This window comes from Sphingomonas sp. PvP056 (assembly GCF_040549155.1).
Classification (GTDB): domain Bacteria; phylum Pseudomonadota; class Alphaproteobacteria; order Sphingomonadales; family Sphingomonadaceae; genus Sphingomonas.
The window spans coordinates 1-57,018 of the sequence record NZ_JBEPST010000006.1 but is presented as its reverse complement, the minus strand read 5'-3'; the positions used below and the strand labels follow the sequence as shown (position 1 = coordinate 57,018).

Here is a 57,018-nt window from a genome sequence, read left to right as displayed (position 1 = left end):
GCGGCTGGAATGGCAAGAAGCACGACAATTTCGGGTTCTACGAAGGCACCGGCTGGATCTACTCCTACGCCCCGGTCCACGACATTCCGGGGATGGTCGCGATCATGGGCGGGCGCGAAGCGTTCGTGCGGCGGCTGCAACACGCGTTCGATGCCGGGCTGATCGATTATACCAACGAACCGAGCTTCTCGACCCCGTGGCTGTTCAGCGAGGTCGGGCGCCCCGATCTCGCCAGCTTCTACGCCAACCGGGTGTTCACCCGCTTCACCGCGACCGCCTATCCCGGGGACGAGGACAATGGCGCGATGAGTTCGCATTATGTGTTCAACCGGATCGGCCTGTTCCCCAAGCTCGGCAGCGCGTCCTTCTACCTGCATGCCCCGCACCAGCCGCGCAGTGTCATCACGCTGCCCAACGGTCGCACCTTCAGCATCGTCGCACATGGCTATCGACCGGGCGCGATCTACATTGGCGGTGCAATGCTCAATGGGAAGCGGCTCGACTCCGCGCTGATCGCGCAAGACGACATCCTGAACGGCGGCACGCTTGACCTAAAGTTGACTCGCAAGCCGGGGGACCGGAGTCGTTCACCCCCGGTTCAACACTGACAATTCCACGGTTTTCTGCGGATCTTTACGTGCCTTCGGTCGTATTACGGACACGTTTCGACCAATTGCGATTGCCAACCCGATCCGGCCCGCCTTGGCTTTCGAAACCAAAAACATTGCTAAAAGGTGAGTGTATGCGTCCGAATTTTGCCAAAGCTGCTACTGTCGCGATCATCATGGTCGGCTCGGTTGGGATCAGCGGTTGCGCGACCAAGGGTTACGTCCAGCGCGAGATCGCTACCGTCAACCAGCGCATCGACGGGATCGACGGCCGCGTCCGCACGGTCGAGGGTACGTCGGGTCAGGCGCTGACGCAGGCACAGGCTGCCGCTGGTCAGGCGCAGCAGAATGCCCAGCGCATCGACCAGATCAACGGCCGCGTCGATGGCCTCGACCAGCAGATGCAGCAGCAGGCACAGCGCCAGCAGCGTCGCCCGCGCGGCTGATCACGCTGTCGCAACGCGCTTGCATTGATCGACAGGACTGGTGAACAACGGTTTCGTGTTTACTAGCCTGTCCTTCACCGATCGCTCGGCAATGATAGCTGCTGCGGGGCTGGCGCTGGCTTTGATGCCGGTGCCGCTCGCAGCAGCGATCGTTCCCGCCGCTGCCACCAAAACCACCGCGCCCGCGAAGAGCGGCGTGGCACAAGCGCGCAAGAGTGCCGCCAAGCCTAAGGCCAAATCCAAGACCGTCGCCCCGCCCGTCGTCACGGTACCACTGGTCGAGCCGGTACGGACGGAAGCCGCACAGCGCATGGTCGCCTGGATCGCATCGGCGCACGATAACGGGTCGCTCCCTTACGCGATCATCGACAAGCAGGCGGCATCGCTGTCGCTCTTCTCCGCCAAGGGCGAGTTCCTGGGGGAGACTCCGGTCCTGCTCGGGATCGGCATCGGCGATGATTCGACTCCCGGCGTCGGCGCAAAGGATCTGGCAGACATCGGACCGGCTGAGCGCACGACGCCAGCCGGACGGTTCGTCGCCAAGTTCGGCATGGCGTTCGGGCGACAGCGCGTGCTGTGGGTCGATTATGCCAATTCGGTCGCGCTGCATGCGGTGATCACGACGCACAAGAAGGAACAACGCGTCGAACGGCTGCTGTCGCCGTCGCCCGAGGACAATCGCATCAGCTTCGGCTGCATCAATGTCGGCACCAGTTTCTACACCAAGCAGGTACGACCGCTGTTCCTGAAGAAGGGCGGCGTCGTCTATATCCTGCCCGATACCAAGCCGCTCGAAACCGTCTTTCCGCGCGTGCGGCTGTTGCCGTATCTTGCCGCGTCGGCTGCGCAATAGCGCCATGATGCCGATGCTTGTCCGGTCGAAGGAAACCGTATGATCCTGGCCTTGATCGCGATGATCGCAGCGCCCGTCGAGGCACCGGTGGTGGTCAGCTCGCTGCGAACCGAGCAGCTTGCGGACGCGTGCCGCGGCGAGGATTCGGATTCGACCCCCGGTTTCTGTACGGGCTATATCCTGGGTGCGTTCGACACCTTGTCGATGTCGCGCCAGATCTGCCCTTCGGCAACCAGCGCCTCGACGCTTGAGGCGATCGCCGCCACCCGCAAGTATCTGCGCACGCATCGCAAGGCATGGGACAGCGCGCCCGCGTTCATCGTCCGGGATGCATTGAAGGGGGCTTTCCCGTGCAAGGTCGCGAGCAAGCCAAAGCCAAAGGCCAAACCGGTGACGAAGCCCAAGGCCAAACCCAAGGCCAAAGCTACCCCCAAGAAGCGCAGCGCATAGGCCACGCAGGCCGTCCGTTGCGCTACCGGCGGTATCGTCCGATCAGTGCACGCCGCAGCATCCGGTCTTCCAGCGAATAATAGAGCGCGATGCTGTCGCCCTCCGCCACCGTGGCGGCGGCAAAGGCGATGTCGGTCGCGTCCCGGCGCAGCGGCGGCGGGGGGACGAGCAACGGTTCCAGCCCGCGCCCGGTGATGCGGGTGTAATCCGGACTGAAACTGATCCAGCCGATCCGCCAGCGCGCGTCATGCGTCGCGCCATTGTAGAACATCACGGGGTCGCACCCTGGTGCCGCCCAGATCGGTCCGGTCGACAGATGCCAGTTGTCCCAACTGTCCTCGCGAATGGCGAACGGATCGGGCAGCGTGGTCCATGGTCCGATCTCGCTTGGCCCGCCCGCCATGCCGATTCGCGATGCGCCATTGGCGGCATATTCGTAGAACAGCCGCCAGTCGCCCGCTGCGGTCTGGGCGAGCGTGGCTTCCTTGATGTTGCCCTCGCCGGGCGGCGCCTTCAACGCAACGTCCTGCTTGACCAGCCGGGTCAGATCCTGCCCGCTCGCCAGGATCAGCGACCCTTGCGCACGCGCCGCATCGACCCCGGTGTAATAGACCAGATACCGGTGATCCTCGGTCAGCACGACGGTCGGATCCTCGCAACCGCCGAGATCCTCGCTGCCGGGACCCGGCACGATCGCCAGCCCCGGATCCATCGTGAAGGCGAGCCCGTCCCGGCTTTCGCCGCGCGCGATGATCCCGGTCGGATCGTGCGGCCCCAACGGGTTGGGGACGCCGCGGACCATCATCCGGTACAGGTCGCCCTCGCGCCAAACGAACGGGCTCATCAGGTCCATCCCGTCGACCAGCGACGCGGCGGACAGCGTGACCGTGTCGAGCTGCTCGACGACATAGGCGACCGTCATGCGCCTTGCGCCACGGTCAGCGACAGCGCGCCGTCGATCGTCACGGTGGTGCCGGTGATGTAATCTGCCGCAGGCGACAACAGGAACGTGACCAGTGTGGCGACCTCGTCGGGGCGGCCTGCGCGTTTCCACGGGATCGCGGCTTCCTTGCTCGCGCGTTCCTTGGGATCATCGAGCGCGGACTGGTTCATCGGCGTTAGGATCATGCCCGGTGCCACGCCATTGACCGCAATGCCCTTGGGCGCGAGTTCGAGCGCGAGCGTTGCGGTCAGCTGTGCAAGACCGCCCTTCGCGGAATCGTAATCGGCTCCGCCGGCCCGCGGCGCGCGCTCGTGGATCGACGAAATGTTGACGATCCGGCCCTTGGCGTCGGCGGCTTCGAGCGCGCGGACCATCCGGCGGCAGGTCAGGAAGGGACCGTACAGGTCCGACCGGATAACTTGGTCGAACTGGGTCAGGGGCATGTCGACCAACAGCGTTCCGCGCATGTTGAGCCCCGCCGAATTGACCAGCAGGTTCACCGTGCCGAACGCGTGTTCGGCACGCTCGAACAGCCGGTCGACGGCGCTTTCGTCACCGACATCGGCCTGCACCGCGATCGCCCGCGTATCCCCGCCAATCGCCTTGCAGACGGCGTCGGCTGCTGCCGCATCCTTGAAATAGGTGATGACGACGCGTGCGCCGCCTTCTCCAAGTGCCTTGGCACATGCGGCGCCGATTCCGGATTCGCCGCCGGTCACGATTGCTACTGCGCTGTCGAATGTTCCCATAAATGCCGAACCGGCGACGTCGGGGCTGGTTGCATGAAATCGTCGACACGAAGCGGTTGGTCGCTGTCGCTATTCGCGTCGGAGAAAGATCCAATATCCGCCCGTGCTCGCGGGCTGGACCCGGATATTCAATTCACGGTCCCGATCCTCGAAGTCGCCGATATGCGTGAATTCGAGGTCGAGCGTCCCGGCGGCACTCGCGCGTTCCACCCGACCGCGGAAATCGGGATTGTCCATGCACGGGGCGACCTTGCCGAAGAAGTCCAGCCCGATGCGGTCATGCGACCCGGAACCCGAGAGGCGCCGTTCCGCCGCGCTGTAAAAGGCAACGGTGCCATCGGCGTTCAGCCGGATCGCGCCGAACGGCAAGGCGTCCACGACGGCGGTAGGCAGCGCCTCGACCGCACGCGCCAGAGCGGGCGTGTCGAAGTCCGGCACGCCCGGATCGGTCGGGTCGAACGTTTGCATCAGGGCAGGGCCCTGACCGGTTCGCGACCGAGGACGACTGCGCCGACGACATGGTCGACCATAGTCCCGTCCCCCGAGAACGGCAGCAACAACCGCTCGAACGTTTCGAGATAGCCTTCGCCCAGATCGATCCGCGCGAATTCGTACGACGGCTTGCCGGCGATGGCACACCGTCGATAGGCCGCCTCGCGCGCGGTCAGCGTGTCATTGCCACTCAGCGGCAGGGTTTCGAAGCTGCCGGTACCGAGGACGTGGGTGCCAAGCGCATCGCGCAGCGTGGAGCCGATATGCGTAAAGGTGAATTCGATCGGGCTTTTGCACAGGTCGATCGTCGCCATCACGATACGGTGGGGTTCATGGCAGGCGTCGATCGTGAAGCGTTCGAACAGCGGAATGCCGGTTTGCCCACGGATCGCACGCCAATGTTCGAAGAGCGCCTGCGTGCATTGCGATTTCAGGCGCTGGGCCAACCGGTCCAGGCGTTCCTCGTCCGATGCGCGCTGGCTGGCGGTGTTGAGAACACGGCGGATCGCATATTGCAGGCCGGCCGGGCTGAACGGCTTGTGGAGCACGGTCCCCCCCGCCGGTGCCTGCCAGTCGCTGCCTGCCGTAACGAACAGGCACGGAATGCCGACACCCGACGCCCGGATCGCGGCAGCGAGTTCGATGCCGGACATGTCGGGCATGTCGATGTCGGTCACGACGATATCGACCGACCGGGTCCGCAGCAGATCGAGCGCGGCGCGCGCATCGTTCGCCACCAGCACGTCAAAGCCGAGATCCGACAATCCTTCGCTGAGAATCTGGGCCAGGTCGCGGTCTTCGTCGACGAGCAGGATCGTCTCGAAGGCGGCCCCCGGTGGTGCGTCGCCGATCGGGTCGTCCTGGGGGGCGCTCGGTGCGCAACTACCCGCGCGCGCGCGCGGCAGATAGAGCGAGAACGTCGTGCCCGCCCCGACGTGGCTCTCGATGCGCAGCGCACCGCCAGCCTGCTGGATGAAGCGTTGCACCATCGCCAGACCGAGACCAGTGCCCTTGCCGCGCGCCTTGGTGGTGAAGAAAGGCTCGGTCACGCGCTGCAACGTTTCGCTGTCCATGCCGGGGCCATTGTCCGCGACGCTGACGAGAACCGCATCCTTGCCCTCCAGTTCGGGCGGATGCAGCGGTGTATCGGCCAGGCAGTTGCGCACCGCGATGCGCACTTCGCCGCCGCCCCGCATCGCGTCGCTCGCATTATGGGCAAGATTGAGCAACGCGGACTGCAATTGTGTCGCATCGACGAGCGCGGGCCAAGCATCGGGCGCGCAATCGATCACCAGCGCGACGGTACGGCGAACGCCATACGCGAGCAGATCCGATATCTCGGCAATCGCCGCTGCGAGGTCGACCGGCTGCGGGTCCACCTCCTGCAACCGGGCGAAGGCCAGCAACTGACGGATCAGCGTCGCCCCGCGCTCGGCGGCGCGCTGGCCCATGGCGACCACCTGACGGATGCGCGGGTCCTCCGTGCGATGATCGATGATCGCGAACCCCCCTAGGACGGCACCGAGGATATTGTTGAAATCATGTGCGATCCCCGACGTCAGCTGGCCGACGGTTTCGAGCTTCTGGCTCTGCAGCTGCGCCGCCTGCATCGCCTCGCGGCGGGCGATCTCGGACGACAATCGCATATTGGCGCGGTTGAGCGCAGCGGTACGGTCGCGCACGCGCCGTTCGAGGTCGGTGGTCAGGTCGCGGAGTTGCGCCTCGCGCTCTTCCAGGGTCCGCATCCAGTGCGCGCGCTCGGCCGGATCGTGGCAGTAGCAGACGACGCCATAGGAGGAATCGGGCAGCATGACGCGGTCGATCCGCCAGTCCTGCATCTGACGTGCAGCGCGGTGATCACAGCTCGCGGGGGCTTCATAGGAAACGCCGGTTTCCAGAGTGCGGCGGAACTGCGCGATCGCGACATCGGCTAGCGGTCCGGGCCAGATCGCGTGGAGGATCTCGGCAAGCGGACGTCCGATCGCGGGATGGACGGGTTCGAACATCGGGCGTGCGCCACGGCTGACGATGCGGAGCACCAGGTCGGCATCGACCAGATAGACGCCGAACGGATCATTGGCGATCACCGCCTCGACTGTCTTGACCTGCCGCTGGAGCACGACCTGTTCGGGATCGATCAGCATGGCTTCGCGGAGAGCGGCGGGCGCGCGAGTCCGGGCCGCCTGATCCGGCAGCAACGCGCGATCGCCATCGGTGCTCGTCCCCTGGACCACCCCTCCGCTCCCGTCGGATTGAACCATGACCGTAACGATGGCGCAGGCGCGCGGGTTTTGCCATGACCGAATGCGTTACTAACACCAATGAACGAAGCGTTACCGAAGCGGCGATCGGTGGTTCCGGGCGTTACGATCCCACGCCGCCGGAACGACCGGGGATGCAAAAGGACTGTATATCCAATGAGAATCGCGATCGTCGGTGCCGGGATTGCCGGTCTGTCTTGTGCGCACGCGCTGCAGACGGGCGGACACACCGTCTCCGTGTTCGACAAGGGGCGCGGGCCCGGGGGACGGATGGCGACCCGGCGGGTCGATAGCGCGCCCGGCACCATCGCGTTCGACCACGGTGCACAATATTTCACGGCGCGCGATCCGGCGTTCGTCCAAGCCGTCGCGCGCTGGTCGGCGGACGGCGTTGCGGCCCGCTGGCCCGCTGCGGGGGAGGATGCATGGGTCGGCACGCCCGGCATGAACGCACTGGTCAAGGCGATCGCGCAGGATCTGGACGTCGCGTGGAACAGCCGCGTCGAGGCAATCACGAGCAGCGATGGGGGGTGGCGGCTTGATCCAGTCTCCGATGCGCTGTTCGATGCGGTGGTGGTGGCAACCCCGGCGGAACAGGCGGTCGGTCTGCTGGAGCCGCATGACGCGACGATGGCGGCGGCTGCGCGGGGCTGTCCGTCCGAACCGTGCTGGACCGCGATGGTCGCGTTCGCCGAGCGGATCTCGGTTCCCGCGGACGTCCTCCGGGATCGCGGCATCATCGGCTGGGCCGCGCGCAACAGTGCGAAGCCGGGACGGGACGGACCCGAAGCCTGGGTGATCCAGGCGAACCCGGACTGGTCGCGCGCGCATCTCGAGGAAGCGGTGGACGGCGTCGTGGATTCAATGCTGTCCGCGCTTGCCGCCGAAGCCGAAGCACCGTTGCCCGAGGCGACCGTGCGGATCGGCCACCGCTGGCGCTATGCGCGCGTCCGCGCGCGCGACGACGGTGCGGTGTGGGATGCAAACCGCGGGATCGGCGCGGTCGGCGATTGGCTGCTCGGACCGCGCGTCGAGAGCGCCTGGTTATCCGGCCGAAAACTCGCCGACCAGATCCTCGCGCCCGCGGGCTGAGCCTGCGCTGGCCGCCGGCATCCCCGCGACGATCCGCTGATCGACCTGATAATCGCGCGCGATCTCGCGCGCGGTCATCTTGGCGGACATCATCACCGACGGAGTCCCGCCGCCCGGCTGCGTTCCCTGACCGACGAGATACAGGTTCGCGATATCCTCGCTGCGGTTGTGCGGGCGGAAGAACGCGGTCTGCGTCAGGCGTGGCTCGACGCCGAAGCCGTTGCCCGCATAGGCGCCGAGCGTCTGCTCGAAATAATCGGGCGTGACGAAGCTGCTATACACCAGCCGCTCGCGCAGGCCGGGGATGTAGCCCCGGTCATCGAGGAAGTTCAGCACCTTCTCGGCAAACCCGTCGCCGACCGCATCCCAGTCGACATCGCCAAGCGTGTTCGGCACGGGGATCAGCGTATAGGCGGCATGATGCCCCGGGGGCGCGAGGCTCGGGTCGGTCAACGTCGGGACATGCAGATATTGCGAGAAGTCCTCGGCGAGGATCTTGCGCTCGAAGATGTCGGTCAGCAGTTCCTCGTAGCGCGGCCCGAGGATGATGTTGTGATGCCGCACATCGGGGTCGCCGTCGCGCTTTTCATAGCCGAAGTAGATCACCATCAGCGACATGCTCTGCTTGCGGAACTTGACCACCGCGTCGCGATTGATCCGCCGGTGCGCCTTGTCGATCAGCTTGAGATAGGTGGTGGCATAGTCGCCGTTCGAGACGACGAGGTCCGCCGCCAGCGTCTCGCCCGATGCGAGCGTCACGCCGGTCGCGACCCGCTTTCCGCCGCGCTTCTCGACCTCGATCCGCTCGACCTTTGCGTTGAGCCGGACCGTCCCACCCAGTTCCTCGAGCTTGACGACGAGCGCCTTTACCAGCGCGCCCGTGCCGCCCATCGCGTAATGAATGCCCCAGGTCTTCTCGACGAAGTGGATCATCGCGTAGATCGCGGGGACCTTGAGCGGATTGCCGCCGATCAGCAGCGGTTCGAAGCTGAACACCTGCCGCATCTTGTCGCTCTTGAAGTACTTGCTGATCAGCGAGAACAGCGGCTGGATCGCACCGAGCTTGAGCAAATCGGGGACCACCCCGACCATCGACCCGAGGCTCCCGAAATAGGTGTAGCCGAGCTCGAGGAACCCGCGCTGGAAGATCTTCCGCGCTGCTTCGTGGAAGCGTTCGTAGCCCTCGAGATCCTCGGGCGCGAGCCGCGCGATCTGCGCACGCACGTTGACCGGGTCGGCGTCGTAATCGAAGAAGGTGTCGTCGTCGAAATAGATCCGGTAGAACGGCAGCACCGGCACGATGTCGAGATAGCGGCTGGTATTGGGGCCACCGCTGATTCCGGAGGTGATTCGCTTCTCGTCGAGGACGTCCTGCGGAAAATCGGGCGCGGCGAGCATCGCCACGTCGCGTTCGAGCGAGAACAGTTCCTCGATGAAATGCGGCACAGTCAGCACCGTCGGTCCCATGTCGAAGGTGAACCCCTCGGCGCGGCGGACGTAGGCACGCCCCCCGACATCATCGAGCTGTTCAACGATCTGCGTATCAAAGCCGAGGCTCTGCAACCGGATCGCACAGGCGATGCCCCCGATGCCCGAGCCGATTACGATCGCGGTACGCCGTGTCATGGATGGCCGTCTCTTTGTCAGAACGTGGGGAAGGGCAATATCGTCAGTCGATTCACCCATGTTCTAGCGCAGGACGACCAGAAAGGAATGCGGCGAAACCACCGGAACACGGCGTCGAACGCCTGAACAACCATCTCCCGATAGATGTGCCTCGGAGCGGCGATCCGCAAGCCCCGTACGATCATCCCGCAGGCCGGCCAGCGACCGCCGATCATGTGAACACGCAAAGTTAACCCTCGGTTTGTAATGAAGAAAAGCTTAGCCGAGTGAGGGTAGTATCTGTGTCCACAGCGTTTGATGAAATCGATTTGCATACGCTTGCGCGGATGCCGCTGGAACAGGTGGATCACCTGCCGTTCGGGGTCGTCGGGCTGGACTCGGAAAACCTCGTCGTCGTCTACAGCGCAGCCGAGGCCCGGATGGCGGGACTCGACCGTGATTCGGTGATCGGCGCGCCGTTCTTCGACGCGGTCGCGCAATGCATGAACAATTTCATGGTCGCGCAGCGCTTCGAGGATGAAGCCGAGCTCGACGAGATCGTTCCCTATGTGCTGACGCTGCGGATGCGCCCGACGCGGGCGCTGCTACGATTGCTGGCGGCCCCCGACGCGCCGCTGAACTACATCCTTATCGAACGGTGAGGCGATATGGCGGAGGATCTGCAAAGGGATAACGAGCAACTGCTCGAATTTCTCTACGCCTGCCCGGTCGGACTGGTCGAATTCGATGCAACGGGCACGATCACGATGATCAACCCGCACGCGATGAAGCATCTGCTGCCCGTCGCGGGATTGCGCGACCCGGGCAATCTGTTCGCGATGCTGGAGGGCTGTGCGCCCGAATTGCGCAACCTGTTCGTCGATTATCCCAAGGATCGCGGGCCGATCTGCGAAGGGCATCGCATCGCCGTCGACATGGCGACCGGGCGAAACGGCAAGGATCCCAAGGTGCTGGCGTGCACGCTGGTCAAGCTCGGCCCGAATCGCGCGATGGCGACTTTTGCCGACATCACCGTGCAGGTCGCGCAGGAACGCCGCCTCAAGCAGAGCGAGACGTGGTTCGGATCGCTGATCAACGCGGTCAACGATTATGCCGTGCTGTCGATTACCGCGGACGGAACGATCGACGGCGCGAACGCGGCGTTCACCCGGCAAAGCGGGCGCGCGGTCGAGGACGTGACCGGGATGCCGCTCGACCGGATCCTCGACGTCGCGACCGGGTTCGGCGCGATGACGCTGGAAGATCAGTTGCGGCTCGCGCAGCGGGACGGGTGGTATCTCGACGAAAGCTGGCAGGAACGCAGCAGCGGCGAACGCTACTGGTGCCAACGTCTGTTCGCGGTCCGGCCGGCGCATGACGAGACGCAGGCGCACGGCTATTTCGTCGTGTTGCGCGATGTCGCGCGCGACCGGTCTGACACGTCCGACCTGCGGCGGATGTTGCTGTTCGATCATCTCACGGGGGCGGCCAACCGGACGCATTTCCTGCAACTGTTCGAACGCGAACAGCGGCGCTGGCGGGAGGACCGCCAGCCGTTGTCGTTGGTTTTGCTGGATGTCGACTTTTTCAAGTCGGTCAACGACGCACATGGTCACCCGACCGGCGACGTGGTGCTGAAGCAACTGGCGCAGATTTGCACCGCGACGCTGCGCCCCTCCGACCTGTTTGCGCGGTTGGGTGGGGAAGAGTTCGCGGCACTGTTGCCCAATACGCCGCTCAACCAGGCGATCGCCATGGCGGATCGCCTGCGTGCGGCAGTGGAAGCGATGGTCGTCTCCACCGCGGCAGGTCCGTTGCGGATCACCGCGAGTTTCGGCTGCGCCACCGCGACCGAGGCGTGCGGGACGGTGGACGGACTGATCGGGCTCGCCGACGTCCAGCTGTATGCCGCCAAGCATGCCGGGCGAAACCGCGTCTACGGGCGCGCCGGCCACGCGGCGACGGCATGACCGGTATGGCCCTCACGCGCACGGCGCTGCGCCGGATCGTCGCATCGCTGATCGCGGACGAAACGAACCGCTCACGCGGGCGGATGGGCGGCAACGGGGGATTCGTGCGGATCGAGGATCCCGCCGACTGGGCTGACGATCGCGCGCTGTCGGTCGGCGGTTTGCCGCTCGACTCGCTCGAAATCGTCAATGCGGGGGCCGCGCTGTACGAGATGTTCGGACTCGAAGCGCTCGAAACGGATCCGCGCCGCGGGGCACCGGCGACGGTCGGCCACTGGCTCGACGATATCTCCACGGTCCTGCACCGCCAGGATCCAAATCTGACCCTGATGACCTCGGGATCGACCGGACGCGCCAAGCCGTGCGTCCACGCGATCGCCGATTTGCAGGCGGAGGCGGCCTATTTCGCGACCGTTCTCCCCGCCGTCCGCCGTGTCGTCGCGCTGGTTCCGGCGCACCATATCTACGGGATGATCTGGACCGCGCTGCTGCCCGAAGCGCTGGGCGTTCCGGTGGTCGTGGCATCGGTGCTGGCGCTGCCGCGGCTCGAAGCAGGGGACCTGATCGTCGCGGTGCCCGATCATTGGGGGGCGCTGCTGCGGTCGATCCGGCGCTGGCCCGCGGGCATCTGCGGGATCAGTGCCGGCGCCCGGCTCGCCGATGCGCTGGCAGGGGATTTGCGCAGCGCCGGGCTCGAGCGGTTGTGCGACGTCTATGGCGCATCCGAGGCGGGTGGGATCGCGCTCCGCGACGCGCCGGACGCGCCTTATCGGTTGCTCCCGCGCTGGCAGTTCGCGACGCCGATCAACGGGGCGGAAGCGGTGATCATCGATGCGTCCGGCCGGGAGGTGTTGCTGCCGGACCGGCTTTCGATCGCGCTCGACCACAGTTTCGCGGTGGACGGGCGGCGCGACGGGGCAGTGCAGGTCGGCGGCATCAACGTCTGGCCGGAACAGGTCGCTGCCGTCCTGCGGCGGTATGCCGGGGTTGCCGACTGTACCGTTCGGTTGAGCGAGCAGAACCGGCTGAAAGCCTTCGTCGTGCCTGCCGAGACGGATGACGAGGACACCTTGCTCGTACGAATTTCCGAATATGTTCAAAGAGTTCTGCTTCCCGAACAGCGTCCGACCGCCTATGTATTCGGGGCAACCCTGCCGAGGAATGCTTTGGGCAAGGTGTGCGACTGGGCATGAGCTTTATGCAACCGAACGCCTTTCCTGTCCCGGCGGATACACCGCGAACCCGCTGTGACGGGTGTCGTGACGGCACCGCGCTCCCGTTCGACTTCACGATGGCGTTCCAGCCAATTTTCGACGTTACCGCCGGTCGGGTGTGGGGGTATGAAGCGCTCGTCCGCGGGACCGCGGGGGAGGGGGCGGGTTTCGTCCTGGGGCAGGTCGGACCCGAGCTCGTCTATGGGTTCGACCAGGCATGCCGGGTGCGCGCGGTCGAACTCGCGGGGCGGCTGTTTCCGCCGGATCCACATGTGAAACTGTCGATCAATTTCATGCCGAACGCGGTCTATGAGCCCAACGCCTGCATCCGGGCGACGCTGGCGGCAGCGGCGCGCGTTGGGTTTGACCCCAATCGGCTGATGTTCGAATTCACCGAGAACGAGAGGATGCAGGACGTTGCGCATCTCCGCCGGATCATCGCGGCCTATCGCGCGCAGGGGTTCACGACCGCACTCGACGATTTCGGCGCGGGCTATGCCGGGCTGAGCCTGCTCACGGAGTTGAAGCCCGACCTGCTCAAGATCGACATGGCGTTGATCCGCGAGATCGACCTTTCGGCGACCAAACGCGCCATCGTCGGCGCGGTGGTGACGCTCGCACGTGACCTCGGGATCGTGCTGCTCGCCGAGGGGATCGAAACCGCGGAGGAACTGGCGGTCGTGCGATCGTTCGGGATCGATCTGTGCCAGGGGTATCTGCTCGGACGCCCGGCGTTCGACATTGCCGAGGAAACTACCCCTTCAGTTTTCGGGTGAAGGCGTCGAGCGTGCAGAGCCCGATCACGCCGCGCGCGCGACAGCCGGCGATCGGCAACACCCGACGATAGGGTGCGCGCGCGGTGCCCGCCCGCAGTTCGGCCAGCGATTGCGCGCGGTAACTGGCGCGGACGAAGACGTTACCTGTGGCGTCACGCAATCGTTCGAGCAGGATCGCACCACCGGGAACGGGATCATCCGCCGCGATCCCCGGCACGCGCCAGTGCAGCCCGAGCAGTCCGCCCAGATTGGCGATGTTGGTGTCATGCCCCAAAATCATCGCAACCCGCGGCGCATCGGGTGCCGGGTCGGTCAACCAACCGAGGATGCGCGGCGACAGGCCGGCCATGTTACGCGCCGCCAGATAGGGTGGCCGCGCGAGCAGCCCGAACTCGAGCGCGTGGAACGCGCCGAAGTCGGTGACGTCCTGTGCGCTGACGCGACCCCAGCCGACCTCCGCGGCGGGTTTGCCATCGGCATATTCGAGTAACAGGATCTGCGCCGCGGTCGATGCTTGGTCGAGCGCGCCGCCGAGCTTGGGGCGCGATCGTTCGGTTGCGGGCAGGATCGTCGTCGGGTCCTTCGCCACGCCGCATGCGATGGGTACGGTCGCGCGCCCGCACAGCGCGGCGTCGAGCCGGGCAAGCAGCGGTCGCATGCGTGCTTCCACCGCCGCAATGCCGCCGGGGCCAATCGCTGCATCGACCGCCGCCTTGGCCCGTGCCGGATCGAGGGGCACGTGGCCGCCGTCGATCTGCGAGAATAACGAGTCGGTGGTGCCCTCTGGCGCGTGTTCGATCGCAAGCCCGCACCCGGGCGCGATGCCGCGCGCATAGTGTTCGGCGGTCGCGATCGTGCGCTGGTCGCTATCGGCGAGCAGAGCGACCTTCGCGCCACAACCGCGCGACGGCAGTAGCCCTGCCGATGTGAACACCGCGCGGTCCGACGCGGCGATCGCCTCGACCGCGACCGCGCCGTGCGGGGTCAGCCAGCCCGGCGCGACCGGCCAGGCGGGCCACGGATCACGCGCAACGCCTTGCGGCATTGGCTGGGCCTTGGTGGGGGGGCGGATGCCGTGACGCATTACGACGACCACACGGTCCACGCGCAGACCCGCAGGCACCTGCGGACGTGCCGCGGCGGTGGTTGCGTGCAGCGCGATCAGGCCGACCGCCAGCTTCAGCCATGTCGCGCCCCAGCGCAGTCCCATCGTCATTCGCAGTCTCCCGTCCCCGCGCCTTGCCTGTACCATGTTACAGGCGTGCGGCGGTCGGGCTCAGGCGGCCATCATGTCCGCGACCTTGGTCATCAACTGATGCAGCGAGAACGGCTTGGTCAGCAATTCCATCCCGGGTTCGAGATGCTTGTCCCCCAGCGCGGCATGTTCGGCATATCCGGTGATGAACAGCACTTTGAGGTCGGGGCGGAGCAGCCGGGCGATATCCGCGACCTGGCGCCCGTTCATCCCATTGGGCAGGCCGACGTCGGTGATCAACAGATCGATCCGGGCGCCCGACTGGAGCACCTTCACCCCCGCCGCACCGTCCGCCGCGCCAATCACGGTATAGCCGACCTCGTCCAGGATCTCGTCGATGAGATGCCGGATGCTGGCTTCGTCGTCGACCAGCAGGATCGTCCCCCCGGTGGCGTTCGCCACGGTCGTGCCGGTGGGCGCATCGTCCTGTGGCACCGCTGGCCCCTCATGCTGCGGCAGATAGACGGAGATCGTCGATCCCTTGCCGAGTTCGGACAGGATTCGCACCTGTCCGCCCGATTGCCGGGCAAACCCATAGATCATCGACAGCCCAAGACCAGTGCCCTGACCGATCGGCTTGGTGGTGAAGAACGGTTCGAAGGCATGGTCGATCGTTTCGGCGGACATGCCCGTGCCGGTATCGGTGACGCTTACCCGGACATAGGCTCCGGGTGGCAGGTCATGCTCGAGCGCATCGGCTGCATCCAGCCAGACATTGGCGGTGTCGATCGTCAGGGCACCGCCATTGGGCATGGCGTCGCGCGCGTTGATGCACAGGTTGAGCAGCGCATTCTCGAACTGGGTCGGATCGATCATCGTGGTCCACAGGTCGGGCGGGCCGACGACGTTGATCCTGGTCGCGGGGCCGACGGTTCGCCGCACCAGATCCTCCATCCCGGCAATCAGGCGGTTGATGTCGGTCGGGCGTGGATCGAGCGTCTGGCGGCGGGAAAAGGCGAGCAGGCGTTGCGTCAGCGAGGCTGCGCGGCGGCCGGCATGTTGGGCCGCGGTGATGAAGCGTTCGACATCGTCGACCCGTCCGCGCGCGATCCGCAGTTCGAGCAATTCCAGATTGCCCATCACCCCGGTCAACAGGTTGTTGAAGTCGTGCGCGATGCCGCCCGTCAGCTGGCCGACAGCTTCCATCTTCTGCGCCTGACGCAGTTGTCCTTCGGCTGCCTCCAGAGCGCGTGCCTGGACCTTTACCTCGGTTGCATCGCGCCCGACCGCGATGATCTTGCCGTCGCCCGGACCCGCATTCCATTCGATGTCACGATAGCTTCCATCCTTGTGGCGGTAGCGGTTGGCGAAGCGCGCGACGACTTCACCTTCGCTGATCCCGCGCGCGCCCGCGATCGTGTTGTCCAGATCGTCGGGGTGGATGAAGTCGAACAGGGGCCGCCCGATCAACTCGGTCCCGGACCAGCCGAGCACGCGCGTCCAGGCCGGATTGACCGCCTCGATCGTGCCGTCGAAGCCCGCGATCAGCATGATATCCGACGACAATTGCCACAACCGGTTCCGGTCTGCGGTGCGTTCGGCGACTTGCTGTTCAAGCGTAGCGTTCAGATCGAGCAGATCCGCCTGCGCGCGCAGCAACGCCGCGTCGCTGAGCACGCGGTCGGTCGTCTCGTTGGTCAGGATGAAGAGACCCGCAATATCCCCGTCGCCCTCGAGGATGCGCGAATAGGAAAAGGAGAACCACGTGTCGGCGGCACCGCGGTCGGTATCGAGTTTCCACGGCAGATCGTTGAACCGCTGGCTGCGTCCGGCGAACGCATCGTCGATGATCGGTTTGGCCTGCTCCCAGCCGTCCGCCCAGACCTCGTGGAACGGGGAGCCCATCGCCCAGGCCACGCGCGGGCCGAGCAGCGGAATGTACGTCTCGTTGAAGAAGAAACTTAGCGTGTCCTTTCCCCAGGCAAGGATCATCGATTCGGGCGAATTGAGGATCAGGCTGAGGTTGGACTTGAGAATGTCGGGCCAGTCCGCCGGCTGCCCGAGCGGATGATCGGACCAGTCGCGCGCGAGAATCAGGCGCGTCGCCGCACCACCACCCGCGAGGAAGCGCAGGTTCTGCGCCAGCGGCAGAGGGTCCCGAACATCGATCGTGATCATGATACGCTCATACAGACAGGAACAAGTGGACGCGCGTTTAAAAAAGCGCGTTTGAACAGGGGCATAGCAGAGGTCGCGGCGATATCCACGATGGATGCGAAAAGGGGCCCGGATTGCTCCGAGCCCCTCGTCACCAGTCGCTTTCGCGACGGATCAGTCGCGATCGCCCGTCAGGAAAGCCGGCGCGAACGCGGGCGCGGGGCCGTCGTCGTCGCTCTGCTTGTCGTTGCGCGGAGCGCGCTCTGCGCCACCGGCACCGCCGCCCGAACCGCCATCACGGCGCGGACCACGACCACCGTCGCCGTCACGACGCGGGCCACGGCCCTCACCGCGACCGCCGTCACCACGACCGCCGCCGCCTTCGCTGCGCGGGGGACGACCACCGTCGCCATCGCGACGCGGGCCACGATCGCCACGGCCTTCACCGCGCGGACGCTCTTCGCGTGCCGGACGGGTGTCTTCGATCTCGGCCCCGGTCTCCTGGTCGACGACGCGCATCGACAGGCGAACCTTGCCGCGCGGATCGATCTCGAGGACCTTGACCTTGACGTCCTGGCCTTCGCTCAGCGCGTCCGAGACCTTCTCGACGCGCTCGTTCTTGATTTCGGACACGTGGACGAGACCGTCCTTGCCACCCATGAAGTTCACGAACGCCCCGAAATCGACGAGGTTGACGACCTTGCCGTCATAGACCTTGCCGACTTCGGCTTCCTCGACGATGCCCTTGATCCACTTGATCGCGGCGTCGATCTGCGCGGTGTCGGACGAGCTGATCTTGATCAGGCCCTCGTCGTCGATGTCGACCTTCGCGCCGGTCTGCGCGACGATCTCGCGGATCACCTTGCCGCCGGTGCCGATCACTTCACGGATCTTCGACTTGTCGATCTGCAGCGTCTCGATCCGCGGCGCATGCGCCGACAGCTCGGTACGCGTCGAATCAAGCGCCTTGTTCATTTCGCCGAGGATATGCGCACGGCCTTCCTTGGCCTGCGCCAAAGCGACACGCATGATCTCGTCGGTGATGCCGGCGATCTTGATGTCCATCTGCATCGTGGTGATGCCGGCCTCGGTCCCTGCGACCTTGAAGTCCATGTCGCCGAGGTGATCCTCGTCGCCGAGGATGTCCGAGAGAACCGCAAAGTCCTTGCCCTCGAGGATCAGGCCCATCGCGATGCCCGACACCGGACGCTTGAGCGGAACGCCCGCGTCCATCATCGACAGCGAACCGCCGCAGACCGTCGCCATCGACGAGGAGCCGTTGCTCTCGGTGATGTCCGACAGGACGCGGATCGTGTACGGGAATTCGTCCTTCGACGGCAGCACCGGATGCAGTGCGCGCCAGGCGAGCTTGCCATGGCCGACTTCACGACGGCCCGGCGCACCGAAGCGGCCGACTTCACCGACCGAATAGGGCGGGAAGTTATAGTGGAGCATGAAGTTTTCGTAGGACAGGCCGGTCAGCCCGTCGATCATCTGCTCTGCGTCCTTGGTGCCGAGCGTGGTCGTGCAGATCGCCTGCGTTTCACCGCGGGTGAACAGCGCCGAACCGTGTGCGCGCGGCAGGAAGTGCACCATCGCTTCGATCGGACGGATCTGCGTGGTGGTGCGGCCGTCGATGCGCGTGCCATCCTTGAGGATCGCGCCACGGACGATCTCGCCCTCGAGCTTCTTGACGAGCTTGCCGGCTGCCATCTGGTCCTGCGGGGCTGCATCGGCGAACGCCTCGCGCGCCTTGGCGCGGACTTCGTACAGCATCGTCGAACGCTTCGACTTGTCGGTCACCTTATAGGCGGCGGCAATGTCGGCACCGACGAGCTTGCGCAGCTTGTCCTTGGCGGCGGTCAGATCGCTCTGCGCCGGCATTTCCCACGGATCCTTGGCAGCCTGTTCGGCCAGATCGATGATCAGGTTGGCGGCTTCGCGGCACGCCTTGTGCGCAAACTGGACCGCGCCGAGCATGACCTCTTCCGAAAGCTCCTTGGCTTCGGATTCGACCATCATCACGGCATCGCCGGTCGCGGCGACGACGAGATCGAGCTCGCCGGCCTTGATCTGCTCGACCGTCGGGTTGAGGATATACTCGCCGTCGATGTAGCCGACGCGCGCTGCGCCGATCGGGCCCATGAAAGGCACGCCCGAAATGGTCAGCGCAGCCGACGCCGCGACCATCGCCAGCATGTCCGGCTCGTTCTCGCCGTCATACGACAGGACTTGGCAGATCACGTTGATCTCGTTGTAGAACCCTTCCGGGAACAACGGGCGGATCGGGCGGTCGATCAGGCGGCTGGTCAGCGTTTCCTTTTCGGTCGCACCGCGCTCACGCTTGAAGAAGCCACCGGGGATACGGCCGGCAGCCGAATATTTTTCCTGATAGTGAACGGTCAGCGGGAAGAAGTCCTGGCCTTCCTTCACCGACTTGGCGGCGGTCACGGCGCAGAGCACCACGGTCTCGCCGAGCGTTGCCATCACGGCGCCGTCAGCCTGGCGCGCGACGCGGCCGGTTTCCAGCGTCAGCGTCTTGCCACCCCATTGGGTGGTTACGGTCTTGGTATCGAACATGCTTTTTCCTTCAACACCGCCGGCCGGATGCCGACGGGGCCACTGTGCGGACTAACCGGTCCGCGCGGTCTGGAGCGCTTGATCGCTCCCGACGGAAGGGCCGAATTGCCGTTCCCTCTGCACTTCCCCGGCTTTAGGCCGGGGTCCAGGTGCGCAACGTCGCTTAAAGGGCCGCTGCGCCCGAACTTGTTATGCCCGATGTCGGGCCTGAATGCCAAAAGGGGCGACCTTTCGGCCGCCCCCCGGTGTTACTTGCGAAGACCGAGCTTCGCGATCAGGTCGAGATACCGCTGACCGTCCTTGTGACGGAGATAGTCGAGCAGCGAACGCCGCTTGTTGACCATCATCAGCAGACCGCGACGCGAATGGTTGTCCTTCTTGTGGCCCTTGAAGTGCTCGGTCAGGTTGCGAATGCGCTCGGTGAGGATCGCGACCTGGACTTCGGGGCTGCCGGTGTCGCCTTCGACGCGGCCATGTTCCTTGACGAGCGCGTCCTTGCGCTCTGCAGTGATCGTCATTTCAGTCTTCCTTCGACATCGTCACAGGTTGAAACCGCGAACGACGCGGACCTCGCGGTCCTGAACCTCCACCAAGGCAACCGGACTGTCGTCCAATGTCGCGAAGCGAGGGCCATCGTCTGCGGCGATCCCGACCAACACCCGCCCCTGTCGGAGCAGCCCTGCCTGATCGGGGGTGAGGGATAGAGCCGGGATGTCGTCCAGCCCCGCCCTCAGCGGCAGGAGATTGTGTTCAAGGGTGCGCGCTTGGCCGAATTCGGCCAGTTTGTCCAGCGATATCGCGTGCGCGAGGTCGAACGGGCCGGCCTTGGTGCGGCGGAGCATGGTGACATGCCCGACCGTGCCGAGCGCGATCGCGATGTCGCGCGCGAGGGAGCGGATGTAGGTGCCCTTGGAGACGTGCGCGGTGAGGGTGACGTCGCTCAATTCCTCCCCCGGCGGGGGAGGGGGACCGCCAGCCTCCTTCAGGCTGGTGGTGGAGGGGGCGTCGTCGGCCGCAGCGCGTGGGGCCACCCCTCCACCATTCGCTGAAGTAGCGAATGGTCCCCCTCCCCGTGCCGGGGAGGAATGGAGGGCGTGGATCGTCACCCGGCGGCTCGCCAGCACCACGTCCTCGCCGGCGCGGGCGCGATCATAGGCGCGTTCGCCATCGACTTTCAGCGCGGAGTAGATCGGCGGCACCTGATCGATCGGGCCGGTGAATTGCGCGAGTACCGCCTCGACCTCGGCGCAGGTTGGGCGCACGTCGGACGTCGCGATGACCTTGCCTTCGAGGTCGAGCGTATCGGTCTGCGCGCCGAACCGAACCGTGAAGTCGTAGATCTTGTCGCTGTCGAGCATCCGCCCGGCCAGCTTGGTCGCCTCGCCCAGCGCGATCGGCAGCACGCCGGTCGCGAGCGGATCAAGCGTCCCGCCATGCCCGACCTTGATCCCGCGCTTGCTCGCATCGTAGCCCGCCGCGCGCAATGCGCGCTTGACCGCGGTGACGCCGTCGGTCGACCCGAGACCAATCGGCTTGTCGAGGATCAGCCAGCCGTTGATTCCGCTCACAACCCACCTAGTTGCGCGAAACCGAGGAAGAAGTCCGCGGCAGCGCTCGCGATCGGGCCGATCACGCGGCGGACGATATCGGCCTGCGGGCTGATCATCGGCAGCACGAACAGCAGGAACAGCAACAGCGGAAATCCGAAGCGCGCGAGCTTGGAATATTGGATGGCGGCGGCGCGCGGGAGCAGCCCCTGCACGACATGTCCGCCGTCGAATGGCGGCAGCGGGATCAGGTTGAACACGCCGAGGAACACGTTGACCAGCACGAAGCTGTACAGGCTGTCGAATACGAACCCGGCAACTGTATGCGGTGCGCCCTGAGCCGGAATGCCGCCATGCAGCCCGACGAACGCGCCGAGCGACAATGCCGCGAATGTCGCCAGCACGAAATTGGTCGCCGGACCCGCGAGCGCGACCAGCATCATGTCGCGGCGTGGGTTGCGCAGCCGCATCGCATCGACCGGCACCGGCTTGGCCCAGCCGAAGATCGGCGCGTGCGCGATCGCGAGGATCATCGGCAGCACGACCGTGCCGATCGGATCGACGTGGCGGATCGGGTTGAGCGTGAGCCGCCCCAGCTGGTCCGCGGTCGGATCGCCGAAGACTCGCGCGACATAGCCGTGCGCGACTTCGTGAAAGACGATCGCGATGACGAGGGGGATGAGCCACACCGCGATGGTGTAGGGGAGGTTAGGGTCGGTCATTCGGGTCCGTTCGGATCAGGAGGCGGCAAGCGCTTCCCGGAAATGGCGACGACATAGCGCGATGTACAGGTCGTTCCCGCCGATCTCGGTCTGCGCACCTTCGGCGATCGCGCGGCCGCTCGCGTCCATCCGCAGGTTCATCGTCGCCTTGCGTCCGCACGCGCAGACCGATTTGATCTCGATCAGCGAATCCGCAATCGCAAGCAGCCGCGCCGATCCCTCGAACAATGCGCCGAGGAAATCGGTGCGCAGGCCATAGGCAAGCACCGGGATGCCGTGGTCATCGGCGAGCGCGGCAAGCTGATCGACCTGTCCTGCAGTGAGGAACTGCGCCTCGTCGACGAGCACGCAGGCGGGGGGCGTCTCGCCCTCGCGCACCACCGTCGCGACCAGATCGGTATCGCGCTCGAACGCGATCGCATCGGCGGCCAATCCGATCCGCGAGGTGATCGTGCCCGCCGCGAAGCGGTCGTCGATCGCCGCGGTCAGCAGCACGGTGCGCATCCCGCGCTCGCGATAGTTGAAATCGGCCTGCAGCAGGTTGGTCGATTTGCCCGCGTTCATCGAGGCATAGTAGAAATAGAGCTTGGCCATCAGGAAAGCGTCTCGATTACGATGGGGGTATCGGGGCCAGCCTGGGTGACGATGCCGCGATCGAATGTCGCGAACGTTTCCGCCACACCGCGCGCGGCGATCAGATGGATCATGTCTGCCCAATCGGCCCCGGCACGGTAGCGTTCAATCGCCCAGCCGATCCCGTCGCGATCCGCGGTGTGGACGGTCTCGATCATCAGAATGGTGCGGAGCGCTTCACTGACGACAGCGCGATCCAGCCGCAACCGTTTGCTCAATACCCAGCCAAGTTCGATCCAGACTGAGATAGGGATCCAGACAGGTTGACCGATCAGCGCTACTGCCGATGCATATTGCTGATCGTCATCTGCAAGGATCAGCCGCGCCAGGACGTTGGTGTCGAGCGCCCTCACAGGTCGTCGTCGTCGTCATTCGGGGACCAGCTCAGCTTCTCCAGCGGAACAGGGGAGCCCTCGTGACGATGGATGGTCCGTAAACGTGCAACCGCCGCCTGGACGGTCAGGGTGTTGGGCACGGAGCGCCTGCGCAAAAGGATGCCGTCTCCCGTCTCGATCACGTCGAGATCGGTCCCGGGTTGCCAGCCCAAACGGTCTCGTGTCGCCTTGGGCACGACAACCTGACCCTTTTCCGAGATGCGGGTTTGCGCGTTCATTGCGGTAAGATGCGTCTTACCGTAACGGCTGTCAATCGTCGGGTCTTTCGCCAAGGTCCCGTGCAACTTCGGGCTTGCGCAGCAATGTGTCGATGTGACTGCCCTCGTCGAAGCTTTCGTCCGCCAGGAACTTGAGCTTCGCGGCATATTTCATCTGCACGCGGGATGCGACCTCGCGCTGGAGATAGGCGGTGTTGGTGCGCAGTGCCTTCAGCACCGCTTCCTCGTCCTTGCCGAGCAGCGGCTTCATGAACACCGTGGCATGCCGCAAGTCGGGCGACATACGGACTTCGGTGATCGTGACGGTGTGCTTCGCCAACACGGGATCGTGGACGTCACCGCGCGCGAGGATGTCGCTCAGCGTGTGGCGCATCTGTTCGCCGACGCGGAGCAGGCGGACCGAGCGGGTTTCTGGGGTATCTGTGGGGCGCATCTTACTTCCTCCCCTCCCGCCTGCGGGAGGGGCCGGGGGTGGGCGCCCGGCCTAAACGTGGTGCCACGTGTATAGCGGGAGCCCACCCCCCGGCCCCCTCCCGCACGCGGGAGGGGGAGCAGTCTTACAGCGTGCGTTCGCGCAGTTCGACTTCGAACGTTTCAAGGAAGTCGCCCGGCTTGATGTCGACGAAGTTCGACGTGAAGGTCACGCCGCACTCCAGACCTGCGCGCACTTCGGCGACGTCGTCCTTGAAGCGGCGCAGCGAGGCGATCTCGCCCTGGTAGATGATGACATCCGCCCGGGTGATACGCGCCTTGAGCGCCTTGCGGATATTGCCTTCGGTAACGAGCAGACCAGCCGCCTTGCCGTGCTTGCCGGCCGAGAAGACGTCGCGGATTTCGGCGCGGCCGACGACCGTTTCGAACGCCTCGGGTCCAAGCTCGCCCGCCATGCCGGCGCGGATCTCGTCGGTCAGGTCGTAGATCACGTCATAATATTTGAACGCGACCTTCTGCCGTTCCGCGATCTCGCGTGCCTTGGCATTCGGACGGACGTTGAAGCCGATGATCGGTGCGCCCGATGCACCCGCCAGCGTCACGTCGCTCTCGGTGATGCCACCGACGCCCGAATGCAGCACGCGCGCCTTGATGAGATCGGTCGAGATCTTGTTGATCGCACCCACGATCGCCTCGACCGACCCTTGCGTGTCGGCCTTGACCACCAGCGGATATTCGATCGCCTGCTTTTCCTTGAGCGCCGAGAACATCGACTCGAGGCTGGCCGGGCCACCCCCGGTGCGCTTGTCGGTGATGACGCCCTTGCGGTATTCGGCGACTTCACGCGCACGCGCTTCGTTCTCGACCACCGACAGCGGATCGCCCGCACGCGGAACACCCGAAAGACCGAGCACCTCGACCGGCATCGACGGGCCAGCGACCTTGATCTGCTGTCCCTTGTCGTTGGTCATCGCGCGGACCTTGCCGCTCTCGGCGCCGACGACGAAGATGTCGCCGACCTTGAGCGTGCCGCGGTTGACGAGGATCGTTGCGACTGGGCCGCGGCCCTTGTCGAGCTTCGCCTCGATCACGGTGCCCTCGGCCGAACGGTCCGGGTTGGCCTTGAGCTCGAGCAGTTCGGCCTGGAGCTGGATCTTCTCGATCAGCTCGTCGAGACCGGTCTTCTTGAGCGCCGAGACCTCGACGTCCTGGACGTCACCCGACAGTTCCTCGACCACGACCTCATATTGCAGCAGCTGCTCGCGCACCTTCTGCGGATTGGCGTCGTGCTTGTCGACCTTGTTGATCGCGACGATCATCGGCACGCCAGCGGCGCGCGTGTGGTTGATCGCCTCGACGGTCTGCGGCTTGATGCTGTCGTCCGCTGCCACCACGAGCACGACGATGTCGGTCACGTTGGCGCCGCGCTGGCGCATTTCGGTGAACGCTTCGTGGCCCGGCGTGTCGAGGAAGGTGATCTTCGACTTGTCCTTCAGCGTGACCTGATAGGCACCGATATGCTGGGTGATGCCACCGGCCTCGCCCTTGACCACATCGGTTCCGCGCAGCGCGTCGAGCAGCGAGGTCTTGCCGTGATCGACATGGCCCATGATCGTCACGACCGGCGGACGCTCAACTGCGTTCTCGTCGTGGTCCTCATGCGTGTCGTTGGTCAGATCGATGTCCGAATCGCTGACGCGCGTCAGGTTGTGGCCGAACTCGGTCACCAGCAGCTCGGCGGTATCCTGGTCGATCGTGGCGTTGATCGTGACGGGCATGCCCATCTTGAACAGCGCCTTGACCAGGTCCGCGCCCTTTTCCGCCATGCGGTTGGCGAGTTCCTGGACGGTGATCGCTTCCGGCACAACGACGTCGCGGATCTGCTTGGCCTGCGCTTCGCGCGGGCCGCCCATCCGGCGGTTTTCCTTCTCGCGGGCACGCTTCAGCGCGGCGAGCGAACGCGCACGCGCGCCGTCGCCATCGTTGAGCGCGCGGTTGACGGTCAGCTTGCCGCCGCGACGTTCGTCACCCTTGCGGTCGCGCGGACCGGCACCGGGACGCGACGGCGCTTCGGTCGGGGCAGCCGAGGGCGACCCCGGACGCTTGACCGTACCGGCAGGCGTCGGCGTTGCCGAAGCCGTGGTTGCAGCAGGCGTCGGCTCTGGCGCCGGCGCGGGTGCTGGCGGCTTGGGCCGCTCGGGCCGCGGAACCGGCGTGAACAGGCGCGGTGCTGGCATCGACGGATCACGCTCGAGCGACAGCGGGCGCAGCACGGGGGCTGGCGCTGGCGCAGGGGCGGGGGTCGGCTTGGCTGCGACCGGCGCGGGCTTTGCGGCCGGAGCGGGCGCAGCAGCCACAGGAGCCGGTGCCGGGGTCGGCGCGGCGGGAGCAGGCGTTGCGGCAACAGGCGCTGCCGGGGCGGCAGGTGCCGCGACCGGAGCAGGCGCTGCGGGTGTTGCGGGTGCTGCGGCTTCGACCGGAGCCGGGGCAGGAGCGGGAGCCGCTTGCTCTGCGACGGGTTCGGGCGTCGGCTCGGGAGCGGGCGTCGGCGCAGCCGTCGGAGCGGGGGCCTTGGCCCGTTCCTCGGCGCGGCGACGATCTTCCTCGATCGCCTCGGCACGAAGACGTTCGTCACGACGACGGTTCTCTTCCTGCGCCTGCATCCGGGCCTCATCGGCCTCGCGGAGCAGCTTGGTCTGGAGTTCCTGACGCGACAGCAGCGAATTGGCGGGCGACACCGGCGCGGGCGGGGGCGCGCGGCGCGGTTCCGGCGCACGCGCGGCGGGTGCCGGCGTGGGCGCGGGGGCCGCAACCGGTGCGGCTGCTTCCTCGGTGACTGGCGCGTCGACCGGGGTGCCACCCGGGCCGAGCACGCGGCGGCGCTTCACCTCGACCACGACGGTGTTCGACCGCCCATGGCTGAAGCTCTGCTTGACCTGGCCGGTCTCGACCGTACGCTTCAGGCCCAAAGGCGCGCGCATGCCCAGCTTCGGCTTTTCGTTCTCGGTATCGCTCACTCAAATTCCTCGTGTACGTCGTCTGTCGGCACTCGGGCCAGATCGGCCAGCGGACCGGCGTCGTGGTGGGACGCCGATGCGCCCTGCGAGGCCGTTTCGCAAGGCGCGGGAGTTGGGTCAGGGCCGATAAAATGCAGCCAGCGGTGTAGCGAATCGCGTACGCGCCCGGCGGCATCGGGATCAGTCAGACCGATATGTACCACATTCTGACGCCCTAGTGCCACGGCCAATATGGTGCGGGGGACCGGCAGAACCAACCCCCTCAAATCACTTCCTTCTTCATCGTTGCCGATGCGCCAGGCCTGGTCGAGCTTGCGATTGCCGTCGCTGCCCGCATCGCAGGCGTGGAGCAGCATGTGGAGCTTGCCGCTGCGCGCCGCGGTCTCGATCTTCTCCGCGCCCGTCAACAGGTTGCCGGTGCGCGCTTCAAGGCCGAGACGGTCGAGCACGGCGCGTTCGAGCGCGGTCGCGATCTTGCCGGACAGGTCGTCCGGGATCGCGATCGGGCCGGTCTTGAACGCGCGTGCGAGGGCTGCCTTGAGCTTGCCCTTGGCGATCGCGGTGTCGAGCTCGGTGCGGGTCACGCCGATCCACGCGCCACGGCCGGGGGCCTTGGCACGCACGTCGGGGTGGACCGCGCCGTCGGGGGACAGCGCGAGGCGGACGAGCGTTTCGCGCGGGGCGCGCTCGCCGAGGAGGATGCAGCGGCGGATTGCGCCGGTCGGGTCTTCTGGAGTGTCGTTCATAAGTAAAGCCCCTCCCTTTCAGGAGCGGCGGGGGAACAGCGCCCCGCGCTGTTCAGGTCATGCTGGGAGCATGACCGACCCGACGCTGGGTTGGGGGTGGGGCGGGCCTCGCAGAGACCAGCGCCTGGTACAGCCCCACCCCAACCCCTCCCCTGAAGGGGAGGGGCTAAGAAGAGGGCCGGTGCTGCGTGGGTCGCTAGCGCGTCATTGCGAGGATTCCGCATGTGCGTCCTCCTGCAACTTGGGTGCATCCCGGTCGGCGATCAAAATCCCGCCCGCGCCGTAATTCTCGGTCGACACTTCCTCGATCACGATCTGCACCGCAGCCGGGTTCTTGCCCAGCCGCTCGACCAGCGACCGGGTGACATCCGCGACGATCCCGGACTTCTGGTCCTTGGTCGCGGTGCCCGAAATGCGGATGCTGACGAACGGCATCAGGCGTCCTTTTCCTCCGAAGCGTCGGCGGCAGGCGCGTCGGCCGCAGGGGCTTCCTCGGCTTCAGCGTCGGCTTCCTCGGTCGCTTCATCCTCGAACCAATGCGCGCGTGCGGCCATGATGATCTCATTGCCCTGCGCTTCGCTCAGCCCATATTCGCCGAGCACGCCACCCTTGTCCTCGACGCGCTTGGGCGCATCCTCGGCGCGGCGGCGCTGTTCCTGGCGCTTCTTCTGGATCAGCTCGTCGGTCGCCAGATCGGCGAGATCGTCGAGCGTCTTGATCCCGGCCTTGCCGAGCGTGACCAGCATCGCCTCGTTGAGGTGCGGCAGCGCGGCAAGCGCGTCATCGACACCCAGACCACGACGCTCTTCGCGGTTGGTCGATTCGCGGCGGTCGAGCGCCTCGGTCGCGCGGCTCTGCAGCTCAGCAGCGAGATCGTCGTCAAAGCCTTCGATCGACGCGATTTCGTCGACGCCGACATAAGCGACTTCCTCGAGGCTGCCGAAGCCTTCGGCGACCAACAGCTGCGCGAGCGTCTCGTCGACGTCGAGTTCCTTCTCGAACAGTGCCGAGCGCTCGACGAATTCCTTCTGGCGCTTTTCGGACGCATCCGCTTCGGTCAGGATGTCGATCGCCTTGGCGGTCAGCTGCGACGCAAGCCGCACGTTCTGGCCACGACGACCGATCGCGAGCGACAACTGATCGTCAGGAACGACGACTTCGATGCGATCCTCTTCCTCGTCGATCACGACGCGCGACACCGAGGCCGGCTGAAGCGCGTTGACGACGAAGGTCGCGGTGTCGGGCGACCACGGGATGATGTCGATCTTCTCACCCTGCATTTCCTGGACGACTGCCTGGACACGGCTACCCTTCATGCCGACGCAGGCGCCGACCGGATCGATCGACGAATCATGGCTGATGACGCCGATCTTGGCGCGCGAGCCCGGGTCGCGCGCGGCGGCCTTGATCTCGATGATGCCGTCGTAAATCTCGGGCACTTCCTGCGCGAACAGCTTCTTCATGAAGTCGGGGTGTGCGCGGCTGAGGAAAATCTGCGGCCCGCGGTTCTCGCGGCGGACGTTGAGGATCAGCGAGCGGATCCGGTCGTTGACGCGGACGACTTCGCGCGGGATCTGCTGGTCGCGACGGATCACGCCCTCGGCGCGGCCGAGGTCGACGACGACATGGCCGAACTCGACACGCTTGACGACGCCGGTGATGATCTCACCCATTCGGTCCTTGAATTCTTCATACTGGCGCTCGCGCTCGGCGTCGCGGACCTTCTGGAAGATGACCTGCTTGGCGGCCTGGGCTGCAATGCGGCCGAACTCGATCGGGGGGAGCGGATCGACGATATAGTCGCCGACGACCGCACCCTTCTGGAGCTTGTCAGCTTCCTTGAGGTTGACCTGTTTGAAATAGTCATCGACCGCCTCGACCACTTCGACGACGCGCCACAGGCGGAGATCGCCGGTGTTGGGGTCGAGCTTCGCACGGATGTCGTTCTCGGCGCCGTAGCGTGCGCGGGCGGCGCGCTGGATCGCGTCTTCCATCGCCTCGATGACGATGCCCTTGTCGATCATCTTCTCGGTGGCGACGGCGTTCGCAATCGCGATCAGCTCGGCGCGGTTGGCGGTAACGCCAGAAGTCCCTGCGGTGGCCATCAGTTATGTCCTTCTTGGGTATCGGTGCCCTCGGGCAAGTCGTCTTGGTCTTCGAATTCTTCTTCCTCGGCGCCGTCCATCGACAGCGGGCGAGTCGCGGCGATCAGCGCGTCGGTCAGCACCAGCTTGGCGGTGTTGACCTTTGCGAACGGCACGTCGATTTCACCATGCTTGGCGAGGTACATCGCGATGCGGTCGTCGGTCACGCCCTTGAGCATTCCGGTCAGCACCTTGCGGCCTTCGATCTGTTCGGTCAGCACGACACGCGCCTCATAGCCCGCCCAGTCGCTGAAATCCTTGAGCCGGGTCAGCGGCCGGTCGATCCCGGGGGATGACACCTCGAGGCGATATTCGTCCTCGATCGGATCCTTGCCCTCGAGCTCGAGCGCGTCGAGCACGTCCGAGATGCGGCGCGACAATTCGGCGCAATCCTCGATCGTCAGCTGGCGCGTGTCGGGGCGCTCGGCCATCACCTGGAGCGTCAGGTCGCCCTTGCCGCCGAACAGCTTGACGCGCACGAGATCGAATCCGAGCGCTTCGGCTTCGGGGGCGACGAGGGCGGTCAGGTCGGGCGTTTCGGTCAAGCGGGTCGAGTCCTCGGGATCAGACAAAGGTGTTGGGCGCCGGAACCGGGGGGCTCCAGCCTCTTCATCCGACGATGTAGAGAGTGAAGGCGATATAGGCGGATTGCAGCGGGCTGGCAAGCGGCTGTCGCGATGCCGTGTCGGGACCTTTCGGAACCATAGATCGAGGAGGTGTCGACCTGCGCCGGTTCGCAAGTTATGCATCCGTCAGATGTTGTAGAAGACAGCCGCGCGCCTGGAACATCTCCGGGGCCGTGACGGTATGTGTCGTATACTCTGGGAGAATATCTGATGCCAATGTCCCGCGCGCCGCTTGCGCTGCTGCTCGCCGCAACCGCCTGTTCGGGGCAATCGCAACAGTCCAATGCCGCCGCCCTGACCACGAACGACAGTTCGGCACCGGTTGCTAGCGCAGCCCCGACTCCGACCGCACCGCCCGTCACCACCTTGCCCGACGATGCGCCGGATGCGACCGTCAAGAACGTGGCGGCAACGACCGGCCGCGCGAACACCACCGAAACCGCGCCCCCGTTCGCAATGACAACGCTTGGCCAGTTCGAAGATCCGTTCGCGATCGCGATGTTGCCCGATGGCGCCGCGCTGATCACCGAGAAGGCGGGCAAGATCAAATTGCGCAAGGCCGATGGCACGATTTCGCAGATCACCGGCGCGCCCAAGGTCGAGTTCGATAACCAGGGCGGCTTGCTCGACATCGAACTCGCGCCCGATTTCGCGACGAGCAAGCTGGTGTACATCAGCTATTCCGAACCGCGCCCGGGCGGTAGCAGCCTCGCGCTGGCGCGTGGTCTGTTCACCGGCACCGCGCTCGCCAACGTGAAGGTCCTCTGGCGCGCAGGGGCGGACGGTGTCGGTGGCCAGTTCGGCGCGAACATCGCCTTTGCGCCCGACGGCAAGTCGCTCTTCCTTTCGTCCGGCGAGCGACAGCGGTTCACGCCAGCACAGGATCCCGAGCAGGCGATCGGCAAGATCGTCCATCTGACGCTCGATGGTCAGGCGGCCCCCGGCAATCCGATGGCCTCGGCGGGCGGGGTTCGCGCGCAGACGTGGAGCAGCGGGCATCGCAACCCTTACGGCCTCGCCTTCGCGGCCGACGGCAAGCTGTGGGAAGTCGAGATGGGGCCGAAGGGCGGCGACGAGCTCAACCTCATCCTGCCGGGCAAGAATTATGGCTGGCCGATCGTCTCCAACGGCGACAATTATTCGGGCAAGCCGATTCCCGATCACCCCAGCCGGCCGGATCTCGAAGCGCCGAAGCTGTGGTGGAACCCGTCGATCTCGCCGGGCGGCATGATCTTCTACACCGGCGCGATGTTCCCCGAGTTCCGCGGAAACCTGTTCATCGGGGCGCTCGGCGGCGAGGCACTGATCCGCGTGACGCTGTCGGGTGATACCGCCAAGGTCGCGACCCAGTATAAGATCGGTGAGCGCGTCCGTGATGTCGCGCAGGCGCCCGATGGCGCGATCTGGCTGCTCGAGGATAGCGGCAAGCTGGTGCGGCTCGCGAAGAAGTGAGCGCTCAGGCGCGCGCGATCAGATAGTTCATCCGTGCCGCGGCGATCGGCTTGGCGGGGTCATCCTGCCAGGCGGTCGCCTCGACATTGGCGACCCGACCGCCGAGCCGAGTCACGACCCCGCGCGCAAACGTCGGCTTGTCGCGCCCGCCGCGCATGTAATCGACCGTCACGTTGATCGGCTTGATCTGCCCGCCGCCATCCTCGGCGAGTGCCTGCCGCACTGCGACGATCGCGGCCATCTCGAGCAACCCGCCGATCGCGCCTCCGTGGAGCCAGCCGGGTCGCCCGGTCAGCGCCTGTTCGAACGGCATCGTCAGCAGGATCGGATCGTCGCCCGCGGCAACTTCGATGCCGAGCGTCTGGGCATAAGGCGGGAGCATCAGGCGGCGTCCGTGAACATGAAGGTGCCCGCGACATGCGCGAGCGGATCTGCGGGATCGCCGTCATGCGCCTGCCCGCGCACGAACGAGATCGAGCGCGTGATACGATAGCATTCACCGTGGCCGATCACTGTCTTCCCCGGAGTCGCGGGGCGCAGGTAATCGATCCGCAGGTCGAGCGTCGCGTGCGGACGGAAGCTGCCGAGCCGGGTCCACACCGCAAGGCTGGTCGCCATGTCCATCATCGTCAGGATCGGACCTGAAGCGAGCACGCCACTGTCGGGATCGCCGATCAGGTCCGCGCGATAGGGAAGCTGCAGCTCGCACCAGTCTGGACCGTGCGCGAGATAGCTGAGGCCGAGCAAGCCACCGTGCCCGCCGACGCCGAGACGGCTGAAGCGGGCGGGATCGAAGGCGGGGAGGGGATCGGGCGGCATGGCTGCGCGCTCTATCGAAACGCGGGCAGGGTGCAACCCGGCAACCGTCCTGCCTGCGCAGGCAAGGCCGCTACACGACCCCGTTTGTGCTCCGGCGAAGGCAGGAGATTAGGAGCCGCAGATGCTGTAAGCCGTTGTTCTGCTTGGCTCTGGATTCCTGCTTTCGCAGGAAAACCGCGCATGGCATCTGCCGACTACAGCGAGGCCAGCGCACGCCTCACCGCTTCGTCTGCAGATAGGCGATGACATCCGCGCGATCGAGCGGATCGGCGAGCCCCGCGAACCCCATCGCCGTTCCGGGCGCGAAGCGTTGTGGATCGGCGAGCCATGCATCCATCCGCTCGGGGGTCCAGCGCCCGCCGACCTTCTGCAACGCGGCGGTATAGGCGAAGCGCTGGCTGTTCTGCGCGACCTCCGACCCCATCACGCCGAACAGGTTTGGCCCGCCAAAATCGGGCGCGCCCCGACCGACCGAATGGCAGGCGGAGCAGCGGGTAAACAGCCGTGCGCCCGCAGCGGCACTCGCCACCCGCGAAAGCGCCGCGACCGAAGGCGTCGGTCCCGCGGCACGGCGGCGCGCTTCGCGGTCATCGGGCGCGCAGGCGGTCACCGTCAGTGCACACGCGATTGCCAGGATGATCGATCTGGATGGCATGACGCCGGAATACAGGGTCGCACGATGCCCTACAAACCGGTTTCCGCCATGATGTTGCACGCGCGCTGTGCCACCCCCGCGCCCTTCCCCGACCGGAAGGCGTGCGCCGCGGGCAAGGCGGTTGACACCCCGTAGATCCTCCCGGATTACTCGACCAATACAGCGCGAAACGCGCGAAGGGGGTTTGGGCATGAAGCATATCGGCTTGGCCACGGTGGCGTTGGCCGCCTTGCTCGCGGGCTGCGCGAGCGACGGCGGTACACGACCGCAAGGCGCATCGGCCAAAGCGGGTTCGGACAAGAGCAGCGGCAAGGGGCCCGGGATCGGCAAGGCGTTCAGCCACGATCCGTTCCCATCGACCTACAAACGCTATCCCGGCACCCCGACGCTCGTCACCCACGTCACGATCTTCGACGGCGAAGGCGGGAAGATCGACGACGGTTCGGTGCTGTTCGCCGACGGCAAGATCGTCGAGCTTGGCCAGAGCGTTGCAGCACCTGCGGGTGCAACCGTGATCGACGGCACCGGCAAGACGCTGACCCCCGGGATCATCGATATCCACAGCCACTTGGGCGATTATCCGACCCCGTCCGTCCCTGCGCTGTCCGACGGCAACGAGGCGACCGGGCCGATCACCGCCGACGTCTGGGCGGAACATAGCGTCTGGCCGCAGGACCCCGGCTTCAGTCGCGCGCTGACCAACGGCGGCGTCACCACGCTCCAGATCCTCCCCGGTTCGGCCAATCTGATGGGCGGGCGGTCAGTCGTGATCAAGAACGTCTACGCGCGCACCGAACAGGGGATGAAATTCCCCGGCGCGCCTTACGGCCTCAAGATGGCGTGCGGCGAGAACCCCAAGCGTGTTTATGGCAGCAAGGGGCGCGAGCCCTCGACCCGGATGGGCAATGTCGCGGTCGATCGCCAGACCTGGGCGAAGGCGGTCGAATACAAACGTAAATGGGACAAATACGAGAAGGACGGCGGCGAGGCCCCCGGGCGCGACATCGGCATGGATACGCTCGCGGGCGTGCTGTCGGGCGAGATCCTCGTCCAGAATCACTGCTACCGCGCGGACGAAATGGCCATCGTCATGGATATGGCGAAGGAGTTCGGCTACCACGTCAGCGCGTTCCACCACGCGGTCGAGGCCTATAAGATCGCCGATCTGCTCAAGCAGAACGACACCTGCGCCGCGGTCTGGGCGGACTGGTGGGGCTTCAAGATGGAGTCGTACGACGCGATCGGCGAGAATCTCGCGCTGCTCCAGAAGAACGGCGCGTGCGCGATGATCCACTCGGATGACGAGAACGGGATCCAGCGGCTCAACCAGGAAGTCGCCAAGGCGCTCGCCTCGGGGCGCCGCGCGGGGATCGAGATTTCGGATGCGGTCGCGTGGGAATGGCTGACCTACAATCCGGCCAAGGCGCTCCACATCGACGACAAGACCGGTAGCCTCAAGCCCGGCAAGATGGCCGACGTCGTGCTGTGGAACGGCAATCCGTTCAGCGTCTACACCCGCCCCGAGAAGGTGTGGATCGACGGCGCGTTGCTCTACGATGCGGGCGACCCGAAACGCCGACCGGTATCCGATTTCGAACTTGGCCAGCCCGGCTCGGGAGACGTGAAGTGAAGCCCCTGCTCCTCCTCTCCGCCGCGCTTGTCGCAAGCCCGGTTGCGGCGCAGACCGTCGCGATCACCAACGCCAAGCTCGTCATCGGCGACGGCTCCGCGCCGATCGAGGGCGGGACCGTTATCGTCCGCGACGGACGCGTCGTATCCGCCGGACGCGGGGTCGCAGTCCCCGCCGGAGTCGAAGCGGTCGACGCCGGGGGACGCTGGGTGACGCCCGGGATCGTCGCAGGCTTCACGCGGATGGGCATCGTCGAGGTCGACGGGGTCGACGAGACCGCCGATGCGGGCGCGAAGACCAGCCCGTTCCACGCCGCGATCGACATCGCACCTGCGGTCAATTCGAGCACGAGTTCGATCCCGCTCAACCGCGCCGAAGGCGTGACGCGCGCGATCGTCGCGCCCGATAACGCCGGGTCGATCTTTGCGGGCATGGGCGCGGTGATCGATCTCGGTGCCGACCGCAGCCCCGTGACTCGCGCGCGCGCGTTCCAGTTCATGGAATATGGCGCGGACGGCGGTCGCGCCGCTGGGGGCAGCCGCCCTGCCGCGCTCGCGATGTTCCGCAACGCGCTGGCGCAAGTGGATGACGTCGTGCGCGACCCGCGCCATTATGCCGATCAGGGCAAGGACGCGCTACTTACGCGCGCCGATGCCGCCGCCTTGGTGCCGGTCACAACCGGCCAGATGCCGTTGCTTGTCCATGTCGAGCGCGCGTCGGACATGCTCGCGCTGATCGACCTCAAGCGCGATTTCCCTGCGGTGAAGATGGTTTTCGTCGGCGCGGCGGAAGGCTGGCTGGTCGCGCCGCAGCTGGCTGCCGCGCAGATTCCCGTGATCGCGTCGGCACTCACCGATCTCCCCAATTCGTTCGATCAGCTTGGCTCGACCCAGTCGAACGTCGGGCGGATGAAGGCAGCGGGCGTCCGCGTGGGGCTTGGCATGATCAACGACAATGAAGCGCGCCAAGCGCGGCTCGAGAAGCAATATGCGGGCAATCTCGTCGCGTTGACCAAGCTGCCGGGCGCGACCGGGCTCGACTGGAACGCGGCGTTCGCGGCGATCACTTCGGTGCCGGCCGAGGCGATCGGGATGGGCGACGAGATCGGCTCGCTCAAGGCGGGGCGGCGCGGCGACGTCGTGATCTGGGACGGCGATCCGCTGGAGTTGGGGACGGGCGTCGCGGCGGTCTATATCGACGGGGTCAAGCAGCCGCTGCGGACGCGGCAGGATGCGTTGCGCGACCGGTATATGGTGCCGCAGGAAGGCGCTTTGCCGAAGGCGTATGAGCGGTAGCAGGTCTAGCACTTCCCCGGCGAAGGCCGGGGCCCAGTTGCGGCCGACAGGTAAGGAAGCGTTGTCCTCACCAACATCGACCTCCGCGACTGGGCCCCGGCCTTCGCCGGGGAAGAATGCCAGCTGGAATCAATCCGCGTCGTGAAACACCGCGGGCCGCTTCTGGATGTTCGCCGCGACCTGCTCCATCATCGCGGGCTTGCCGATCACCGCCATCTGCTCGGTCGTCTCCGCCGCGAGCAACGTCCGCGCATCCGCATCGAACGCCATGTTGCACAACCGCTTGGCCCCGCGGATCGCGTTCGGGCTTTTCGCCGCGATCAGATGCGCGAGCTCCAGCGCCGCCGCATGCGGCGCATGCGCGATCCGCGTGACGAACCCGTGGTGCAGCGCCTCCTCCGCATCGAACTCGCGCGACGTATAGACCAGTTCGCGCAGCACATCGTCGCGCACCAGCCCGCGCCAGATCGGGAAGCCCGCCATGTCGGGGACCAGCCCCCAATAGCTTTCGCGGATCGCGAAGCGCGTCCCCGGTGCGGCAATCCGGATGTCCGCGCCCGCCATGATCTGGAACCCGCCGCCGAACGCCACGCCGTGCACCGCCGCGATCACCGGCATCGGCAGATTGCGCCAGCCCCAGGTGACGTGCTGCGGCAGGATGCTCCCCTGATCGTTGCGGTCGACCGTGCTCAGCCCCGATCCGCCCGCCGCCATGCTCGTCATGTCGAGCCCTGCGCAGAACGCCTTGCCCTCGCCCGACAGCACGACGCAGCGCACGTCCTTGCGGGTGTGGAGCGAATCGATCGCCGCGCCGATCCCCTCGAACATCTGCGGGTCGATCGCATTCATCTTGTCGGCACGCATCAGTCGCACGTCGGCGACGTGATCGGTGACGGTGATCGAAACCCGGTCGTTCATGCTATCCTCCATCAGACGATCCGGCTGCCCGTCTCGCCCCAATAGTGGTCGCGCAGCAGCCGTTTGTACAATTTGCCCGTCGCATGCCGCGGCAATTCCGCGGTGAAATCGATCTGCCGCGGCGTCTTCACCCCCGACAGTTCGGCGCGGCACCAGGCGATCAGCTCAGCCGCAAGCTCCGGCCCAGCTTCGCGCATGTCGACCGGCTGCACCACCGCGACGACGCGCTCGCCCATTTCCGCATCGGGCGCGCCGATCACCGCGACGTCGGCGACGCGCGGATGCGTGATCAGCCGATTCTCGATCTCCTGCGGGTAGATGTTGACGCCGCCCGAGATGATCATGAAGCTCTTGCGGTCGGTCAGGTACAGATAGCCGTCCGCGTCGATCCGCCCGATATCGCCGAGCGTCGACCAGCCGAACGCGTTGCGCGCCTCCGCGGTCTTTTCGGGATCGTTGTGATATTCGAACGCGCCGCCGCCCTCGAAATAGATCAGCCCTTCCTCGCCGGATGCGACCTCCACGCCATTTTCGCCGCAGACGTGGAGCACGCCATACGCCGCCTTGCCGACCGATCCGCGATGCGCGAGCCACTCGGTCGAGGCGATCGTGGTGAGGCCATTCCCCTCCGACCCGGCATAATATTCGAACAATACGGGCCCCCACCAGTCGATCATCGCTTGCTTGACCGGCACCGGACACGGTGCTGCGGCATGGATCGCGACCTTGAGGCTCGACAAATCGTGCCGCGCGCGCGCCGTGGGATCGAGCTTGAGCAGCCGGACGAAGTGCGTCGGCACCCATTGGCTCGCGGTGATGCGATAGCGTTCGATCGCGGCGAGTGCGGCTTCGGGCTCGAAATGCTCCATCATCACGACGGTGCCGCCAAGCCGCTGGACCGTCATCGACCAGCGCAACGGCGCGGCATGATAAAGTGGCGCCGGGCTGAGGTAGATGCTGTCGGGGCAGAGCCCGTAAAGCCCACGTGCGAGCATTTCGAGGACGGTCGTCGCTTCGATGTCGGGGTCGGCGGGCAAGGCGACACGGACGCCCTTCGGGCGACCGGTCGTTCCCGAGGAGTAGAGCATATCGATCCCGGCGCGTTCGTCGGGGATCGGGTCGGCGGGCATATCGGCCACGGCAGCGTCCCAGTCCTGCCAGCCGGGAATGACGCCGCCGACCGCGAAGCGCTCAAGCTCAAGCGCGACGTGTTCGGCGACCGAGGCCAGCCCCGCCGACGCGACGACCAGCTTCGCGCCCGAGTCCGCGAGAATATAGCCGACCTCCGGCGCGGTCAGCTTGGTCGAGATGCAGACGAAGAACAGCCCGCTGCGCTGCGCGCCCCAGGCCATGTCGTAGAATTGCGGGCTGTTTTCGCAGAACAGCGCGATCGTATCGCCCGGCCGAAGCCCGTGTGCGCGGAATAGGTTTGCGGCGCGATTGGACCGCTGGTCGAGCTCGGCGAAGCTGATCGTCTCGCCGGTTTCGGCGACGATCAGCGCGGGCTTGCCCGGATCACTCCGCGCATGGACGCATGGGTGCGACATTCGCCAGCCTCTCCCCTATAGATTCGTTTTGTTTTGCAACCCGATGCTAGCGCCGGGCCAAGGGCACGGCAACGGGTGAGTTTGAGCGAGGATGAGGAACGCTCCGGCCTCACACGCCGTCATTCCCGCAAGCGCGCGACCGCTGCGAAAGGGGCTGACGGCGAGGATGGATCGCCATCCTCCGTGGCAGGCGACAAGCGCCGCACCGCCCGATCCCGTGTGGACATTACGGCCCAATCCCGGAACAAGCACCGCCATGATCCTTACCGATATCGCGACGCGCACCTACAACCACGGCTGGCGGCTCGACCCGATCGTGCGCAGCCTGCTCGACACCGATTTCTACAAATTGCTGATGTTGCAGATGATCCGGCATCTGCACCCGGACGTCGAGGCGACCTTCTCGGTGATCAACCGCACCACGTCGGTTCGGCTGGCCGAGGTCATTGACGAGGGCGAATTGCGCGCGCAGCTCGATCATGCGCGCTCGGTCCGGTTCGGCAAGAAGGAGCTGATCTGGCTTGCGGGCAACAGCTTCTACGGCAAGGAGCGGATGTTCGCGTCGGATTTCATCGGCTGGCTCGCCGACTTTCAGCTTCCGCCCTACGACCTGCGCGTCGTCGACGGGCAGTATGAACTCCATTTCGACGGGCCGTGGACGCACACCACCATGTGGGAAGTCCCGGCACTTGCGATCCTCAACGAGTTGCGGTCGCGCGCGGCGTTACGGCGGCACGGGCGGTTCGAGCTCGACATCACCTATTCGCGCGCCAAGGCGCGGCTGTGGGACAAGGTCGAGCGGTTGCGGCATTTGCCGGGGCTCGTTCTGTCGGACTTCGGAACGCGGCGGCGGCACGGTTTCCTGTGGCAGCGCTGGTGTGTCGAGGCACTCAAGGAAGGGCTCGGCGACCGCTTCATCGGCACGTCGAACGTCCTGCTTGCGATGGACACCGACCTGGAGGCGATCGGCACCAATGCGCACGAACTGCCGATGGTCGCTGCCGCCCTGGCGCAGACCGATGCGGAACTGGCCGCCGCGCCGTACCGCGTGCTCGAGGACTGGCGGCGGCATTATGCGGGCAATTTGCTAATCGCGCTGCCCGATGCGTTCGGGACCAGCGCGTTCCTCGCCAAGGCACCGCACTGGCTGTCCGAATGGAGCGGGTTCCGCCCCGACAGCGCGCCGCCGATCCCCGCGGGCGAACAGATCATCGCCTGGTGGCAACAGCACGGCGTCGACCCGCGCGAGAAGCTCCTGATTTTCTCGGACGGGATGGACGTCGCATCGATCGAGCAGGTCTATCGCCATTTCGACGGGCGCGTGCGGATGAGTTTTGGCTGGGGGACCAACCTGACCAACGACTTCCGCGGCTGCGACCCGCGCGGGGGTGCCACGCTCGAACCGATTTCCCTGGTGTGCAAAGTGACTGCGGCCAACGGGCACCCCGCGGTCAAACTGTCCGACAACCCCGCCAAGGCGACCGGCGATCCCGCGGAGATCGCACGCTACCTGCGCGTGTTCGGAACCGAAGGGCATGTCGCAAGCCGCGTCGTGGTGTGATCAGCTGGGGTCGGCGATCAGCGCACGAACCGCACCGACCAGTTCGATCGGATCGAATGGCTTGAGGATGACGCCCGCGACGCCGTGCGGGGTCAGATCGGGGCCGATGACGTCGGTGCCGCGTGCCGTCATGAACACGGCGGGCGTTTGCGCGAAATCAGCATGGCGACGCAACGCCGACAACAGCGTCACGCCATCCATCCCGGGCATCATGTAATCGAGGATGATCGCGGTCGGGCGCCACGGGTCGCGTTCGATCGCCTCCAGCGCGGCGGCCCCGGATCCGAATGCGTGCACCTCGATTTCCGGGTCGAGCGACAGGGACATTTCGACGATCGTGCGGATATCGGGATCGTCATCGACGTACAGGATCCGCATCACCCGCGTCATGATAATCCTCGCCGATCGCGCATTTCGAAGGACATCGGGGCGGACCGCGCAGGGCGCGGTGTCACGGTCGAAGCAGCATGGCCGCCCGTCGTGAACACCAAAGACCCGCGCGTACATGCCATGCCGACGTCATCCTCGGTCATCAAACGTCCGTACCGGGCGACGGATCCAGCAATCACCCAACACTGTGTTTGGGATCGGAATCGGGATCGAGATCCAGCGCAAAGCCGAATCGCGAACCGCCACCGGGGCGGTCCTCGAACCAGATCCGGCCGTCATGCCGCGCGATGATCTCGCGTGAGATCGCGAGCCCGAGGCCGGTCCCCACGCCACGCTCCCCGTCCGCGCGCTCGAACCGGCCGAAGATGCGGTCGCGGAACCCGATCGGAACGCCCGGTCCCTCGTCGTCTACCGTGACCAGCGCGCTCGCGTTCGCGATATTCGTGCTCAGCCCGATCGTTACCACGCCCCCCGTCGGCGTCGCGCGAACCGCGTTGGAGACGAGATTGGTGACGACCTGCAACAATCGATCCGCATCGCCGAGCACGGGGACCGCGGCGTCGGGCAGGCTGGATGCGACGTGTACCGATTCCACCGCCGCGAGGCCCTGGCTCCCGACCGTCGCCCGATCGACCACGCTGCGCAGGTCGATCGGAACGCGGTTGAGCGACAGCGTTCCCGACTGAATGCGGTCGATGTCGAGCATGTCGTTGATCAGGCGGATCAACCGGCGCGAATTGTTCTCGGCAATCTCGATCAGCCGGGCCGCGGGCTCGGGCAGGGGGCCGACTGCCCCGCCGCGCAACAGCCCGAGCGCACCGACGACCGACGTCAGCGGCGTCCGCAATTCGTGGCTGATCGTCGAGATCAGCACGTCCTTCATCCGTTCGACGCGCTTGCGTTCGGACACGTCGCGCGCGGCGACGACGACATAATATCCCTCGGGCAGATCGATCACCCCCAGCGCGACGTCGACCGTGATCTCATGCCCGTCGCGGTGGACCAGCGTGCGGCCCATGCGATACGGCTGCCGGATCCGTCCGTCGACCAGGCCGATCCGCGCGTGAAATTGGCTGACATCGAACGGGGCATGCGCCACCTTGCCGACATCCTGCCCGACCAGTTCCTCCGCCGGATACCCCAGCATCGCGGAGGCGGTGCGGTTGATCGTCTCGATCCGCCCGTCCGGGTTGATGATCGCCATCGCATCGATCGTGCTGTCGAGGATCGTGCGGTTGCGTTCCGCGATCGCATAGGCTTGCAGCCGCGCCTGGTAGCGCGCCACGCTCTGCCGCCAGAAGGCGAACCCCGTCACGCAGCCGAGCAACCCGAGGGCGATGATCCCGACCCAAACCGTCGTTTCGTCCTGCCGCAAGTCGTCGCGAAACGCCGCGGCGCGTTCGTCGCGCGAATCCTCTGCCGACTGGACGAAATCGGCAGAAACGGCGCGCATCCGCTCCATCAGATCGCGCCCCGCGCCCGCCGCCACCTGTCGCGCTACGGCGGCGCTACCGTTTGCCCGCCGCTGCGCGATCATCGAGTCCATTTCGGCGAATTTGCGATGCGCGAGATCCCTGAGCGCGATCAGCCGGGCGAGTTGCGCAGGTTCATTCGCAAGGTCGCGCTCGAGCGAGTCAAAAGTCGCGAACACGTCGCGGCGGGCCGGCGCATAATCGGTCAGGAACCGGTCGCTGCCGGTGATGATGAACCCGCGCTGCGCCGATTCGGCGTCGGTCATGCGCGGGATCAATGTTGCGACCACAACGCGCCGGTCGAACGCCTGGAGCGTTTGCTCCCGCAAGCGTTCGCTGACGGTATAGCCATTGCTGAGCCAAGCCGCCGTGATCGCCAGCAATAGCGGGCCGAGTACGGCAAGCGCCACGAACCTGAGCGCGCTCGGCCTGTTCGGGAGTGCAAGGTCTGCGGGGCGTTTCACGCCGCGCGCCCAAGATGACGGAAACTAGGCGATGACGCCATCCTCCACCCTGCACGCATGATGATCGGTCGGCCGGGCGCGTGGAAGGACGGCGTCATGCGCGCCCTTCATTCCCCATGCGGCCGCGTCGGTGGGCCGACGAAATGGGCTCGTACGCTATTGCCGACATTGCGGCATCACTTTGCGAGAAAATCGCGCGCTCCCCTGCGTTTTTCTTCTTATTTCCGACCTGTATCAGCAATGGATCAGAAGACAATCGGCTATCACCGTAACTTGCATTGCGGGCGGTATCGGCATTTGCAGGGCGAATTCTGGACCGGCCGCGCGCCGCCGGATTGATCGTACGCAGGGGGGCAGGCATGACGTCCCCCGTCCCCCCTTCTTCGCCCACCCGCCCTCCGCCTGAACGAGTACCCTGCCATGACCGATGCCCCCGTTTCGTTCGACGTTCTGATCGTAGGCGCGGGGCATGGTGGTGCGCAGGCGGCGATCGCGCTGCGCCAGCGCAAGGTCGAGGGAACGATCGCGCTGCTCGGCGACGAGCCCGAACTGCCGTACGAACGCCCGCCGCTGTCCAAGGATTACCTCGCCGGGGACAAGCCGTTCGAGCGCATCCTGATCCGTCCTGCGATCTTCTGGGCCGACCGCGACGTCACCTTGCTCCCCGGGCGCAGCGTCGTCTCGGTCGATCCGGTCGCGCACAGCGTCACGACCGCAGACGGCGAAACGATCGGCTATCGCACACTGATCTGGGCGACGGGCGGGGCGCCGCGACGGCTGAGTTGCTCGGGGCACGATCTGCGCGGGGTCCACGGGGTGCGGACCCGCGCGGACGTCGACCGGATGATCGCCGAACTGCCCGCCGTCTCGCGGGTGATCGTCGTCGGCGGCGGTTATATCGGGCTGGAAGCGGCGGCGGTGCTGACCAAGCTTGGCAAGCATGTCACGGTGCTGGAGGCGGCACCCCGCGTGCTCGCGCGCGTCGCGGGGCCGGCGCTGTCGGACTTTTACGAAGCCGAGCATCGTGCGCACGGGGTCGACGTGCACACCGGCGTTACGGTCGCCTGTATCGAGGAACGCGACGGCGCGGCGTGCGGCGTGCGACTGGGGGATGGCACCGTGCTGCCGGGCGAGATGGTGGTGGTGGGGATCGGGATCGTTCCCGCGGTCGGACCGCTGCTCGACGCGGGGGCCGCTGGCGGCAATGGCGTGATGGTCGATCCGTTGTGCCGCACGTCGCTCCCCGATGTGTTCGCGATCGGCGATTGTGCGGCGCATGCCAACGGCTTTGCCGACGATGCGGTGATCCGGCTGGAATCGGTGCAGAATGCGAACGACCAGGCGACCACCGTCGCGCGGCTGCTCGCCGGGGAAGAGGTGCCCTATGATGCGGTGCCGTGGTTCTGGTCGAACCAATATGATTTGAAGCTCCAGACCGTCGGGCTGTCGACGGGCTATGATGCGACGGTGCTGCGCGGCGATCCGGCGACGCGGAGTTTCTCGGTCGTCTATCTGCGCGGGGGCAGGGTGATCGCGCTCGATTGCGTCAATGCGACACGCGATTACGTCCAGGGTCGCGCTTTGGTGCTGGGCCGCGCGGTGGTGGATCCGGCGTTGCTGGCGGATGCGGGCGTGCCGCTCAAGGAAATGCTGCCGGCCTGATCGGTCGCTGCTGCTTTCCGGCGAAAGCCGGAATCCAGGGTCTCACACATATGTAGTTCTTCAGGAAAGGACGGGCTCCAGCACATCCGCCAGTTCGATGAGCGACCCCGCCGCATAATCCCAATCCTGCGCGGCCTTGCGGTCGGGCTTGGGCGCACCGCCCAGTTCCAGCGGGCGATCGACATAAGCGGTCTGCAACCCGCACGCACGCGCCGCCGCCAGGTCGCTGTGATGCGCCGCGACAAGGCACAGGTCTCCAGGTGCGATGCCGAGAATGTCCGCAGTCTCGAGATAGGCGGCCGGCAACGGCTTGTAGATCCCGGTCGCTTCGGCCCCGAGGATCGCATCCCACGGCAACCCACCGAACCGCGCGAGGTGCATCATCAAGGCGAGATTGCCGTTCGACAGCGTGACGATCGGCACGCGCGCGCGCAACCGGGTTAGCCCTGCGACCCCATCGGGCCACGGATCGAGCCGCCGCCACGCCATTGCGAAAAATGCGACGGACGCCGGGTCCGCCACCACCCCATGCGTCGCCAGCAGCGTGTCGAGCGTCTCGCGGTTGAGCACGTCGAGCCGGGTATAAGGCCGCCGCCCCGACCGGCATTCCTCCATCGCCGGCTGGTAAAGCGCGCGCCACGCGTCCGCGAAGGCGTGCGGGTCGATCCCGGTCACGCCGACCTTCGCAAAGAACGCCGCCGCCTCGCGCGCCACGCTGGTTCGCCAATCGACGACGGTGCCGAACACGTCGAAGGCGAGAGCGCGGAGGCGCGGGCGCATCAGCCGGCGACGATCTCGCGCAGCGCCTCGGCCAGGCCGCGCGTCTCGGCTTCGGTGCCGATCGTCATCCGCAGCCCGTTCGCCAGACCCTGCCCGGGCAACCAGCGGACGATATAGCCGCGCTCGAGCAACGCCTTATAGGCGGTCTCCGCGGTGACCGCGCCTTCGAACAGGACGAGCACGAAATTCGCCTCGCTCGGCACGGGGCGCAGCCCCGCATTGCCGAGCTTGGCCATTTCCTTGGCGAACCACGCGCGCCAGACCCGATTGTGCTCGCGCGACTGGGCGATGAAATCGGCCGCGCCGAGCGCCGCGATCGCCGCCTCTTGTCCTGCGGTGGTGCAGCAGAACGGCGCGCGGATCCGGTGCATCGCGGCGATCGCTTCTTCCGAGCCATAGCCCCAGCCGATCCGTTCCGCGGCAAGCCCGTGGATCTTGGAGAAGGTCCGCGTGACGATCACGTTCGCCTGGGTGCGCGCAAGCTCCAGCCCGCCGTCGTCATCCTCGGGGGCGAGATATTCGGCATAGGCCTGGTCGAGCACGAGCATCACGTGCGGCGGGAGCGCGGCGTGGAGCCGCGCGATCTCGTCCTTGCGCGCGAAGGTGCCGGTCGGGTTGTTGGGATTGGCGACGAACACGATCCGGGTGCGATCGGTGACGCAGGCGAGGATCGCGTCGACGTCGGTCGCGTGGTCCGTGTCCGGCGCGATCACCAGCGTCGCACCGACGCGGCGGGTGGCGATCTCATAGACCGCGAAACCGTAGCGGACCTGGATGACTTCGTCGCCGGGTCCGGCATAGGCGCCCGCGATCAGGTGGAGCACTTCGTCCGACCCGGTGCCATAGATGACGCGCGCGGGGTCGAGATCGTGATGCGCCGCAATCGCCTCACGCAGCGCGATCGCGCCCGCGTCGGGATAGCGCGCGAGATCGCCCGCATGGCGCGAGAAGGCGGAGACCGCCTGCGCGCTGGTGCCGAGCGGATTCTCGTTCGACGAGAGCTTGATGACGGGGGCATCGCCATCCGTGGTCGAGCGACCCGGAACATAGGGAGCGATGGCCATGACCCAGGCCTTGGGAAGCGGTGCGTTCATGCTGAGCGGTTAGCGTTTGCCGGGGGTTATGGGAAGGGTTTGGCGTCGCATGCCGAGCTTGGTGGATGCATGCCAAATACCCCGCGCGTCAGACGCCTCCCGACGGTTCTCTTTCAAGGCGCTTCCCCGGCGGAGGCCGGGGCCCAGGAGAGGGCGGTTTGTCGTCGTGCGCTGTGCTTCGATAACAGCAACCTGCGCGACTGGGCCCCGGCCTTCGCCGGGGAAGGGCTTTGTAGAGACACTGCGGGAAAGACGGCCTCGTTTCATTGTCTGTTCGATCACCTCCGGATAGAATGCCGAGAGAGTCGTCCCCCACGAAACCAACGCGGCGCTTCCTCCAGCACCTTCTCAGCGCTTCCCCGGCGAGGGCCGGGGCCCAGTAGCGAAGGTCGAGGTCAGCGAGGCCCAGCGCCAGACAACCTACCGCCCTCGACTGGGCCCCGGCCTTCGTCGGGGAGTGCAAGATTGGGACGAACGCGCTGTAAAAAGCCGCCCTCAGCCCACCGTTTGTTCGATCACCCCGAAGATCGGATGCCGCTTGTCGTCCTCCGCCCAGATTCGCACCGTGTCGCCCGCCTTGAGGAACGGCGTCTTCGCCCCGCCAGCGAGGATCGTCTCGACCGTCCGTACTTCGGCGAGACATGCATAACCGACCCCGCCGTCCGCGATCGGCTTGCCTGGGCCGCCGTCCGCGTCCCGGTTGGACACGGTGCCCGATCCGACGATCGTCCCTGCGCCCAGAGCGCGCGTCTTGGCCGCGTGCGCGATCAGCGTGCCGAAATCGAAGGTCATGTCTTCGCCCGCCGCGACTCGCCCGAACGGCTGGCCGTTGAGATCGATCATCAGCGTGCGGTGAAGCTTGCCGTCCTGCCACCAGTCGCCGAGCGACTCAGGGGTAACGAACACCGGCGAGAAAGCGCTCGCAGGCTTCGACTGGAAGAAGCCGAACCCCTTACCGAGTTCCCCCGGGATCAGGTTGCGCAGCGACACGTCGTTGGTCAGCCCGATCAGCCGCACGGCGGCCAGCGCTTCCTCGCGGCTCGCGCCTTGCGGCACGTCGCCGGTCACGACGACCACTTCGCCCTCGAAATCGCAGCCCCAGCTTTCGTCGGCGAGCGGAATCGCGTCGCGCGGGCCCAGGAACCCGTCCGATCCGCCCTGATACATCAACGGATCATGCCAGAAGCTTTCGGGCATTTCGGCCGAGCGCGCCTGCCGCACCAAGGCGACGTGGTTCACATAGGCAGAGCCATCCGCCCATTGATACGCGCGCGGCAGCGGCGACGCGGCGGCATGTTCGTGGAAGCGCCGCATCGGGATCATCTCATGCTCCAGATCAATGCTGAGATTTTCGAGATCGGGCGCGAGCCGGTCCCAGTCGTCGAGCGCGGCCTGGAGCGTCGGCGCGATGTGGCTGGCGTCGGCATACCAGGCGAGATCGTTCGACACGACGACGAGGGCACCGTCACGGCCGGACTTGAGGCTTGCCAGTTTCATGAACTCTCCTACGATTTTTGCCTAGCATACCCCCGAGTCCGGGCGTGTCGAGCGCGGGCTGTCGCGATAGTCGTTGACGTTCGCGGAAACCCGCCGCACACCCGGACAAAAGAAGGTTGCAAGAGAGGACTGATCTGATGACGCTCGACTCCGTCGCTGGCCGCTTCGCGTATACCGAGGATCACGAGGCGTTCCGCCAGACGGTGCGGAGCTTCCTGCAGAAGGAAGGTGTTCCCCACGTCAACCGCTGGGAAGAAGAGCGGCTCGTCCCCAAGGAATTCTGGCGCAAAGCGGGCGAGATCGGGATGCTCTGCCCGACCGTGCCCGAGGCGTACGGCGGGCTCGGGCTCGACTTCGGGTATAACGCGATCGTCGACGAGGAGATGGCGTATAACGGCGTGCCCGCGGGCTTCTCGCTCCAGTCAGACATCGTCTGCGGCTATCTCGAAACCTATGGATCGGAAGAGCAGAAGGCGCAGTGGCTCCCCAAACTCGTCTCGGGCGACGTGATCACCGCGATCGCGATGACCGAGCCGGGCACTGGATCCGACCTCCAGGCGATCCGCACGACCGCCAAGAAGGATGGCAATCACTATGTCATCAACGGCTCGAAGACTTACATCACCAACGGCCAGAACACCGATCTGACTTTGGTCGTCGCCAAGACCGATCCCGATGCCAAGCCCGCGTGGAAGGGCATGTCGATCATCCTGGTCGAAAGCGACCGCGAAGGGTTCAGCAAGGGGCGCAAGCTCGACAAGATCGGGCAGGACGCCGCCGACACGTCCGAATTGTTCTTCGAGGACGTCCGCGTGCCGATGACCAATTGCCTCGGCGAAGAGGGCAAGGGCTTCATCTATTTGATGAGCCAGTTGCCGCAGGAGCGCCTGTCGATCGCGGTCTCGGTCCACGCGTCGGCGCAAAAGGCGTTCGACGAGACGGTCGAGTTCACCAAGACGCGCAAGGCCTTTGCGGGAATGGTGTTCGATTTCCAGAACACGCGCTTCGTGCTGGCGGACCTGAAAGCGAAATTGCAGGTCGGCTGGGCGCATCTCGACTGGGCGATCACGCGGCATCTGAAGGGCGAACTGACCAACGAGGAAGGCGCCGCCGCCAAGCTGTGGCACACCGATCTGCAATGGGAAGTGATGGACGCCTGCCTCCAGCTTCACGGCGGGGCGGGCTATATGAACGAATATCCGATCGCACGGGCATGGCGCGCGGCGCGCGTGACGCGGATCTTCGGGGGGACGAACGAGATCATGAAGGAGCTGATCGGACGGTCGCTCTAGCGCGCGGCGCTTGCGCGCATCTGCTGCGCGTTTCAGGGCGCGTTGCGGCGATCTGAGACGGAGACGGTAATGAAGCGCGATGTGACCTTCCCCAATGCGCAGGGGCATCAGCTCGCGGGCGCGCTGGATCTCCCGCCGGGGCGGATCCGTGCGGTCGCCTTGTTCGCGCATTGCTTCACCTGCACCGCGCAAAGCCATGCCGCGCGCCGCGTCAGCCTCGCGCTCGCCGAACAGGGGATCGCGACGCTGCGGTTCGATTTCACCGGGCTCGGCGCGAGCGAGGGCGCGTTCGCCGATAGCCACTTCAGCGCGAACGTCGACGATCTGGTCGCCGCCGCTGAATTCCTGTCGGGCGACGTCGGCGTGCCCGCGATCCTGATCGGTCATTCGCTCGGCGGCGCGGCGGTGATCGCTGCGGCGGAACGGATCGAATCGGCGCGCGCGGTGGTGACGATCGCCGCGCCGTTCGATCCACGCCACGTGCTCCATCTCATCAAGGGTGCCGACGATGGGGAGGATGAACCGCGCGATGTGTCGATCGGTGGCCGGCCGTTCCGGATCGGGCGCGCGTTCCTCGCCTCGGTCGAGGGACAGGACCAGGCCGACCGGCTTGCGCGATTGAAGCGCGCGCTGCTCGTGCTGCATTCGGCGACCGACGCGACCGTCTCGGTCGAGAATGCGCGCGCGATCTTCGAGGCGGCGAAGCACCCCAAGAGCTTCGTCGCGCTGGATGGTGCGGATCATCTGCTGACCGATGCCGATCAGGCCAGCTATGTCGCGCAAATCATCGCCGCCTGGGTCCAGCCGTTCCTCGGCGCGGCGATGCCGGTCGATGCGGTGCCCGAGGGGCATGTCCGAGTCACTTCGACCGAAGCGCGGTTCGTCCAGATCGTCGAATCGGCAGGGCACAGCCTGCTCGCGGACGAGCCGGTCGCGAACGGCGGAAGCGATCTCGGGCCGACGCCCTACGATCTGTTGCTCGCCGCGCTGGGAAGTTGCACCGCGATGACGCTGCGGCTGGTCGCGGAGCGCGAAGGCATTCCGCTGGATGGCGTCGAGGTGACGCTTCATCACGACCGCCGCCACGCCGACGATTGCGCGGCGGCGGCGGGCAAGTGCGCGCAAATCGAGGTGATCGAGCGGGTGGTGACGCTGGGAGGCGATCTTACGCCCGCGCAGCGCGAGCGAATGCTGGGAATCGCGGACAAGTGCCCGGTCCACCGGACGCTCATGGGCGATTTGCGGGTCGAGACGCGACTGGCGGACTAGCTGTCGTGCGCTACCACCCCTTCTGCGCTTCCCCGGCGAAGGCCGGGGCCCAGTCGAGGGCGCTAAGTTGCGGGCCTCTGCGCATCGTTACCGCGACCTTCGCTCCTGGGCCCCGGCCTTCGCCGGGGAAGCGCTACAGGGGGGAGGGGGTGTCACCCCCCCAACCACGAAACATTTCTGTTTGCCCGGCCATCGCTCTAAGGCGAGCGGATGACCTCCAATTCCTATGACGCGATCATCCTCGGCGCGGGCGCCGCCGGCCTCATGACCGCTGCCGTCGCGGGCCAGCGCGGGCGGCGCGTGCTGCTGATCGACCATGCCGACCAGGCGGGCAAGAAGATCCTGATCTCGGGCGGCGGGCGGTGCAATTTCACCAACGTGAACACCGCCGCCGACCGCTACATCTCCGCCAACAAGCATTTCGCCAAGTCCGCGCTGGGGCGTTACACCGCCGCCGACTTCATCGCGCTGGTCGACCGTTACGGGATCGCGTGGCACGAAAAGACGCTCGGGCAATTGTTCTGTGATGGCTCGGCGAAGCAGATCGTCGCGATGCTCCAGGACGAGTGCGATGCAGGCGGGGTGGAGATCGCGCTCGGCGGCGCGGTGCGGGATGTGGACCATGCCGATGGCCAGTATCGCGTCAGCTTCGGCCAGCGCACCGCCACCGCGCCGGCATTGGTGATCGCGACCGGCGGTCCTTCGATCCCGCAAATGGGTGCGACCGGCTTCGCATACGATCTCGGGCGGCGGTTCGGAATGAAGATCGTCGAGCCGCGTCCCGCGCTGGTGCCGTTCACGCTGGGCGGCGAGGAGACGTTATTCCGCTCGCTCTCCGGGGTTGCCGCCGAGGTGGTCGCCAAGGTCGGCAAGACGCATTTCCGCGAGGCGGCGCTGTTCACGCATAAGGGGCTTAGCGGCCCTGCGATTTTGCAGGTGTCGTCTTACTGGCGGCACGGTGAGCCGGTCGGGATCGATTTCCTGCCTGCGCTCAAGCCCGGCTGGCTGGTGGCCGCAAAACATGCGCGGCCGCGGGTGACGCTGGCGTCGGCCTTGTCGAATCACTTACCCGGGCGGCTGGCGGAAACGCTCGCCGACCGGCTCGGCGTCGAGGGCGAGATGGGCGCGTCGACCGACAAGGCGATCGACGCCGCCGCGCGACAGCTCGCGGACTGGCGGTTTACGCCCAACGGGACCGAGGGCTTTGCCAAGGCCGAAGTGACCGCCGGGGGCATCTCGACCGCCGAACTGTCGTCGCAGACGATGGAGTCGCGCAAGGTGCCGGGGTTGTATGCGATCGGCGAAGCGGTCGACGTGACCGGGTGGCTCGGCGGGTACAACTTCCAATGGGCCTGGGCGAGCGGCTGGGCGGCGGGGATGGCGGTCTAGGCGAGGGCCGCCGCCGCCTCGGGCCGACCCACCCCCGCCCCCTCCCTTCCAGGGAGGGGAGGCACGCGCGGAGAGGTTCTACTCCCCTCCCTGGAAGGGAGGGGTTGGGGGTGGGTTGCCGTCCGTATCTCACACCGCCAGTCTCGCGAAATGCCGCGCGTCTCGCCCCTGATGACAGAGCGCGCCCGCGACTTGCGAACCAACGCCACCGAGGCTGAGCGCCTGATCTGGCTTCGCCTACGCTCCTACCGCCCGAGATTCACCCGGCAATTGGTGGTCGGTCGCTACATCGTCGATCTCGCCTGTCGCAGCGTTCGACTGGCGGTTGAGTTCGACGGCAGCCAGCATATCGAGTCGGTGCATGACGCCGAACGCACCGAATGCCTCGAGAACCTTGGCTGGTCGGTCCTTCGCTTCTGGAATTCGGACGTCCTCGCCAACCCTGACGGTGTCGCCGAAGCCATCCTGATCAAGGTTGGCGACCGCCTCGGGTCAACCCACCCCGAACCCCTCCCTTCCAGGGAGGGGAGGAAGAAGGAGTCGACCTGACTCCTTGTCCTTCCGGCAGGGAAGCAAGAAGGCGCCAACCTGACTCCCCTCCCTGGAAGGGAGGGGCCGGGGGTGGGTCGCTCTCCGTATCGCGGCATGCCCTCCCAAAACAATCCGCCCGCCGCATCACGCCGCCGCCAAACCCCAAGAAAACCCCTTTTCCACACCCCCCGTGCATTTTGCCCACGCCCGTGCTAGGGAGCCGCTCTGGCGCGCGCCTCCGCCGCCCCCATATTCGGAATACCATGCCCTTTACACATCTCCCCACGCTTCTTGCCGAAGCGCTCTCCGCCCGTGGCTATGCCGCCCCCACCCCAGTCCAGGCGTCGGTTATCGAGCCGCAGGCCGAGGGCCGCGATCTGATCGTGTCCGCGCAGACCGGGTCGGGCAAGACCGTCGCCTTCGGCCTCGCGATCGCCCCCCAGTTGCTCACCGAGGACGAAGGGCGCCTGCCGCCGCCCCGCGCACCACTCGCGCTCGCGATTGCGCCGACACGCGAGCTCGCGCTGCAGGTCAGCCGCGAGCTTGAATGGCTCTACGCCAAGGCCGGCGCACGCATCTCGACCTGCGTCGGCGGCATGGACGCCAGCCGTGAGCGGCGCTCGCTGAGCCACGGCGCGCATATCGTCGTCGGTACGCCGGGGCGCCTGCGCGATCACATCGAGCGCGGCGCGCTCGACCTGTCCAACATCAAGGCGGTCATCCTCGACGAAGCCGACGAGATGCTCGACATGGGCTTCCGCGAGGATCTCGAGCTGATCCTCGACGCCTCGCCTGAGGGGCGGCGCACGCTGCTCTTCTCGGCGACGATGCCCAAGTCGATCGTCGCGCTGGCGAAGCGCTACCAGAAGGATGCGCTGCGCATCTCGACCGTCGGCGAGGACCGTGGTCACGGCGACATCAGCTATCAGGCGGTCACCGTCGCGCCCGCGGATATCGAGAACGCCGTCGTCAACCTGCTGCGCCTCCACGAAGCCGAGACCGCGATCCTGTTCTGCGCGACGCGCGACAACGTCCGCCATCTTCACGCCGGGCTGATCGAGCGCGGGTTCGCCGCAGTCGCACTGTCGGGCGAGCATAGCCAGAATGAGCGCAACAGCGCGATGCAGGCTTTGCGGGACAAACGCGCGCGGGTCTGCGTCGCGACCGACGTCGCCGCGCGCGGGCTCGATCTGCCGTCGCTTAGCCTCGTTGTCCACGTCGAGCTGCCGCGCGATGCCGAGACGCTCCAGCATCGCTCGGGCCGTACCGGTCGTGCGGGCAAGAAGGGCACCGCAATCCTGATCGTGCCGTATCAGCGCAAGCGCCGCGTCGAGATGATGCTGCGCGGCGCGCGGATCGCGGTCGAATGGATGAACGCGCCGACCGTCGACGACATCCGCCAAGCCGACAAGTCGCGCCTGATGACGATGCTGATGGAAGACGTCGAGATCGACGAGGACGATCGCGCATTGGGTGCGCAGCTTCTCGAGAAGAAGACTCCCGAGGAGGTCGCCGCCGCGCTGGTGCGCAGCTATCGCGCACGGATGCCTGCGCCTGAGGAAATGATCGAGGCGAGCGGCAGTGCCGGGTCGTCGCGCGAAGCGGGCAAGGAGCATCATCGCGATGGCTTCGACGACGTCGTCTGGTTCCGCATGGACATCGGCCGTCGCCAGAACGCCGATCCGCGCTGGATCCTGCCGCTGATCTGCCGTCGCGGGCACATCACCAAGAATGAGGTCGGTGCGATCCGCATCGCCGCGAACGAGACGATGTTCCAGGTGCCGAGCGCGATCGCGAGCAAGTTCATGTCCGCGGTCAAGCGCACCGAAGGCCAGGAAGCCGAAGGCGCGGTCCAGTTCGAGGCGGTCCAGGGCGGCCCCGAACAGGCCGAACGCGCACCGCGTCGCGCGAACGGGCCTGCACCGGTGCGTCACGCACCGCGTCCGACGCTGCGTCCGGCCGGTGGCGCACCGCGGCGTCCGCGTTCGTAAGACTGCTTCTCACCAGAGGTATCTCTGAGAATCACTTCCCCGGCGAAGGCCGGGGCCCAGTAGCGAAGGTTGATGTAACAGAGGGAAACACTCTCCGTTCAACGGCTCGCTACTGGGCCCCGGCCTTCGCCGGGGAAGGTCGTCAATATCGCAGCACGACACTCCAACCGCTCAGACCATCGTGGAATTTTCTCCCCCACGCGCACACCCCCTCGCCAAGCGCCGCGAAATTTTATAACAACGCCGCGCATAGAACGAATCTGCCCGCTGGCTGTTGGCCAGAGAGGCAACGCTTGGAGAGAATATGGCGCGCGACCCGGTCCCGGCCCATCTGAAGAAGAACCTGCCGCCGCTCTCGCTGTATGTGCCCGAACCCAAGTTCCGGCCCGGCGACGCGGTCGATTTTACCCAGGTCCCGATCCCCGCCGCCGGCGAAACCCGCCGCCCCGAGATCACCGACAACGCGCAGAGCTTTACCGATCTGGCGTACCAGCTCGTCCGCGTGCTCGACGAGGACAACCAGGCCGTCGGACCGTGGAACCCGCGCCTCACCCCCGACATGTTGCGCGCGATGTTGCGCAGCATGGCGCAGGTCCGGGCGTTTGACGAACGCATGTTCCGCGCGCAGCGGCAGGGCAAGACAAGCTTCTACATGAAGTGCACCGGCGAGGAAGCGGTCGCGGTCGCGGCGGCCTATGCGCTCGATTACGAGGACATGTGCTTCCCGTCCTATCGCCAGCAGGGCCTGCTGATCGCGCGCAACTGGTCGATGGTCGACATGATGAACCAGATCTATTCGAACAGCGCGGATCGGTTGCAGGGCAAGCAGTTGCCGATCATGTATTCGGTCAAGGAGGCGGGGTTCTTCTCGATCTCGGGCAACCTCACCACGCAATATCCGCAAGCGGTCGGCTGGGCGATGGCGAGCGCCGCCAAGGGCGACACGCGGATCGCGGCGACCTGGTGCGGCGAGGGTTCGACCGCCGAGGGCGACTTCCACTCGGCGTGCACCTTCGCGAGCGTCTACCGCGCGCCGGTGATCTTCAACGTCGTCAACAACCAGTGGGCGATCTCGTCCTTCTCAGGCTTTGCGGGTGCGGAATCGACGACCTTCGCGGCGCGCGCGGTCGGCTACGGCATCGCGGGCCTGCGCGTCGACGGTAACGATGCGCTCGCGGTCTATGCCGCGACCGCCTGGGCAGCGGAGCGTGCGCGGACCAACCAGGGGCCGACGCTGATCGAGCATTTCACCTATCGCGCCGAAGGCCATTCGACCTCGGACGATCCGGGGCAATATCGCTCGGCGGGCGAGCCGACTGCCTGGCCGCTCGGCGACCCGATCGCGCGGTTGAAGGCACATCTGATCGCGCTCGGCGAATGGGACGAGGAACGCCACGCCGCGCAGGACAAGGAGTTGGCCGAAATGGTCAAGGCCGCGCAGAAGCAGGCCGAAGCGAACGGCGTGCTCGGCCACGGTCTCCACCAGCCGCTCGATTCACTGTTCGACGGCGTGTTCGAGGAGATGCCGTGGCATCTCAAGGAACAGCAGGCGCAAATGATCGCCGAGGAAACCGCCAGCGGGCGCCCATGGGCGCGCAAGTGATGGGTGCGCATCATAGCGGCGCAGCCACCATGTCCTCCTTCTCTCTTCGTGGCTTTGTGTCTTCGTGCGAGTCAAAATTTCTCGCACAAAGCCACAAAGCCACGAAGAAGGTTTTTAGAGCCGCAGTCGCGGCGGGTGCAGCAGCATGACCGATTCGACTCGCATGAACATGATCCAGGCGATCAACTCCGCCATGGACGTGATGATGGACCGCGACCCCGACATCGTCGTGATGGGCGAGGATGTCGGCTATTTCGGTGGCGTGTTCCGCGCGACCGCCGGGCTCCAGAGCAAATACGGCAAGACCCGCGTGTTCGACACGCCGATCACCGAATGCGGCATCATCGGCGTCGCGGTCGGCATGGGCGCCTACGGCCTGCGCCCTGTCCCCGAGATCCAGTTCGCCGATTACATCTACCCCGCGCTCGACCAATTGGTCAGCGAGGCGGCACGGTTGCGCTATCGCTCGGCGGGGGAATTCACCGCGCCGATCACGGTGCGCTCGCCGTTCGGCGGCGGCATCTTCGGCGGGCAGACGCACAGCCAGAGCCCCGAGGGAATCTTTACGCACATCTCGGGCGTGAAGACGGTGATCCCCTCGACCCCCTATGACGCCAAGGGCCTGCTGATCGCGGCGATCGAGGACAATGATCCGACGATCTTCTTCGAGCCCAAGCGAATCTACAACGGCCCGTTCGACGGCCATTGGGACAAGCCCACGCAAAACTGGTCGCAGCATCCCGCGGGCGAGGTCCCGACCGGCTATTACAAGATCGAGCTGGGCAAGGCGAAGGTCGTGCGGCCCGGCGAAGCGCTGACGATCCTCGCTTACGGCACGATGGTCCACGTCGCGCTCGCGGTGATCGCCGAAGCGGGCGTCGATGCCGAGGTGATCGACCTGCGCACGTTGGTGCCGCTCGACATCGAAACGATCGCGGCATCGGTCGAGAAGACCGGACGGTGCATGATCATCCACGAGGCGACGCGGACCAGCGGGTTCGGCGCGGAACTGTCGGCGCAGGTGCAGGAGCGCTGCTTCTATCACCTCGAAGCCCCGATCGAGCGCGTCACCGGGTTCGACACGCCTTATCCGCACAGCCTTGAATGGGCGTATTTCCCGGGTCCGGTCCGGATCGGCGAGGCGCTCAAGAAGATTATGAAGGACGCATAATGGCACGCTTTACCTTCAAGCTCCCCGACATCGGCGAAGGCATTTCCGAAGCCGAAATCGTCGCCTGGCACGTAAAGGTCGGCGAACGCGTCGAGGAGGACCAGCAGGTCGCCGACATGATGACCGACAAGGCGACGGTCGAGATGGAATCACCCGTCTCTGGAATCGTCGTCGAGCTCGCGGGCGAAGTCGGCGACCAGGTGTCGATCGGCGCGGCGCTGGTCGTGATCGAGACCGATGCCGAAGCTGACGTATCGGCGGAGGAGGCACCCGCGTTGCGCGTGGACGAGCCCACGGAGCTCAAGGCAGCGCCGCCGAGCGCGGAGCAGGTCGAGGTCGCACAGCAATATGAGGCAGAGAATCCCGGCGTAGAGGAAGTCACTTCTTCTCCCTCTCCCCCCCGGGGAGAGGGTCGGGGAGAGGGGGACGCATCAACGAACGTCCCGCTCGCAAACCCAGTACAGGGGCGGGCCCCCCCCCCCCCCCCCCCCCCGGGGCGGGGGGGGGGGGGGGGCCGCGCCCCCCCCCCCCCCCCCCCCCCCCCCCCCCCCCCCCCCCCCCCCCCCCGCGCCCGCCCGCCCCCCCCGGCCCGCGGCCGCCCCCGCCCACTCCGCACACCCACCCACCCCCGACCCCTCCCTACCGGAGAGGGGAGGAGCAGGACG

At 66.2% G+C, this 57,018-nt stretch carries 52 protein-coding genes (1 of these 52 only partly in view); 22 read left to right on the top strand and 30 right to left on the bottom strand.

The window, feature by feature from the left end:
* The 4 genes from ABIC17_RS14620 to ABIC17_RS14605 all read left to right on the top strand — a co-directional run.
* Positions 1-608 carry the 3' portion of a GH92 family glycosyl hydrolase gene (locus ABIC17_RS14620; protein WP_502958471.1) on the top strand. Its footprint begins 1,561 nt before the window's first position, so the window shows 608 of its 2,169 coding nt (coding positions 1,562-2,169); its start codon lies beyond the left edge, outside the window; the stop codon is at positions 606-608.
* A gap of 134 nt (positions 609-742) precedes the next feature.
* On the top strand, positions 743-1,054 hold the full coding sequence (locus ABIC17_RS14615; RefSeq protein WP_354282944.1) for a hypothetical protein: 312 nt from the start codon (positions 743-745) through the stop codon (positions 1,052-1,054).
* Between the two features lie 91 nt (positions 1,055-1,145).
* Positions 1,146-1,907 carry a hypothetical protein gene (locus tag ABIC17_RS14610; protein ID WP_502958479.1) on the top strand — a complete coding sequence of 254 codons (762 nt, stop codon included), beginning with the start codon at positions 1,146-1,148 and terminating at the stop codon, positions 1,905-1,907.
* A gap of 39 nt (positions 1,908-1,946) precedes the next feature.
* The gene (locus ABIC17_RS14605) at positions 1,947-2,357 is read left to right on the top strand and encodes a Rap1a/Tai family immunity protein (protein ID WP_354282940.1); all 411 of its coding nucleotides are present in this window, start codon (positions 1,947-1,949) and stop codon (positions 2,355-2,357) included.
* A gap of 22 nt (positions 2,358-2,379) precedes the next feature.
* On the opposite strand, the gene ABIC17_RS14600 is transcribed toward ABIC17_RS14605, so the two are convergent.
* From ABIC17_RS14600 to ABIC17_RS14585, 4 genes are all read right to left on the bottom strand, one after another.
* Positions 2,380-3,279, bottom strand: a complete 900-nt coding sequence (locus ABIC17_RS14600) for a glycoside hydrolase family protein (protein WP_354282938.1) — start codon at positions 3,277-3,279, stop codon at positions 2,380-2,382.
* Complete coding sequence (locus ABIC17_RS14595; RefSeq protein ID WP_354282936.1) at positions 3,276-4,049, bottom strand: SDR family NAD(P)-dependent oxidoreductase; 774 nt, start codon at positions 4,047-4,049, stop codon at positions 3,276-3,278. The genes ABIC17_RS14600 and ABIC17_RS14595 overlap by 4 nt, the downstream gene beginning before the upstream one ends.
* Positions 4,050-4,118: 69 nt before the next feature.
* Positions 4,119-4,517 (bottom strand): PAS domain-containing protein, encoded by a 399-nt coding sequence (locus tag ABIC17_RS14590; protein WP_354282934.1) that lies wholly within the window; start codon positions 4,515-4,517, stop codon positions 4,119-4,121.
* Positions 4,517-6,802, bottom strand: a complete 2,286-nt coding sequence (locus ABIC17_RS14585) for an ATP-binding protein (protein ID WP_354282932.1) — start codon at positions 6,800-6,802, stop codon at positions 4,517-4,519. Before ABIC17_RS14585 ends, ABIC17_RS14590 begins: the two co-directional genes overlap by 1 nt.
* Positions 6,803-6,958: 156 nt before the next feature.
* On the opposite strand from ABIC17_RS14585, the gene ABIC17_RS14580 reads away from it, so the two are divergent.
* On the top strand, positions 6,959-7,894 hold the full coding sequence (locus ABIC17_RS14580) for an NAD(P)/FAD-dependent oxidoreductase (RefSeq protein ID WP_354282930.1): 936 nt from the start codon (positions 6,959-6,961) through the stop codon (positions 7,892-7,894).
* Here ABIC17_RS14580 and crtI read toward each other — a convergent pair.
* Positions 7,847-9,520 (bottom strand): phytoene desaturase family protein, encoded by a 1,674-nt coding sequence (gene crtI, locus ABIC17_RS14575; protein ID WP_354282929.1) that lies wholly within the window; start codon positions 9,518-9,520, stop codon positions 7,847-7,849. The two genes, ABIC17_RS14580 and crtI, sit on opposite strands and share 48 nt — an antisense overlap.
* A gap of 281 nt (positions 9,521-9,801) precedes the next feature.
* On the opposite strand from crtI, the gene ABIC17_RS14570 reads away from it, so the two are divergent.
* The 4 genes from ABIC17_RS14570 to ABIC17_RS14555 are packed head-to-tail and all read left to right on the top strand — an operon-like array spanning position 9,802 to position 13,459.
* On the top strand, positions 9,802-10,161 hold the full coding sequence (locus tag ABIC17_RS14570) for a PAS domain-containing protein (RefSeq protein WP_354282928.1): 360 nt from the start codon (positions 9,802-9,804) through the stop codon (positions 10,159-10,161).
* Positions 10,162-10,167: 6 nt separating this feature from the next.
* A complete protein-coding gene (locus ABIC17_RS14565) occupies positions 10,168-11,469 on the top strand; it encodes a diguanylate cyclase (RefSeq protein ID WP_354282927.1) in 1,302 nt (433 codons plus the stop codon).
* Complete coding sequence (locus ABIC17_RS14560; protein ID WP_354282926.1) at positions 11,466-12,662, top strand: AMP-binding protein; 1,197 nt, start codon at positions 11,466-11,468, stop codon at positions 12,660-12,662. The genes ABIC17_RS14565 and ABIC17_RS14560 overlap by 4 nt, the downstream gene beginning before the upstream one ends.
* Positions 12,659-13,459 carry an EAL domain-containing protein gene (locus ABIC17_RS14555; RefSeq protein ID WP_354282924.1) on the top strand — a complete coding sequence of 267 codons (801 nt, stop codon included), beginning with the start codon at positions 12,659-12,661 and terminating at the stop codon, positions 13,457-13,459. The genes ABIC17_RS14560 and ABIC17_RS14555 overlap by 4 nt, the downstream gene beginning before the upstream one ends.
* Here ABIC17_RS14555 and ABIC17_RS14550 read toward each other — a convergent pair.
* The 15 genes from ABIC17_RS14550 to rimP all read right to left on the bottom strand — a co-directional run bounded on the left by ABIC17_RS14550 (position 13,437) and on the right by rimP (position 29,790).
* Positions 13,437-14,675, bottom strand: a complete 1,239-nt coding sequence (locus ABIC17_RS14550) for a histidine-type phosphatase (RefSeq protein WP_354282922.1) — start codon at positions 14,673-14,675, stop codon at positions 13,437-13,439. The genes ABIC17_RS14555 and ABIC17_RS14550 overlap by 23 nt on opposite strands.
* A gap of 60 nt (positions 14,676-14,735) precedes the next feature.
* Positions 14,736-16,832 (bottom strand): hybrid sensor histidine kinase/response regulator, encoded by a 2,097-nt coding sequence (locus ABIC17_RS14545; RefSeq protein WP_354282920.1) that lies wholly within the window; start codon positions 16,830-16,832, stop codon positions 14,736-14,738.
* Positions 16,833-16,985: 153 nt separating this feature from the next.
* Positions 16,986-19,391, bottom strand: a complete 2,406-nt coding sequence (gene pnp / locus ABIC17_RS14540; RefSeq protein WP_354282918.1) for a polyribonucleotide nucleotidyltransferase — start codon at positions 19,389-19,391, stop codon at positions 16,986-16,988.
* Positions 19,392-19,639: 248 nt separating this feature from the next.
* Positions 19,640-19,909, bottom strand: a complete 270-nt coding sequence (gene rpsO / locus ABIC17_RS14535) for a 30S ribosomal protein S15 (RefSeq protein ID WP_010160983.1) — start codon at positions 19,907-19,909, stop codon at positions 19,640-19,642.
* Positions 19,910-19,930: 21 nt separating this feature from the next.
* The gene (truB, locus tag ABIC17_RS14530) at positions 19,931-20,959 is read right to left on the bottom strand and encodes a tRNA pseudouridine(55) synthase TruB (RefSeq protein ID WP_354282916.1); all 1,029 of its coding nucleotides are present in this window, start codon (positions 20,957-20,959) and stop codon (positions 19,931-19,933) included.
* Entirely contained in the window at positions 20,956-21,660 is a 705-nt protein-coding gene (locus ABIC17_RS14525) for a site-2 protease family protein (protein ID WP_354282914.1), read from the bottom strand. Before ABIC17_RS14525 ends, truB begins: the two co-directional genes overlap by 4 nt.
* Before the next feature lie 15 nt (positions 21,661-21,675).
* Positions 21,676-22,254 carry a thymidine kinase gene (locus tag ABIC17_RS14520; RefSeq protein WP_354282912.1) on the bottom strand — a complete coding sequence of 193 codons (579 nt, stop codon included), beginning with the start codon at positions 22,252-22,254 and terminating at the stop codon, positions 21,676-21,678.
* Positions 22,254-22,646, bottom strand: coding sequence for a type II toxin-antitoxin system VapC family toxin (locus ABIC17_RS14515; RefSeq protein ID WP_354282910.1), 393 nt, complete (start codon positions 22,644-22,646; stop codon positions 22,254-22,256). Before ABIC17_RS14515 ends, ABIC17_RS14520 begins: the two co-directional genes overlap by 1 nt.
* Positions 22,643-22,906: an AbrB/MazE/SpoVT family DNA-binding domain-containing protein gene (locus tag ABIC17_RS14510; protein WP_354282908.1), complete on the bottom strand. Its 264-nt coding sequence runs from the start codon at positions 22,904-22,906 to the stop codon at positions 22,643-22,645. Before ABIC17_RS14510 ends, ABIC17_RS14515 begins: the two co-directional genes overlap by 4 nt.
* Before the next feature lie 31 nt (positions 22,907-22,937).
* Positions 22,938-23,339, bottom strand: a complete 402-nt coding sequence (gene rbfA / locus ABIC17_RS14505) for a 30S ribosome-binding factor RbfA (protein WP_354282906.1) — start codon at positions 23,337-23,339, stop codon at positions 22,938-22,940.
* A gap of 124 nt (positions 23,340-23,463) precedes the next feature.
* A complete protein-coding gene (infB, locus tag ABIC17_RS14500; protein WP_354282904.1) occupies positions 23,464-26,355 on the bottom strand; it encodes a translation initiation factor IF-2 in 2,892 nt (963 codons plus the stop codon).
* A complete protein-coding gene (locus ABIC17_RS14495) occupies positions 26,352-27,101 on the bottom strand; it encodes a DUF448 domain-containing protein (RefSeq protein WP_354282902.1) in 750 nt (249 codons plus the stop codon). The genes infB and ABIC17_RS14495 overlap by 4 nt, the downstream gene beginning before the upstream one ends.
* A gap of 204 nt (positions 27,102-27,305) precedes the next feature.
* The gene (locus ABIC17_RS14490; RefSeq protein WP_354282900.1) at positions 27,306-27,536 is read right to left on the bottom strand and encodes a tautomerase family protein; all 231 of its coding nucleotides are present in this window, start codon (positions 27,534-27,536) and stop codon (positions 27,306-27,308) included.
* On the bottom strand, positions 27,536-29,206 hold the full coding sequence (nusA, locus tag ABIC17_RS14485; RefSeq protein WP_354282898.1) for a transcription termination factor NusA: 1,671 nt from the start codon (positions 29,204-29,206) through the stop codon (positions 27,536-27,538). Before nusA ends, ABIC17_RS14490 begins: the two co-directional genes overlap by 1 nt.
* Entirely contained in the window at positions 29,206-29,790 is a 585-nt protein-coding gene (rimP, locus tag ABIC17_RS14480) for a ribosome maturation protein RimP (RefSeq protein ID WP_354282896.1), read from the bottom strand. The genes nusA and rimP overlap by 1 nt, the downstream gene beginning before the upstream one ends.
* Positions 29,791-30,081: 291 nt before the next feature.
* Between rimP and ABIC17_RS14475 the strand changes: the two genes are divergently transcribed.
* Positions 30,082-31,323: a PQQ-dependent sugar dehydrogenase gene (locus ABIC17_RS14475; RefSeq protein ID WP_354282894.1), complete on the top strand. Its 1,242-nt coding sequence runs from the start codon at positions 30,082-30,084 to the stop codon at positions 31,321-31,323.
* A gap of 4 nt (positions 31,324-31,327) precedes the next feature.
* Here ABIC17_RS14475 and ABIC17_RS14470 read toward each other — a convergent pair whose 3' ends face one another.
* The 3 genes from ABIC17_RS14470 to ABIC17_RS14460 form a co-directional block, all read right to left on the bottom strand.
* A complete protein-coding gene (locus ABIC17_RS14470; RefSeq protein ID WP_354282892.1) occupies positions 31,328-31,705 on the bottom strand; it encodes a PaaI family thioesterase in 378 nt (125 codons plus the stop codon).
* Complete coding sequence (locus tag ABIC17_RS14465) at positions 31,705-32,142, bottom strand: PaaI family thioesterase (RefSeq protein ID WP_354282890.1); 438 nt, start codon at positions 32,140-32,142, stop codon at positions 31,705-31,707. The genes ABIC17_RS14470 and ABIC17_RS14465 overlap by 1 nt, the downstream gene beginning before the upstream one ends.
* Before the next feature lie 217 nt (positions 32,143-32,359).
* On the bottom strand, positions 32,360-32,797 hold the full coding sequence (locus tag ABIC17_RS14460) for a c-type cytochrome (RefSeq protein WP_354282888.1): 438 nt from the start codon (positions 32,795-32,797) through the stop codon (positions 32,360-32,362).
* A gap of 190 nt (positions 32,798-32,987) precedes the next feature.
* Between ABIC17_RS14460 and ABIC17_RS14455 the strand changes: the two genes are divergently transcribed.
* Both ABIC17_RS14455 and ABIC17_RS14450 read left to right on the top strand, forming a co-directional pair.
* Complete coding sequence (locus ABIC17_RS14455; protein ID WP_354282887.1) at positions 32,988-34,427, top strand: amidohydrolase; 1,440 nt, start codon at positions 32,988-32,990, stop codon at positions 34,425-34,427.
* Positions 34,424-35,722 carry an amidohydrolase family protein gene (locus tag ABIC17_RS14450; RefSeq protein WP_354282885.1) on the top strand — a complete coding sequence of 433 codons (1,299 nt, stop codon included), beginning with the start codon at positions 34,424-34,426 and terminating at the stop codon, positions 35,720-35,722. The genes ABIC17_RS14455 and ABIC17_RS14450 overlap by 4 nt, the downstream gene beginning before the upstream one ends.
* A gap of 129 nt (positions 35,723-35,851) precedes the next feature.
* On the opposite strand, the gene ABIC17_RS14445 is transcribed toward ABIC17_RS14450, so the two are convergent.
* The gene (locus ABIC17_RS14445; RefSeq protein WP_354282883.1) at positions 35,852-36,640 is read right to left on the bottom strand and encodes a crotonase/enoyl-CoA hydratase family protein; all 789 of its coding nucleotides are present in this window, start codon (positions 36,638-36,640) and stop codon (positions 35,852-35,854) included.
* Between the two features lie 11 nt (positions 36,641-36,651).
* On the bottom strand, positions 36,652-38,187 hold the full coding sequence (locus ABIC17_RS14440) for an acyl-CoA synthetase (RefSeq protein ID WP_354282881.1): 1,536 nt from the start codon (positions 38,185-38,187) through the stop codon (positions 36,652-36,654).
* Between the two features lie 256 nt (positions 38,188-38,443).
* Between ABIC17_RS14440 and pncB the strand changes: the two genes are divergently transcribed.
* Complete coding sequence (gene pncB, locus ABIC17_RS14435) at positions 38,444-39,748, top strand: nicotinate phosphoribosyltransferase (RefSeq protein WP_354282879.1); 1,305 nt, start codon at positions 38,444-38,446, stop codon at positions 39,746-39,748.
* Here the strand turns inward: pncB and ABIC17_RS14430 are convergent, their stop codons facing one another.
* Together ABIC17_RS14430 and ABIC17_RS14425 are read right to left on the bottom strand one after the other, a co-directional pair.
* Positions 39,749-40,138 carry a response regulator gene (locus ABIC17_RS14430; protein WP_354282877.1) on the bottom strand — a complete coding sequence of 130 codons (390 nt, stop codon included), beginning with the start codon at positions 40,136-40,138 and terminating at the stop codon, positions 39,749-39,751. It lies immediately after the preceding gene.
* A gap of 175 nt (positions 40,139-40,313) precedes the next feature.
* Complete coding sequence (locus tag ABIC17_RS14425) at positions 40,314-42,020, bottom strand: sensor histidine kinase (RefSeq protein WP_354282875.1); 1,707 nt, start codon at positions 42,018-42,020, stop codon at positions 40,314-40,316.
* 474 nt (positions 42,021-42,494) lie between these two features.
* Here ABIC17_RS14425 and ABIC17_RS14420 point away from each other — a divergent pair, with 474 nt between their 5' ends.
* Positions 42,495-43,736 carry an NAD(P)/FAD-dependent oxidoreductase gene (locus ABIC17_RS14420; protein ID WP_354282873.1) on the top strand — a complete coding sequence of 414 codons (1,242 nt, stop codon included), beginning with the start codon at positions 42,495-42,497 and terminating at the stop codon, positions 43,734-43,736.
* A gap of 60 nt (positions 43,737-43,796) precedes the next feature.
* Here the strand turns inward: ABIC17_RS14420 and ABIC17_RS14415 are convergent, their stop codons facing one another.
* From ABIC17_RS14415 to ABIC17_RS14405, 3 genes are all read right to left on the bottom strand, one after another.
* On the bottom strand, positions 43,797-44,516 hold the full coding sequence (locus tag ABIC17_RS14415) for a haloacid dehalogenase type II (RefSeq protein WP_354282871.1): 720 nt from the start codon (positions 44,514-44,516) through the stop codon (positions 43,797-43,799).
* Positions 44,516-45,610, bottom strand: coding sequence for a histidinol-phosphate transaminase (gene hisC / locus ABIC17_RS14410; protein WP_354282869.1), 1,095 nt, complete (start codon positions 45,608-45,610; stop codon positions 44,516-44,518). The genes ABIC17_RS14415 and hisC overlap by 1 nt, the downstream gene beginning before the upstream one ends.
* A 495-nt stretch (positions 45,611-46,105) precedes the next feature.
* Complete coding sequence (locus ABIC17_RS14405) at positions 46,106-47,107, bottom strand: fumarylacetoacetate hydrolase family protein (RefSeq protein WP_354282867.1); 1,002 nt, start codon at positions 47,105-47,107, stop codon at positions 46,106-46,108.
* A 137-nt stretch (positions 47,108-47,244) separates the two neighbouring features.
* Between ABIC17_RS14405 and ABIC17_RS14400 the strand changes: the two genes are divergently transcribed.
* The 8 genes from ABIC17_RS14400 to ABIC17_RS14365 all read left to right on the top strand — a co-directional run.
* Complete coding sequence (locus ABIC17_RS14400) at positions 47,245-48,399, top strand: acyl-CoA dehydrogenase family protein (RefSeq protein ID WP_354282865.1); 1,155 nt, start codon at positions 47,245-47,247, stop codon at positions 48,397-48,399.
* A gap of 69 nt (positions 48,400-48,468) precedes the next feature.
* Entirely contained in the window at positions 48,469-49,668 is a 1,200-nt protein-coding gene (locus ABIC17_RS14395) for a bifunctional alpha/beta hydrolase/OsmC family protein (protein WP_354282863.1), read from the top strand.
* Positions 49,669-49,878: 210 nt separating this feature from the next.
* A complete protein-coding gene (locus tag ABIC17_RS14390) occupies positions 49,879-51,057 on the top strand; it encodes a BaiN/RdsA family NAD(P)/FAD-dependent oxidoreductase (protein WP_354282861.1) in 1,179 nt (392 codons plus the stop codon).
* A gap of 150 nt (positions 51,058-51,207) precedes the next feature.
* Positions 51,208-51,606, top strand: coding sequence for an endonuclease domain-containing protein (locus tag ABIC17_RS14385; protein WP_354282859.1), 399 nt, complete (start codon positions 51,208-51,210; stop codon positions 51,604-51,606).
* A 245-nt stretch (positions 51,607-51,851) separates the two neighbouring features.
* Positions 51,852-53,579 (top strand): DEAD/DEAH box helicase, encoded by a 1,728-nt coding sequence (locus ABIC17_RS14380; protein ID WP_354282857.1) that lies wholly within the window; start codon positions 51,852-51,854, stop codon positions 53,577-53,579.
* A 304-nt stretch (positions 53,580-53,883) separates the two neighbouring features.
* Positions 53,884-55,182 (top strand): thiamine pyrophosphate-dependent enzyme, encoded by a 1,299-nt coding sequence (locus ABIC17_RS14375; RefSeq protein WP_354282855.1) that lies wholly within the window; start codon positions 53,884-53,886, stop codon positions 55,180-55,182.
* 163 nt (positions 55,183-55,345) lie between these two features.
* Positions 55,346-56,353, top strand: coding sequence for an alpha-ketoacid dehydrogenase subunit beta (locus tag ABIC17_RS14370; protein ID WP_010162350.1), 1,008 nt, complete (start codon positions 55,346-55,348; stop codon positions 56,351-56,353).
* A partial coding sequence (locus ABIC17_RS14365; protein WP_354282853.1) for a biotin/lipoyl-containing protein occupies positions 56,353-57,018 on the top strand: 666 nt, incomplete at its 3' end. The genes ABIC17_RS14370 and ABIC17_RS14365, both read left to right, overlap by 1 nt.

Bases quoted from the DNA above. Each gene is read 5' to 3' on its own strand.
- ABIC17_RS14615 (WP_354282944.1), top strand. From the start codon at position 743: ATGCGTCCGAATTTTGCCAAAGCTGCTACTGTCGCGATCATCATGGTC.
- ABIC17_RS14610 (WP_502958479.1), top strand. From the start codon at position 1,146: ATGATAGCTGCTGCGGGGCTGGCGCTGGCTTTGATGCCGGTGCCGCTC.
- ABIC17_RS14605 (WP_354282940.1), top strand. From the start codon at position 1,947: ATGATCCTGGCCTTGATCGCGATGATCGCAGCGCCCGTCGAGGCACCG.
- ABIC17_RS14600 (WP_354282938.1), bottom strand. From the start codon at position 3,279: ATGACGGTCGCCTATGTCGTCGAGCAGCTCGACACGGTCACGCTGTCC.
- ABIC17_RS14595 (WP_354282936.1), bottom strand. From the start codon at position 4,049: ATGGGAACATTCGACAGCGCAGTAGCAATCGTGACCGGCGGCGAATCC.
- ABIC17_RS14590 (WP_354282934.1), bottom strand. From the start codon at position 4,517: ATGCAAACGTTCGACCCGACCGATCCGGGCGTGCCGGACTTCGACACG.
- ABIC17_RS14585 (WP_354282932.1), bottom strand. From the start codon at position 6,802: ATGGTTCAATCCGACGGGAGCGGAGGGGTGGTCCAGGGGACGAGCACC.
- ABIC17_RS14580 (WP_354282930.1), top strand. From the start codon at position 6,959: ATGAGAATCGCGATCGTCGGTGCCGGGATTGCCGGTCTGTCTTGTGCG.
- crtI (WP_354282929.1), bottom strand. From the start codon at position 9,520: ATGACACGGCGTACCGCGATCGTAATCGGCTCGGGCATCGGGGGCATC.
- ABIC17_RS14565 (WP_354282927.1), top strand. From the start codon at position 10,168: ATGGCGGAGGATCTGCAAAGGGATAACGAGCAACTGCTCGAATTTCTC.
- ABIC17_RS14560 (WP_354282926.1), top strand. From the start codon at position 11,466: ATGACCGGTATGGCCCTCACGCGCACGGCGCTGCGCCGGATCGTCGCA.
- ABIC17_RS14555 (WP_354282924.1), top strand. From the start codon at position 12,659: ATGAGCTTTATGCAACCGAACGCCTTTCCTGTCCCGGCGGATACACCG.
- ABIC17_RS14550 (WP_354282922.1), bottom strand. From the start codon at position 14,675: ATGACGATGGGACTGCGCTGGGGCGCGACATGGCTGAAGCTGGCGGTC.
- ABIC17_RS14545 (WP_354282920.1), bottom strand. From the start codon at position 16,832: ATGATCACGATCGATGTTCGGGACCCTCTGCCGCTGGCGCAGAACCTG.
- pnp (WP_354282918.1), bottom strand. From the start codon at position 19,391: ATGTTCGATACCAAGACCGTAACCACCCAATGGGGTGGCAAGACGCTG.
- rpsO (WP_010160983.1), bottom strand. From the start codon at position 19,909: ATGACGATCACTGCAGAGCGCAAGGACGCGCTCGTCAAGGAACATGGC.
- ABIC17_RS14525 (WP_354282914.1), bottom strand. From the start codon at position 21,660: ATGACCGACCCTAACCTCCCCTACACCATCGCGGTGTGGCTCATCCCC.
- ABIC17_RS14520 (WP_354282912.1), bottom strand. From the start codon at position 22,254: ATGGCCAAGCTCTATTTCTACTATGCCTCGATGAACGCGGGCAAATCG.
- ABIC17_RS14510 (WP_354282908.1), bottom strand. From the start codon at position 22,906: ATGAACGCGCAAACCCGCATCTCGGAAAAGGGTCAGGTTGTCGTGCCC.
- rbfA (WP_354282906.1), bottom strand. From the start codon at position 23,339: ATGCGCCCCACAGATACCCCAGAAACCCGCTCGGTCCGCCTGCTCCGC.
- ABIC17_RS14495 (WP_354282902.1), bottom strand. From the start codon at position 27,101: ATGAACGACACTCCAGAAGACCCGACCGGCGCAATCCGCCGCTGCATC.
- ABIC17_RS14490 (WP_354282900.1), bottom strand. From the start codon at position 27,536: ATGCCGTTCGTCAGCATCCGCATTTCGGGCACCGCGACCAAGGACCAG.
- nusA (WP_354282898.1), bottom strand. From the start codon at position 29,206: ATGGCCACCGCAGGGACTTCTGGCGTTACCGCCAACCGCGCCGAGCTG.
- ABIC17_RS14475 (WP_354282894.1), top strand. From the start codon at position 30,082: ATGCCAATGTCCCGCGCGCCGCTTGCGCTGCTGCTCGCCGCAACCGCC.
- ABIC17_RS14470 (WP_354282892.1), bottom strand. From the start codon at position 31,705: ATGCTCCCGCCTTATGCCCAGACGCTCGGCATCGAAGTTGCCGCGGGC.
- ABIC17_RS14465 (WP_354282890.1), bottom strand. From the start codon at position 32,142: ATGCCGCCCGATCCCCTCCCCGCCTTCGATCCCGCCCGCTTCAGCCGT.
- ABIC17_RS14460 (WP_354282888.1), bottom strand. From the start codon at position 32,797: ATGCCATCCAGATCGATCATCCTGGCAATCGCGTGTGCACTGACGGTG.
- ABIC17_RS14455 (WP_354282887.1), top strand. From the start codon at position 32,988: ATGAAGCATATCGGCTTGGCCACGGTGGCGTTGGCCGCCTTGCTCGCG.
- ABIC17_RS14445 (WP_354282883.1), bottom strand. From the start codon at position 36,640: ATGAACGACCGGGTTTCGATCACCGTCACCGATCACGTCGCCGACGTG.
- ABIC17_RS14440 (WP_354282881.1), bottom strand. From the start codon at position 38,187: ATGTCGCACCCATGCGTCCATGCGCGGAGTGATCCGGGCAAGCCCGCG.
- pncB (WP_354282879.1), top strand. From the start codon at position 38,444: ATGATCCTTACCGATATCGCGACGCGCACCTACAACCACGGCTGGCGG.
- ABIC17_RS14430 (WP_354282877.1), bottom strand. From the start codon at position 40,138: ATGACGCGGGTGATGCGGATCCTGTACGTCGATGACGATCCCGATATC.
- ABIC17_RS14420 (WP_354282873.1), top strand. From the start codon at position 42,495: ATGACCGATGCCCCCGTTTCGTTCGACGTTCTGATCGTAGGCGCGGGG.
- ABIC17_RS14415 (WP_354282871.1), bottom strand. From the start codon at position 44,516: ATGCGCCCGCGCCTCCGCGCTCTCGCCTTCGACGTGTTCGGCACCGTC.
- hisC (WP_354282869.1), bottom strand. From the start codon at position 45,610: ATGAACGCACCGCTTCCCAAGGCCTGGGTCATGGCCATCGCTCCCTAT.
- ABIC17_RS14405 (WP_354282867.1), bottom strand. From the start codon at position 47,107: ATGAAACTGGCAAGCCTCAAGTCCGGCCGTGACGGTGCCCTCGTCGTC.
- ABIC17_RS14400 (WP_354282865.1), top strand. From the start codon at position 47,245: ATGACGCTCGACTCCGTCGCTGGCCGCTTCGCGTATACCGAGGATCAC.
- ABIC17_RS14395 (WP_354282863.1), top strand. From the start codon at position 48,469: ATGAAGCGCGATGTGACCTTCCCCAATGCGCAGGGGCATCAGCTCGCG.
- ABIC17_RS14390 (WP_354282861.1), top strand. From the start codon at position 49,879: ATGACCTCCAATTCCTATGACGCGATCATCCTCGGCGCGGGCGCCGCC.
- ABIC17_RS14385 (WP_354282859.1), top strand. From the start codon at position 51,208: ATGCCGCGCGTCTCGCCCCTGATGACAGAGCGCGCCCGCGACTTGCGA.
- ABIC17_RS14380 (WP_354282857.1), top strand. From the start codon at position 51,852: ATGCCCTTTACACATCTCCCCACGCTTCTTGCCGAAGCGCTCTCCGCC.
- ABIC17_RS14375 (WP_354282855.1), top strand. From the start codon at position 53,884: ATGGCGCGCGACCCGGTCCCGGCCCATCTGAAGAAGAACCTGCCGCCG.
- ABIC17_RS14370 (WP_010162350.1), top strand. From the start codon at position 55,346: ATGAACATGATCCAGGCGATCAACTCCGCCATGGACGTGATGATGGAC.